Here is a 45,395-nt window from a genome sequence, read left to right on the forward strand (position 1 = left end):
TAACGAAACCCAACAGATGCTTATTAATGTTGGGTTTCGTTGCCTCAACCCAACCTACAATTCTTCTTAACTCAATTATGATGTCATGAGTATATTGAATTGAATTTTACTATAATTTAAACTTTAGTAAAGCAACGCCTCTAATGCTTGCAAATTTTGATGAGAGCGAATTTCCTCAACCCAGCATTTTAGCCTAGACACGCTAGTAGGTTGGGTTGAGGTAACGAAACCCAACAGATGCTTATTAATGTTGGGTTTCGTTGCCTCAACCCAACCTACAATTCTTCTTAACTCAATTATGATGTCATGAGTATATTGAATTGAATTTTACTATAATTTAAACTTTAGGTTTTAGCAAAAGACGCCATTCTCAACCGCACCAGTAAATCGTTCAGTGCATCTTTAGTAGAGGGGGATTCAGGTAAGTGACTACTTTGACTTGCCTCCTCTAATTCGCCGCGCAATCGATCAAATTCTCCCTGATAAAATGCTATATCAGCATCTTCTAAAACTGATTTTTCTGCTCCGGCTAGTTTGCGTTCAATCAACTCAGGAATATAAGGCAATTTGAAGGTTTTATTTAAATGTAATAAGTTGGCTTCTATTCCGCCTGTTTGCATCAGATGAATGCCAGTTAATAGCACTCGATAAACATAAAGTAGCGGCTTAACTCGGTGAGTATCTTCTTTTTCAAAAAGTCGCCATTGCGTATTTGCAAAGCCGAAATAGTGGTGAGAGTGGTGGCGGGTGATGCACCCTTTGGCAATTTCTTTTAATTCCTCATATTCTGGTGTCGTATGCAGAATAAGAGGTGAATATAGCTGCTCTAAAACATAGCCATTTTTTCTGAGTAATAGGGAAAAGAACTTCTTGACATCGTGAGTTACAAGGTCAATTTCCAGGTTATTCCGTACTTCAGAAACTTCAATCGTTTCACGCCCAATATCTAATCCAACCACCTCAGACACTGGTAGAATGTGTGACCCGCGCAAGTCATAATCAGAATCAGGAGATGGGAAACCATACAGATGTGCGCCGCTGATTGTTGCGAACAAAAGCGGATAGGGTTGGTCAGAAATGACTGGGAGTAGCGGTGCTATTACCATAATTTATTAATAGGTATTGCCGATAATTCAGAAGTAAGTTTATAGTATGAATCAACTGCTACGAAATCCGGTTTAAATACTACCCTTAAGCCACTCAACTCGTGGTTTAAGGGTACTTTTTAGCTGAGTTAAGGTTTCAGGCTTGAGCGGAGAGAGCGCGATCGCATTAAGATAAGGATGTGCAATATGTCATCAAGTGAAGTCTTTTGCACGTCTCTAACGCCTCAAGTGTTCGTAGCGATAGGGAAAAATCACCATCATTGCATTAGGCATTATCTTAATTCCCTGTGATTTTTTTTATCTTGGCGTCTTTTACATCTTTGAAATTAAAATCCTAAACTCTACTTCTACGTGCCTTAATTAGAAAAGTATTCGCCTTTTCATAATCGGGACGTTCTGGCAGCGATGTTGTGGCAAAGGCGGCATCAAACTGGCGATGCAAGCTTAGCCGCCAAGCGTTAACTGCCTCCCAAGGCATCTCCCCGTTGCGGATAGCCAGCAGTTGTTGCCGGTGTTCTTCGACGCGAACTGGGACAAAACCCTCTTGCAGCACGGTGATGCCCGACAACAACAGACGGATTAGATGCATGGCGTGTTTCCACTTAAATTCCCCCTTTGTACGGATGTCTTGCTCAAGTTTTTTGAACTGTGACATCACATATCCGTTATATGTCTGGTAAACTAACTGAGAGAGAAAAATAGACCGAATTCCTAATAATTCTTCAGCCAGGGGCATCACCATTTCTACACCAGGCGTGTAGAGGCACTCTAAGACATTCGGATTGGCTTTGAGTGCCAAGGTCAAAAATTTCTGGAGTTCCCAGTAACACTCCTCGTTCTCTTTATTTTCTAACTGCTCCGGAATCCCGTAGAGCGACCACTGTATATCGGCGGGTGGTAAGTAAATGCCGCGTCGGTCAATATCAGAGTTGGCATGATCTAAACCGTAAGCTCTTGAACCGACAATACAGCGGTAAATGACACACTCGTAAAGGTCAAAATCGGCAAGAACGGCTCCTGGTAGTTGCAGACCTTCCTGTTGCCAATATGAGCGGATGGTGAGTTCTGAGCGCCGTAGAGACGCCTCTCCCCCGTCTGGAAACTGCACACGATAGGCGTGGGAGTTGTCAACGGGTGATTTGATAATAACGCCGACGGTGCCGCGTCGCACAATTTCACCCGCAGCATCTTGAATCTCAACACGAGTCACTACCTGCGTTCCGACAGGCAAAATCAGATTGGGATTGAAGGCTAAATTCTCTGACAATTGTTCCACCTTTGGACTGGTATTCTCCTCTACGCTGCCATAGCCAAAGATGACGTGCCTACAATATGAAGTATTGTGAACAATCTGAAAGCGATCGCTCTTACATTTGCAGTATAATTTGCTACTTTTGATTGCGGATTCTATTGGACGAGTGATTGTCCAACAAAAATAAGTTCTTCTGGAACGACGTTAATTTAACCAACGTCAAAATCATGGGTTTCTCAGCGATTTTCCATCGCAAATTCACCCAAAAACTCAGCTTTTTTTAAGCTTTATAGCTTAATCTCAACAATTAATGTAGGAGCAAACACCAAAGAATGTGCCGTATACTTGGCTACCTCGGCTCACCCATTCTACTGGACTATCTTTTGTCCAAACCGGAACACTCGCTGATTGTCCAAAGCTATGAACCCCGCGAGATGACCTCTGGCGTGGTTAGTGCCGATGGCTTTGGAATTGGCTGGTATCACGCCCAAAAAGAGACTGACCCCTTTATCTACAAAAATTTGCTGCCCATCTGGGGTGATACGAATGTCTCCAACCTCAGCCGTTATATTGAGTCGGGATGCGTCCTTGCCAATGTTCGCAGCGCTACTACTGGTCAGTCAGTAGATTTGAGTAACTGCCAGCCGTTTCGTTCCGAGCGTCTGTTATTCACTCACAACGGTATGATCAAAAACTTCCGCAAGACGCTCTACAGACCGATTCGGAGCCGACTGGGCGATGAAATCTACCAATCTATTGACGGCACAACAGATTCCGAACATATTTTTGCCTTATTCCTGAATGAATTGGCATCTACCCCAGGGATGAGCTTGGAAAAAGCACTGTACAACACGTTGATGACTTTAACTCAATTAGCCGATGCTCATCAAACGGTAGTCTCTGCCAACTTGATTGTCACAGATGGACATCGCATGGTTGCCTCGCGCTTTGCCCACGGTGTAAAAGCTCCCTCACTTTATTGGCTGCGAGACGATCCTCTCTTTCCAGAAGCAGTAGCGATCGCATCTGAACCATTGTTTACTGGCAACTGGATCGGTTTTCCCGAACAAAGCATGATTAGTGTGGGAGAAGACCTTGAAGTTCACATCCATCAACTCTGAAGTAGCGAAAGCCAGTACCCTTGATGAGCGGCGGCAACAAATCAAACAATCGATGCAGCGCTGCCGTGCCGGTACTTTAGCACTGTTTGAAGGCATCAACTACGACACCTTCTGTCGTCAGGTGCATCCCGACTTTAGCCCGATTGGCTGGCATTTAGGGCACATTGCCTACACCGAGGCTTTATGGCTGCTGGTTCGTAGTGCGGGTAAAACGCTCGAACTTCCCTTTGCCAAGGGTGGACAAAATGCGATCGCTCGTTATCAACGCTTATTTGCCGCTGATGGCTTACCCAAAATGCAACGGGTTTATTTACCCCAGCTTTCTGAAATTCGCGGCTATCTGCACACAGTCAGAGAACAGGTATTCGATTACCTGGAAGTCGCGCCAATAGATGAGCAAGAACGCCTTTGGCGCTGGTTGATTCAGCATGAGAGCCAGCATAGTGAAACTATCTCCTTGGTGCTGCAATTACAGCGTCGAGACGCCCAATTCCACGTAGGGAGTCGGGCTAACCTACCGGAAACGTGCAATCATCCCCGCGTACAGGAGATGGTTGAAATTGCGGCGGGTGAGTTCGAGATGGGCAACGAATCCATCGATGCCCTAGATAACGAGCGCCCAGTCCACCGAGTTTACTTGGATACATACTGGATTGACCGTTATCCCGTCACCTGCGGGCAGTACCGGGCGTTTATGGAAGCGGGAGGATATCAAAATGCCCGTTGGTGGTCAAAAGCTGGGTGGAAATGGCTGCAAGAAAATCCCGTGAATCAGCCGCTATACTGGGCACCTGACACAGCTTGGGATCATCATCCAGTCTGCGGCGTTTCTGGGTACGAGGCCCAAGCGTATGCCCGATTTGTGGGGAAGCGACTGCCAACAGAGGCAGAGTGGGAAAAAGCAGCCAGCTGGGATGCGATCGCACTGTGTCGCCGTACATATCCCTGGGGCGACGCAAAGCCAGACGCCCAGCGATGTAACCACGATAACTCGGCGGGGCAAACGACACCCGTAGATGCTTATCCCTCTGGGCAGAGTGCTTATGGTTGCTACGATATGCTCGGCAATGTCTGGGAGTGGACTTCTACCTGCTTTGATGGCTATGACGGTTTTGTGAGTTACCCTTACGTTGGTTATTCCAAGACTTATTTTGATGGAGAGCATTGGGTATTGAGAGGTGGTAGCTGGGCGACTCGTCCCGCCGCTTTGCGCTCTAGCTTCCGCAACTGGTATTATCCGAGCGTCCGTCAGATTTTGTCTGGATTTCGCTGTGCCAAGTAGCGCGGATTTAAATTTCTGTATTTCTCTCTCCAATTGATGGGGGCTAGGGGAATCTGACCTAATTTGCTTGACATTTCGATTCCCCTAACCCCTGATAAATTGGGGGCTAAGAAAAAGTTGCAGATGGCGTCTCAATCATGTATCGATACAGCACTATTTTTATTTACGGAAATCAGCTGCTGATTGATCGGGAAAATGCAGAACCAGGAGCCTCAGTCTGAATACATCTAGCTCAGGCATGATTTTATCCGATATAGCTTTGTGTTTCACTAGCTGACGGTTATAGCAAACTATTTTGACTCTCGCGATCGCATAAAAGCGTATGCCGCAATGATTCGGTTGTTCGCACCCACACAAACGGAGGATAAATGACGATTTCTAAAACTGCAAGCGGTAAAACTGCTTCCCAATCCACAATAGAAAAACGCTTGCAGATAGAGCATCTACTCAGCGTCACGGCACAGTTACAAAACCAAGAAATTGACGGGACTGATGTCATTAAAGGTTTAAGTGAGACTCCCAAATCTCTAGCGCCGCGCTATTTCTACGATGACAAAGGCTCCCAATTATTTGAGCAAATTTGTGAGTTACCAGAATATTATCTAACGCGCACGGAAACAGCTATTTTACAAAAGTGCGCGGGTGAAATTGCTCAGTTAACGGGGGAAAGCGAACTGGTAGAACTGGGAAGCGGTAGCTCAACAAAAACCCGGATTCTACTAGATGCTTACCAAGAAATCGGCTACCCGCTGCGCTATCTGCCAATTGACGTGAGTGCTGGCATTTTAGAAAGTAGTGCCAGGGAGTTGCTGGTTGATTATCCCTCCCTTCAGGTTCACGCTTTAGCCAGCACTTATGAATTAGCATTGGCACGACTGGCACCGACTCAATTGCCTAGCCGAACGATCTGTTTTTTGGGTAGCACCTTGGGTAATTTAAATCCCCAAGAATGCGATCGCTTCTTCTCCCAAATTGCCGATGCACTTCAAGTGGGTGAGTATTTCTTACTAGGAATAGATCGGCAAAAACCAAAACATTTGTTGAATGCAGCCTATAACGATAGCCAAGGCGTGACGGCGGCGTTTAATCTGAATATCCTGCACCACCTGAATCGGCGCTTTGAGGGCAATTTTGACCCTTCTGAATTTGAACACTGGGCGTTTTATAACGAATCTGAGCATCAAATTGAGATGCATCTGCGGAGTAGGCGATCGCAAACTGTCAAACTTAACGCTCTCAATTTAACGATTGAATTTGAAAGTGGCGAGACTATCCTGACGGAAATTTCCCGCAAATTTAACCTCGACGCCATGCAACAGGAACTTCAGACAAGAGGTTTAAAAACACTGCAAATTTGGAGCGATCCGAATCAGTGGTTTGGCTTATTGCTTTGTCAACTACAACCCATGTAGGTAATTAGCATAATTTCTCGCTTGTCTAAAGGCGCACCCGTGGGTGCGCCTTTAAGTTGAAACTTACCGCAAGCACAGGACTTACGCAAAGCTTATACATATAGCGTTTTGTAGGGGCAATCCCTTGTGGTTGCCCTTACTATGTGGTGCTATTTGCGTAAGTCCTGAAGCAGAAAAATTTATTGACCTCTTCTCGATCTGGCTTCTCTACTTCTGGAAATATCCTGACGGACTCGATCGAGTGACCAACCATCTGCTAAACGTCTTTTGTACGTTCTTAGTCCTTCACGATCTCCATTACGACCTAGCTCATTTTGATAAAGTCGGTTAATCACTTGTTCTGCTTCTGAACTATCAGCAATGTCACGACGGACTTTCTCCAGTGACCAACCGGATTCTACCCGTTGTCTATACAACCTCAGTCCACGATTATCCGCCTTACGACCTAACACATTTTGATAAATTCTATTAATGTTGTTGTAAACGTTTGACTGATTGCGTCGATAGTCATAACTGCCATCCCGGCGATCGCGTCGATAGTCATAATCGTCATTACGGCGATCGCGTCGATAGTCATAATCGCCATTGCGATTTCTGTAATCTTCATCGCGGCGCTGACGACGATAGTCATCATCTCGGTCGCGATTTCTGTAATCTTCATCATCCCGGTCAGAATCGTCTTGTCTAGGCGACTGTCCTCCGTCCCAACAAATCCCCAAAAAGCAGGTTTGCTCCGTCCGTCCTCTGTTAGGCTCAGCAGAGGCAGGATTTGCTGATAGGACAACTGGAGCGATTATCAGTGCAGATAGTACAGTAAACGTAACAGCAGACCTGAGAGAGCGTGCTGTGGTATCCATTCCAATTTTCATAATTTTCCCCTCAAGGAAATTTAAAAGTCAGAGAATATTTTTCTTGGTGCCATATATTCGCTCTATTTTTCGAGTCTCAACTTCCTACGATGGGATAACCCAATCGGGTGAGACCCGTTAAATTTCGCCAGAGAAAATTCCGTCTGCACAAGCTAAGGTCGAGTTCGTAGAACCGCCTTAAGACAACTGGAAAATCTCTCAAGAGCGATCGCGTGGATACTTGATTGAGCTAGATAAATAAATACGAACGCAAATTGTCTAATTTTGTTCCCGCTGCTAACCCTAAAATTGGGAAAGTGCCAGCTTCTCAACCGGACAGGGAACGACAGCCAGATGAGAGCAAACTGACTTTTTGGAGCGCTTCGCGATCGCATCTTGTCACCAGATAAAGGCAACCCAAATAGAAGCAGCAAAAAATAACTACCGATTTTGTGTAGAATTTATAGTTAAAATAAGTTAGTGTTATTAAACCAAAACTATCAAACTTTATTAGTTTTTTCCAAGTTAAATTAACCGCTAGTTATTACTAAGTAGAGGGACTTAATTATTTGTAGGATGGGTTGTAGCTTGCTTCCGCGTAGCGTTACGATAGTGAAACCCATCAAACCATTGCTGATGTTGGGTTTCGTACCTCAACCCAACCTACGCCATAACTACAAATAATTAATCCTGCCTATTAGTCATTACTAAATACATGGCTAACTTCTATAATTCAACTGACTGGAGAAAATCTCGATGTCTAAAGCAAGCCTTTGTGTTGAAGCCAAAACACCCGAACAACAGTTAGTCAAAGAATGGATTAAGAAGTGGAAAGGCAAAATCCGATATTTGTCCCCTAACGAAGGGTGCGGCTGCTGTGTTGACCTATATCATGTAGATGCTCCATCTGAGGTACTTCATGAACTACCAGCCCAAGTCTTTTGCTTTAGCGAATGGTCAAACTGGTCGCCAACAACTCGCTAACAGGCGCTACCCCAGACTGCGTATAGCCTCTACTAAGCACCAGCTTACGGTAGCAGATGGGCTAAATCGTTAGTGCAAGCGTTTATTATTTCCTAGGCAGAAGCCGTAATTACGATTAAAAAAGGTAACTAATAATCAAGCTTTACATCCACCAGCTAAAATTCATTAACCAGCGCCAGCCGTCCCCGGCGAACCGCATAAAGCATTCGGTTCAGCAAAAGTTGTTCATCTTCGCTGAGAGAATTTTCCAGCAGTGCTGTTCTGAGTACACAACGGTCTGTAATCGTTATCTGACCTGATTCAGCAACTTTGGCAGATAAGTCAATGATTGCAGACGGTAAAATACAGGCTTGAGAAAAAATCGAAGTATTCATTGTTAAGATTGCTGCTATTTGATCCTCAGGTTATTTGTTCAAAACAGCACCTAACTCAATCTATAGCTAGAGATTTAATATTATTAAGATTACAGCTCAAGATAGAAGTTTAGGATTCGCCCAAAACTTTGAATCATCCCTTTTCAGCAGGAATCGAGCTTTTTGCCACTGAATGAGTGAGAACAATTCAACACTTTGGTGAATATGTCAAGTATCTTGTGGGTTGAGCGATCGCGCCTGTCGGAAATTGAAACAGTCAAGATTCTCCACCCACAAAACTCCACTTACTTGGCTAACTCCGTATTAAACTCATTCACGGATCGCCGCTTCAGCGCCACCGATTCTGAGCGAGGCAACAAATTAAACACTTCGCGGAAAACATCGTCTACTTTCTCAAACGGCACCGTACCCTTTTGGTTGAGGACAACTTCACCCTTCTGGTTTAGCAAGACTGTTTGCGGGACAACACCTTCGTAGTAATAGCCCGGTTCCGTAGGTGTAAAGTTGGATTGTACTGGAATCGCATCTACGTCGATGGGGCTGAAATCAGCAGCTCGACCATAAAAAGCTTGAAGCTGCGAAACGACGATCGCCTGTTGCTTGCAATCGCTGCTGTCGTCTACGTAGAACACCAGCAATGCCGGTTTACCTCCTTTAATGGAATCTGCCAATGCCACTCGTGGGGGAACCAGCGAGCCATTGCCACCATAGAGGAGAAAGACATTCCCATCAAAGTTGTCGTCGTTGATACCCGCTAAAGCTGATGGCGTCGCCAGCAGCAGGCAGCTGCAAGAAACAACCAGCGTCAAGAGACAACTCAAAAAAAATTGCCGCCAGGAACGGCGAGATGCTCTCAGAATCCTGATTTGAAATTGTTGCAAGCGAAGAATCATACCAAAGTTGCTGTAGAAACCTTTTTTTTCTCTCAGTAGTCGTTAAATTGTCTTTGCGTTCACCCGTTGTGGCTCCCTATTCTCTATGAAGTTCCCTGTTTTTCCAGTCACCCTACTAGGATTATCCCTGTTAGCCGGTAGCTTAGTCCTTACTTCCTTATCATTTATCTCCGAAGGTGTTCGAGCTGCGGTTAGTCCACGCTCGGTACAAGTCAAAGAAACGAATGGCACGGTAACAAATCAAGGAAAGCCAGTGCAAGTTGGCGATCGCTTGCAAGCATCCGGTAGTCTCAGCACCAACTTCGACGCCAGTGTTGTTTTGGCGATGGATGATGGCATCGGTACGGTTCAGGTTTCCGAAAACACCAACGTGCAAGTCAAGACTTTAAAGACAAGTAAGGATGGTAGCAAACAAACGCGCCTTTATATGGATAAGGGACAAGTCAGCGCCAAAGTACGACCTTTTACTAACCCTAACTCTAACTTTGAAGTTGAGACGCCTGGGGGCGTGGCTGGGACGAGAGGCACAGAATTTGGTGTCACCGTCGGTTCCAATGGGAAAACTGGGCTTTCCACCGTCCGAGGAAAAGTAGCCTTTAGTGCGGGAGGGAAGACTGTGTTGGTAGAGCCGGGGTATTCTGCTTTAATTGTTCCGGGACAGGCTCCGACTATCCCCAAGGTGACAACGGGCGACACGAGACTGAAATTACAGGTTCTCTCGGTGACAGGCGATGGTCAAGTTAGAGTCACTGGAACTGTAGATCCGATCAATTTAGTGTTGGTGAATAATCAGATTGTGGATACGGGAGGCGATGGCAAACTCGATACGGTGGTGCCAATCCCCTCTAATCGGCAGCTGACATTAGTCGTGCGTAATCCTTTGGGCAATCAACAAGTTTACGAATTGGAAATTCCGAGTAGTGAGGGGACATCCGGTAATCCTGTCGATCGATAATTTTTATGGGGATAGCTTTTCCCTCACCTTTTTAGTCGGAAACGAGGCAGCAACCCACTGATTCTTGTTCCCAAGCTGAGCTGGGAAACGAGAATCAGCTGGCAAAATCCTCCGCACGAACGAGGTAAAAATTCTCAAAGGCATGAGTTACTGGAAAGGAAGAAGTTGTCAAAGAACTTGAAAGCGCCAATACTGTGACGCGATCGCTTATCTCGTGATGCGATCGCGTTTTGTCTGAATATCGATTAAATTCAGTATTCCATCAGGGGCATTTACCATCCGGTGAGCGTGCGGAACGCTTGGGAAAAATCCGTATGTTTCCAGGCAAGCAATCACGATGGTTGATGTTTTTGATGGAATCAACGTGTTAATCAAAAATTGGTTAAAAAAAAATCTGCGTTTTATTTCTAGAAGTCAATCAATCGTTCCGGGCGCGATGGTCGGTTTATTGTCTGTCGGTTTATGGCAGATAGGGGCATGGCAACCGTTGGAACGGCTTGTATACAGTACGCTGTTTCAAGCTCGTAGCGCCAGTATATTACCGAAGACGAATTGGGATCGAAGGGTCGCTGTGATTGCGATTGACGATGCGAGTTTAAATAAATACGGTAAATTTCCTTGGTCGCGCCATCGCTATGCCCAATTGTTGCAGAAGCTAGAACCATCACCTCCAGCAGCCATTGGTTTCGATCTGTTGTTTGTTGACCCTGGCGAAGGCGATGAGAAATTTGCCAAAGCGATCGCTGCATCTGGCAATGTCGTCTTGGCAACGGCTTGGGACAATCGAGGGCATCCCCTGGAAGTTTTACCCGAATTTAAAAAAGCGGCACTTGGGGAAGCTCAAATTTGGCACAATCCCGACGAAGACGGCATTAGCCGACAGGCAGCAGTCTTTTTTGGCACCAAACCCGCCCTCGGTTTAGCAATGCTGCTAGGGGCACCAGAGGCGGTGCCCCTGCCTCATCTGGCTGAGGGTCAAAGGCGTAAAGATGCCTGGATTAACTGGCCTGGACCAACCCAAAATGTCTCCACCTATTCTTATGCCTCAGTCATGGAAGGCAAAGTTGATGCTAAAGCATTCGCCAATAAATTTGTTTTAGTCGGTGTCACGGCAACCGCTGTCGATCGCTTGCGATCGCCCTACAACCAAAATCCTCCCACGGCTGGAGTTTATCTCCATGCGGCGTTAATTGATAACTTGCTGAACGGCAAGCTGCTGCACACGATGCCTAAGACGGCAGTGATGCTCTTTTTGTTGGGGATTGCCCCGATTACCAGCTGGCTGTTGTCAAAACAGGGAGTGTGGGGGCGAATGGCGATCGCTATTTTGTTACCCAGTGGTTGGGTAATTTTTGCCCTGAGTTCCTTCATCGACGATGGCTGGTGGTTGCCCATCGTCGCACCCGTGGGAACCGCGATCGCTGCTGGGATCAGCGTTCAGCTGCGAGAACAATATGAAAAGCAACAGCTGATGAGTTTGTTTGCCAAGCACGTTGCGCCAGAAATGGCTCACCTCATTTGGCACCGGAAAGACGAAATTTTCCACAAAGGGAAGCTGCAAGCGCAAGAAATGATGGTCACGGTTTTATTTGTCGATATCCGGGGCTTTACCAGCATTTCCGAGAAACTACCGCCGGGGGAATTAATCGACTGGCTGAACCTGTTCCTAGACGCGATGACTGATTGCATCATGGATCGTGGCGGTGTGATCGACAAATATATTGGGGATGCAATTATGGCGGTTTTCGGGATTCCGTTTCCGCACACGAAGCCGGAAGAAATTCAACAGGACGCCCTGAATGCGATCGCGGCGGCAATTGCGATGCAGGAACGACTCAAAAAGCTCAACCAGCACTTCCAAAACGCCAACAAGCCCACGATTGAGATTGGGATTGGCATTCACACTGGCCCAGTGGTTGCCGGAAGTGTGGGAGGTTCCCGACGTCTGAATTATTCAGTCCTGGGGGATACAGTCAATGTTGCCGCCAGACTGGAACCCATGAATAAAAAAGTGAAAATTTACAACCCCTACCAAATGATTGTCAGTGGCAGTACATTTGCTTATGCAAGCGATCGCTATCACGGTCCTGCCGTCCGCGCCATTCAACTGCGGGGACGAGAACAGGCAACAATTATTTACTGCATCCAGGGAGAGAAGGTCAACTTAGCAGATCCAGAGGAAGCGATCGCCCCCCCAGTCAATATTTCTAGCCTAAAGCGGAACAACCAGCCGGAAATCCTCTTTTAAATTTACAGTTCAAAGAGGATTTGTGCATCTACTAGCGATTAGCAGATATCTTGATTAAACCCACTTTTACACAACAAATCACTGACAACAAACTAACAGCTAATTTTCAAACTTTTCCTAGAGTAAGTAAGTTGATTGTAGGATCTGTAGTCAGCTGGATTATTTGGATGCCAGCGTCCATCGTGCAAGCATCGCCCTGTTCCGATCTGCTGAATGTGTCGCCAAGATCCGGTTTCAATACTCGTCAGGAAGGGAATGTAATCGTTCTGGGACGCCTGCCTAAATATCGCTATGTGATCGTGGTTCCGTCTGGAAGTGAAGACACGCTGGAACAAGTGCGTCAGTGCGTGCCAGATGCCTTGATCGCCAAGTCACATTTAGGGAATTACATTCTAGCGGGGTCATTTCCCGACCAATCCAGTGCTAAAAGTATCTACTACGCATTGCGATCGCTGGGACTAGATGCACGAATTATATATGTTCCTTAGCGCTCGAAAGTAACCTTCCCTACTTTCCGTTTTGATTCGGTGAAGTGACGCCTTGAGCCAGCTTCACCATTGAGCCAGATGCATTTGTGCGATAAATCCAGCGGCGTTGCCCATTCGCCACGGTGACTTGCCACCCAGGAACTTGCATCTCGGTACAAAGCACCTCCAAGTTATTAATATCTAAGCAGTCATCCGACCAAGTTTGCGGTTGAGTTTGGACAATTCTTAGCGCCGACTTTGGCAATCCTGAATGTTGAGACACGTCCTGAAAAACCGCATTCTGAACCGATTTTAATAAACTCACCTCAGAAAGAGGAGACTTTGAAATCGTAACTTTGGGATTGGGAAGCGTTAGCGTAGCGGTCAAAGATAAAATGCCCGTCAACACCAAAGCCTGAACAATTAGATTTAGCTGGCTAGTTTTTTGAGCGATAGTTTCTGTGGGAAAGCCAGCGGTGGTAACTTCTTCCATAGCAAACGTTGCGAGGGGTGTTGTTATTACAAAGGGCATTAAATGTAGTGGTATATGCATCCTGATGCTTACAAGCTCCGGAAAAAGTTAAAGTTTTTCTGCAAATTGAGTCTTGATTGACTTGCAGAATGCTTTTCCCTAATTTCTGAAGTGAGCCTTCTCGTTAATGCTGCAAATCTCCTTTTGGAGATGCCACCTTTCGGAACGCTAACTCGTTTAGAGCTGCTACGAAAAGCGCTAATGCGTACTGGTTGATAGGAATTTAGACACTAACACCCTGGAAATTAGTTCCCTAATCAATCTTTTTTTAGTAGAACTACGGTGACTGATCCCTAATACTAATGTGCGCCCTCCAGATGCCCAATTGAAACCCAGAAAATACTGAATTGTTGGCAATCTTGTATAAAGATTTAGTAATTTCAGTTCCGCTTGATTATTTATCAAGTGGACTGAGCCGGGGGAAAATTATCTTGTCAAAAAGACAGAATTATGCATTTCCTCCCTAGAAGGTAGATGACTCCTCTACCTGCCCACCTTGGCGCAGCCCGATAGCAATTTTGCTATGCTTTTCAATTTGGCTCATCACCTGCTTGGCGCGTTGAATCACGGGTGCGGGTAAACCTGCCAGCCGCCCCGCTTCGATGCCATAGGAACGGTCAGCGCCTCCCGGTTGCACCTGGTGCAAAAAGATAATTTGGTCGGGTAACTCCTTCACCGTCACCTGGTAATTTGCCACATTGGGCAAAATTGAAGCAAGTTCGTTCAATTCGTGGTAATGAGTGGCAAAAATCGTCCGCGACCGAATTTCACTGGCAAGATACTCCGCCACCGCCCAAGCAATCGAAAGACCATCAAACGTTGCCGTCCCCCGACCAATTTCATCTAACAGAACCAGAGACTTCGCCGTTGCGTGATTGAGAATATTCGCCGTCTCGTTCATCTCCACCATAAAAGTAGATTGACCCGTCGCCAAATCATCTACCGCACCGACACGAGTAAAAACGCGATCGCATATTCCCAAAGTCGCCGCCCTTGCTGGCACAAAACCACCAATTTGCGCCATCAACTGAATTAACCCCACCTGCCGCAAATAACAACTCTTCCCACTCGCATTCGGACCCGTCAAAATCACTAAATCTGGTCTTTCCTCTTCTTCCCCTTCTTCCTTCGCGCTCTTTGCGTCTTTGCGGTTCGTATCCCCCTTTCTCCCCAACCCAGTCGAATTCGGCACAAAAAACCCAGATGGCAAAGACTGCTCAACCACCGGATGACGCCCATCAATAATCCGAATTTCCCGACCTTCCACCATCTGAGGGCAGCAATAACCCTGATAAACCGCCACCTCAGCCAAACCACACAACACATCAGCCGCCGCCACCGCACGAGAAATCGTGCGAATTTGTTCGGCGTATTGCCCCACCTCTTCTCTTAAAGAAGTGAAAATCTCATATTCCAGGCGATTTAAGTCATCCCGCGCCGTCAAAATCCGCGCTTCTCTCTCCTTCAACTCCGGAGTAATGTAGCGTTCCTCATTTGTCAGAGTTTGCTTGCGGATATAGTTATCGGGAACTTGGTCGGCTTTTGTGCGAGAGATGCTGATGTAGTAACCAAATGTCTTATTAAAGCCCACCTTCAGCGTCGAAATTCCGGTTCGCGCCTTCTCCGTCACCTCCAAATTGGCAACCCATTGCTGATCCTCTTGGGCAAGACTTCGCATTTCATCCAACTGGACATTCACACTGGGGCGAATCAAACCGCCTTCCTTGATATGGATGGGAGGCGCGTCTACCAAATGGGCGCTGAGTTGCTTTGCCAGTTGTTCCAATTCCGGCGGCACCTTCTGCAAAGCTCTCATAAAGGGAGAGTAAGCATCCGCCACCAGTTCGGCTAATTCCGGTAATTTTGCCAAAGAATCCGCTAAAGCAACTAAATCCTTGGCATTTGCCGTGCCGGAACCAGCGCGACCCGTTAGCCGTTCTAAATCGTAAATTTGCCGCAACAATTGACGCAAATCTTGCCGCAGGAAGCTATTTTCGACTAATTCTCGAATCGTATCTTGCCGCGCTGCAATACCTTTGATATCCAGTAGAGGTTGCAGCAACCACCGCCGCAAGGCACGTCCCCCCATCGCCGTGCTAGTTCTATCCAACGACCAAAGCAGGGAACCGTGAAAGGTGCCATCCCGCACAGTTTGCGTAATTTCTAGATTGCGGCGGGTTTGGTGGTCGAGAATTAGATAATCGCTGAGGGTGTAGGTGCGGAGGAACTGGAGAGGGACGGGGTTTTCTTTCTGGGTGTCTTCTAGATATTCCAGCAAACCACCCGCAGCGCGGACAGCAAGGGGGAGGTGTTCGCAACCGAGTCCTTCTAGACTTCGCACTTTAAACCGCTGCAACAGTCGATGTCTCGATTCACCCGCAGTAAAAGGAGTTTGCGATCGCAATGCATAACAAAAAGATGGGGGCAAACAATTCGGCAAATGCTCGGAAGTCTCCCCCGGTCGCAGCAAACTGCCTAAATCTGGCGCATTCGTTGGCACCAAAACCTCAGAAGGCTGCACTCTGCACAATTCTTGCGTCAAATGCTCTAATTCGCTCGATTGGGTAGTCAGAAATTCCCCAGTAGAAATATCTGCATAAGCTAAACCCCAATGATTCCCGGCAATGACCACCGCCGCCAGGTAATTATTGCGACGCGCATTCAGCATTCCCTCTTCCAGCAACGTACCGGGAGTGAGAATCCGCGTCACCTCGCGCTTCACCAGCTTTCCTGGGTCAGTATCGGCAGAGTCTTCTACCTGATCGCAGATCACCACGGCATACCCCTTCTCCACCAGCTGAGTCGTGTAGCGTTCCCAAGCATGGTGCGGCACTCCCGTCATCGGCACCCGACCAATTTCTCCGGCTTGCTTGCTGGTGAGGACGAGTTCGAGTTCTCTCGATACAGCGATCGCATCCTGAAAAAAGGTTTCAAAGAAGTCTCCCACCCGGTACAGCAGCAGCGCATGAGGATATTTATCCTTCACTTCTACATAATGGTGGTACATCTTACTCAGCTTGCTGCGATCCACCTCTCGCGTATCAGCATTACGGATTTTAGGTTGATCGGGATCTGTTGGGGTAGACGCAGAGTAATTCATAAAGACGCGGACAATCAGCTTGAACCTTTTTTGACTCTACCGCAATTTCAATCCTTAAGAGGATTTGGATCACCGCGCCGCTAAGAGGATGTTTGAGAAGTAACCGATCCCCCCTAGCCCGCTGATAAATTGGGGGAAGATCCTCAAAGTCCCTCAATTTATCGGGGGATGCAAGGGGGATCTCCAAAGGGTTGGTGTATTGTCAGCAACTTTTCAAATATCCGCTAAGACTTTATACCAATTTAGGCATTGTCTATTAGCAAACAATCTTAAAATTACAGTAACGCTTTGGGACTTTCCTTGACCTATGACTTCTTCAATTCCCCAAATCAGCCAAACAACTGTTAATACTTCCATTCCGCAATGGCAACCTGCCACATGGGAAGATTACTTAGTTTATAGTGACAATCCTAATCTAGACAGAGTACGTCTCTTTTTCAATTGCAACTACCTTTTCATTGACATGGGTTCTGACATCGCAATTATTGATGCGTAATTTCTCGAAATTCCTTCAAAAAGCGTCGAAATAGAGGATGATTTAGCGAATCATATTGATGAGGATGAATCGTTGCCACAGGCTTCAACTCCATCATTGTCGCAGCAAGAAAAGCTCCGTCGAAATTCCCTAATTCCTCCGGTCGCACATCCCGTTCAACCACTTTAATTCCCAATTCCTCTGCAATATCAAGCAGTGTGGCGCGGGTGATCCCAGGGAAAATATTGGGAGTTAGCGCTGGCGTAATTACTGTATCCTTTTGCAGAAGAAAAAGATTAGCTACCGCAGCTTCGGTAATTCTCCCCTGAGAGTCAAGCAAAATAGCATCATTAAATCCAGCCACTTCAGCAGCACGACGAGCCAAATAACTGTTTACATAAGTTCCACAGAGTTTCCACGCCACTGGAATTGCGTTACCAGAAACCCGTTCATAAGGGGAAATGTGGCAAGTCAGAGATTTGTTTACATCCCGTGGAATTGTCACTGCCAAGATGGTCACATCGACCGGCATTGTATCGTTAAAGTTCAGTTGTGGCACCGAACGATAAACAATCGGTCGGATATAGTAATTTGTTGCCGGAACTGCCTCTAAAAGTGCCCAAATACCTGCTTTCAGGTCTTCGTTCGACCAGGAAAATCCCAATCCTATGTGTGTAGAACCATTGCGAAGGCGGTCTAGATGTGCATCTAAGCGATGAATGTAATAGCGATCGCTATTCCAATAAGCCATAATCCCATCAAAAACGCCGATCCCTAAATGCAGAGAATGGCTAGCAATAGAAGGCGCAGCATTTTCCCGTTCAACTAACTTTCCGTTGTGCCAAACTATCGGCGTTGCTTCAAAAAACATTTGTTAGCCTTGTCTTCTCAAGGTTGACTTCTCCTGCGCCTGGGAGCTGGCGCAGGCGTAGTTGGCTCGTGTGCTTTTAGACCTTTATCACCCGTTAGAATTTTCACTTGAAACCCCATTTTGGCATAGTATTCAGCCACAGTTTTGATGGTGGCATCGCCGATAGAAGTCTTTCGCGTTGCTAAATTAGGCCATTCCGAAGCTAACTTTTTCAATCCTTCTGCTTCCCAAAGAACCGACTGGTGAGTAAAAGCAGCCCAAGGTGATTTTTCATCGGCTGCTTCTGTCATAATTTTTGCTAAAGCTTGGGCTGTTTCATAGCGTCTAGAGGCAGCTTGAGCAATGTGATTACCTGTTTCCAGAATTGTTGCTAAAGGAAGTACCAATGTTGTACCTTTACTCTTTTCTTCTTCTATGAGCTTATCAACACGCTCAAAATCCCACTGCTCAGGAGCCGCTCCACAAGTTTCCATTTTAGGAATTTTCAACCAAACGCAGAGAATCGATGTGTCAATTATCAGAACCTTTCTCATACCTAAATTAATTAGTACCAGAAAGGCTTCTTTCAATAGCACCTTTTGTTGCCAGCTTGCCCAATGGCCCGGATGCCATTAACTTAGGAAGATTCTCAATATCTTCTAGAAGGGTTAGCTTGCTTTCTCCAGTTTCTGTATCTCGGTGCGCCACAACTACAAAAGGAACCATTTCTGGCCCTAATGCATCGAGTAAAGCTGGATTATGGGTAGTAACTAATATATCAATTTTTCTCTTTTCACCAATTTCTCTTAGCATTCTTAAAAGCAAATCTGCACGGGATGGATGAAGTCCATTGTCCACCTCTTCGATTACCAATTGGCTCCCTTCGGGGCGTGTGAGAAGTGCTGTAAGAATCGCCAAAAATCTTAGCGTTCCATCCGACATTCCTCTGGCATCAATTTCTGTAGTTTCACCTGGTTTCCATAATTCCTCACAGTAAAGCATTGCATCTGTTTTAAACCTTCCCACTGGTTCTGCCCACACTCTTTGAATATCTCTTTCTGGTAAATGCTTCACGTAGGTAGATAATGTAGATTCTACCTCAGCTTTGCGTTCATCAGGCAATGCTGCTACCACACCCGCAATATTAGATGCATCACTTTCAAGACTGTCAGAAAGCGGCGAGTAAGACCGCATCATCGAAGGAATAGGATTGAGAATAAAAATATTTTGCAAACTATGCAAAACTACCTTAGCACCTTCAATCACTTCTTTATTAGTATCTATAGCAGCAGCAATTGTTAAAAATGGATAAAAGCAATGCGTTAATAGCTGAAAGTCAGGTTTATTATCTTTATAAAACTGTACTCTGATGGTATCGCTCAATGGTTCATTTGTTTTAAATAAGTGGACTTGAGTATTGTTGCTAGTTAAGGAATTCTTTTTGATCCGGACGAGAGATTCAGCAAATAGATGAACACGCGGTTTAGTTTCCACAGTGATGGTATACAGGTAATCTATCGTTCCATTTTCTCCTTGAACTAATGCTTTTAATGTAAATTGTGTTTGGGGTTTCCATGTAGCCCACTCTATACCTCCTCGAATACCAGGAAAGGCTGAATCAATTGTTAAAGCATTTGCAATTTTCTTATCAAGTGTCGTTCGATTCAGAAATTCCAAGGCGTCAAGCGCATTGGATTTCCCACTGGCATTAGTACCAATTAAAAAAGTCAATGGGTCAATCGGAAGCACTGCATTACGGTAACTTTTCCAGTTTTCAAGGATAATTTGCTTAAGCATTGGTTGCTCCAAAACTATACTAAATATGATTATTTTTACTTCTGGTGCTGCTTCTACATCGCTATCAACTCCCGGCATCGCTAGCTAAGCTCTTGGGAGCTATGACAGGCGAAACATTTAATGATGTAGATTCAGATTCAATCTCTTCTATCTCATTCCATTTGCCGTCGCGCAAGCTATCGGCGCTACTTTTGATGAAACTCGCTAAAGGTACGGCAGTTAATAGCCCCAACAGCCCTCCCAGCTTCGCTCCTATCAACAGCGAAAGCAAAATCCAAACAGGATTTAAGCCAGTAAAACCACCTAAAATGCGAGGCGCAATGAAATTAGCATTGATTTGATCGATGGCGGCGGCTACAGCTAAAATTTCCACCCCTAGCCAAAAGTTTTGTAATGCCACCAGCAGACTAACAATGCTGATACCGACTCCAGTACCAAAGGGAAAAAGAGCTAAAAAACCAATGGCAATTCCAAACAGTAATCCTAAAGGCACTCGCAAAGCCAAAAAAGCCAGCGTGATGACAAATCCACTCCAAGCAGCAAACGTCGCCTGACCAATAAAATAATTGTGGAAATCCTCGCGGAGAGCTTGCCTTACTTGGGAACTAAAGCTAGCCGGAAACCACTTAAAAATTCCGTCCCAAAGACGATCCCCATTTAATATCAGGTAGAAAGTTAGAACCACCGTTAGCAGGACATTAACAGCACTGCCAATCGTATCAAAGGCAAAATTAAGAATTCTCCCCGTTACATTTTGGAGTTGACTGGATAATCGGTCTGTTAGTTGAGTAACTATCCCGCCTAAATTAATCGGAAGTTGCTGAGTTTCAGCCCAAATTTGAAAAGCTTGGAGTTGTTGCCTACCCGAATCAATCCAACTAGGCAAGATATTAGCCAGTTCGTTGAGCTGTTGCCAAATGATCGGAACTAAGGTAAGTCCTAAACCTACTAAAATTAGCAATGCCACCAGAGAAACGGCAACGACCGCATTGTTCCGTTTAACTCCTTGTTGCTGTAAAAACCGGATAGGATAATCTAATACAAAAGCTAGCAAGAGTGCGGCAACAAAAACGCTAACCAGAGGTTGAAAATATTGCAATACGAGCAGCAATAGCCAACCATTAAGAACGGCGAGGGGAAATGCCAATCCTAAAACGACCCATCGCGGTAATTTGTTTGCTGATTGCATCATGTTGAGTTTTTGAAATCGGGATTCATAACAATTAAAAAGTTATGCCTCTGGCTACGCAGCCAATTGGGGAAACTTGTCCATAAAATCCAGCAAAATTTTTTGGTGAGGAGGACCTAACGGTCGCACTTGCCCTGCTTTTTCAGAGTAACGCTCACCGCGTTGAATTTCTTCAGGTGTTAATAAATCCATATCCCAGCCTTCTCCTAGTACCAGATGGTTGAGTTCCACGGTCAGCGGTGCGTGAAAAACGTGGCGAAAAACGTAGGTGTCCGGATAAGGGTCAAACAATGATGCGACCTCTGGTACATAGCCGATTTCCTCCAGCAGTTCCCGTTTCAGGGCTGCTTCTGGGGTTTCTCCTGGTTCGAGGTGCCCGCCAAAAAATGCCCAGTGTCCGGGGTAGAGAATACCGGGGATGTTGTCTCGCAGCTGGAGAAGAAATTTGCCGTGGCGATAGAGGATGGCGATCGCTACCTCAACAATTGGTTTATTGTTCATAGGTTCCTTCCGGTAGTAAAGGCACTCCCTTCTTCGCTGGCTTCCGGTCTAGCTGTTCCTGCTGCTGAAGAAAAACTTCTCCTAAATCTTTCCCCGCCAAGGGAATGCTTTGATACTGCACCTTCCCCTTAATTAAAACTTCATCTCCTCGATCGGGAAGACTCTGGCTGGTGAAAACCCATATTTTTCCCGTCGCATCTCGCAACTCATAAGCGCCGCTTCCCACAAAAGGCGCTTGAGATGCTACCTTACCTTGCAGGTAAACCGTCGGGTTGCCCTCATAACTCTGTTGAAGATCGCTGATACTGGCGATCGGGACATTGCGGTTGTTAAACAGACCCAATCCAGACTGAGCCACATGACCGCAGCCGAACAACCCACCCAGTAGTAGTGTGGTGCTGAATTGCAATACCCGGATTTTGACTAACCTCATATCTTGCACTGGGCAAATCTCCAGTTTCTCACTGTTTGAGTAGGAATACTCTTCCCCATCCAGATGGCTCTGACTGGTACAAATAATATAGTTAATCTTCCAGATATTTACAGTCGGGCAGGACTGCCTCAAATAAGATTAAACGCAAAGAAGGCAAAGGAAATCGCCCCGCAAGGCAAAAGGAAAAACGCGATCGCGTTACTTTTCTCTCTTATACCTTGGCAGTCAGGGCGGGAAATCTGCGAAACTATCCTATGACAGATGCGATCTGTTTCATCCCCACATAGGAAATTCCTGCCCACATTCTTGACACCACAATGGACGAATCAATCGCCCAACTGTTAGACGGTAAAGCCCTAGCTGAACGAATTTACGGACAGCTACAAGATCAAATTCAGCAAATACAAGCCACTGCGGGACGCCCTCCGGGACTAGCAGTGCTGATGGTTGGCGATAATCCAGCCAGCGCTGCTTACGTGCGGAATAAAGAACGCGCCTGTGCCAAAGTAAGGATTGCCTCCTATGGGAAGCATTTCCCGACAGAAACCACCTCTTCAGAACTAGAGCAAGTCATTGAAACCCTGAATCAAGATGAGCGGGTTGATGGAATTCTCGTTCAACTGCCCCTACCCAACCACTTGGATGCTGTTTCCCTGCTGCATCAAATCGATCCAGATAAAGACGCCGATGGACTGCACCCCCTCAACTTGGGGCGACTGGTGCGCTCTGAAGCTGGTTTACGCAGCTGCACGCCAGCCGGAGTCATGCGCCTGTTGCAGGAATACCAGATTGATGTGAAGGGGAAACAGGCAGTGGTCGTGGGGCGCAGTATCCTAGTGGGTAAGCCGTTGGCTTTGATGCTCTTAGACGCAGATGCCACCGTTACCATCGCCCACTCGCGATCGCACGATCTCCCAGCCATTACCCGCAACGCTGATATTCTGCTGGCAGCCGTAGGGCGTCCAGCGCTGATTACCGCCGAGATGGTCAAACCCGGTGCTGTCGTCATCGATGTCGGCATCAATCGCGTCACCGACGACGCCGGTAACTCCCGTTTGGTGGGAGATGTCCACTTTGATTCCGTCCAAAAGGTAGCGCAGTTTATCACCCCGGTTCCCGGCGGGGTTGGCGCGATGACTGTTGCCATGCTGCTGCAAAATACAGTCTGGAGCTACAGCCAGCGCTTTCTCTAGTTTTGAGTTTTGAATGAATCCGGTTCGAGGCGCGAGGACTAATTCGATAACTCAACACTCATAACTCATAACTCATCACTTTTTGTGACCCAAAGCCCCGTAAAATTGTTACGGAAACGACTGTGCTACAAGGAATCACGGGATGTTAGCGACAGATGACCTTCATGCCCCCAAAGGTGAATCGGCGACCTTTGACCTTTCAACCTACCTGACTCAACAACAGGCTCTGGTAGAAGCAGCTCTGGATAGTTCCCTCCCACTCACGTATCCAGAGAAGATTTATGAGGCGATGCGCTACTCGCTTTTGGCTGGAGGCAAGCGCCTGCGTCCCATTCTTTGCCTTGCCAGCTGCGAACTGGCTGGAGGCACCCTAGAAATGGCGATGCCAACTGCCTGCGCCCTGGAGATGGTTCATACCATGTCATTGATTCACGATGACTTACCGGCGATGGATAACGACGACTACCGGCGGGGCAAATTGACCAACCATAAGGTTTATGGTGAAGATATTGCTATTCTGGCTGGGGATGGTCTATTGGCATACGCCTTTGAGTTCATTGCCTCAAATACCCAGAATGTCCCGGCAGCGCGAGTGTTGCAGGTGATTGCTCAGTTAGCCAAAGCGGTTGGCGCTGCCGGATTGGTGGGCGGTCAAGTCGTTGATTTGGAATCTGAAGGAAAGCCGGATATTCAGGAAGAAACGCTCAATTTCATTCATACCCACAAAACAGGTGCGCTTTTAGAAGCTTGTGTGGTCTGCGGCGCGATTTTAGCGGGAGCCGAATCGGAAAACTTGCACCGGATGTCTCGCTATGCCCAAAATATTGGGTTGGCGTTTCAGATTGTGGATGACATTTTGGATATCACGGCGACTCAGGAGGAGTTGGGTAAAACTGCCGGGAAAGATATCCAAGCACAAAAGGCAACTTACCCGCGACTTTGGGGACTTGAGGAATCTTCATCGAAGGCTCGGCAACTGATTGACGCTGCCAAAGGAGAATTGGCAACCTTTGGAGAAAAAGCCAATCCCCTGATAGCGATCGCAGATTTCATTACTACTCGCACTCACTAGAAAATCAGCAGGATGATCCGTTTGTTTCATCCTGAATTCTCGACCCCTCACTCCTTAACGCTCATACAGACCATGCTGCTCGCTTTTACCCAACGCAAAACAAAATGCAGGACTTTGCCAACATCCTAGAAAACCATGTGCTATTGGTTGCGACCTTAGCTTGTTTAATCGCTCAAGCATCCAAGCTGATCATCGACTTAGCCCAACATGGCAAGGTGAATGTGCGCGTCTTAGTCACCACTGGCGGGATGCCAAGCGCTCATTCAGCATTGGTAACAGCGCTGGCAACCGGCATTGGACAAACGGTGGGATGGGACAGTATTGAATTTGCACTCGCCACCATTTTTGCCGTTATCGTCATGTACGATGCCGCTGGCGTCCGTCAGGCTGCTGGTAAGCAAGCTCGCATCCTGAACCAAATCATTGATGAGCTATTTCAAGAACATCACAAGTTTAACGAAGACCGTCTCAAGGAGTTACTGGGACATACGCCGTTTCAAGTAATTGTGGGTTCAGCACTCGGCATCGCTGTCTCCTGCTTAGCAGGACCAGCGTATTAATCATTGGTCATTAGTTAATTGACAAGAAAGAAACAACAGACCGCGGACTACTGAATTAATAGACTGCTTGCAGATTGATTCGTTGTTGCGAAGCGGACAACGACCAACAACTGGGAATCTTGCTGAAGCATTAGAAGTCAGCGAACGGACAATTCGCAGTGACTTGGCGTTCTTGCGCGATCGCGCAAGCTTCAATGTCCCCTTGGAGTTCAACCGACGCCAAGGTCATCACTACACCGATCCAGAATGGCGTTTGCCGAGTACTTCCTTAAGTAAGGCAGAGCTGTTTGCCCTGATATTGCCAGCCAGAATGCTAGAGACATACGCGGGTTCAGTCTACTCCGTGTTATGTTGACTGTTAGCCTCAGATTCCATCAGGTGTTGAGAACTTTTAATTTTCTAAGGTAGAAAAAATAGAAGTAAGGCTGAGCAGCTAGGCTCAACATAACCTAGTTAGCTCTAAACCTTTGATGCCACTAGGCGTTGAGCATATTAATTGACACCCGCAGCTTTAAAAGCTATCTTTTATTCAGATGTTTTAATTATCAAAGGTAATCCACCAAGCTAGAAAAGAGCGAGGCATTGAAATTAATGGTGTAATCGTGCCTCGTATTACCTCAGAAGCCGCAAAGGTTTTAAGCATTTGAGATCCGCATCACATTTGAGCTTTGAAGGAGTTTTATAGTGATTGCATCTGTAGGGACTGCATCACAGGATGCAGTTAACGGTCTCGAACCGTTTGTCGATCTAAGTTTTTCGGTTCAAGGCAAGACACTTCCTGCCGATCACGGTTATGGTCTCTATGCAGCTCTGGTACATTTCATTCCAGAGATAAGGCTGCATCCTGAAATCGGTGTCCTGACAATTCCTGGTTTTGCTGATAAGCAGGGCAAGATTCTCCTTACAGAGCAATCTTGCTTAAGAATTCGAGTTCCGATTTCCAAAATTCCTTTGGTTTACCGATTAGCAGGAAAGCGAATCAGCATTGGGAAGCACGAGATTCAGATTGGCATCCCCAAAGTTTACACATTGCGTCCATCAGAAAGGCTACGAGCTAGGATTGTCACGATCAAGGGCAAAGACTACACCCAACCAGAGGCGTTTTTAGAGGCAGCCAAGCGCCAAATAACAAAGTTAGGGATTTCTGGAGAGGTTTCTATTCCTGTCGATAGAGAAGGATTTCCTTCTCGTAAAACTATTAAGATCCAGCGCTTCACCGTTGTGGGCTTTACAACTGAAGTTTCAGGTTTGAACGATGAAGACTCGATCAAATTGCAGCAATCGGGAATTGGAGGAAAACGGCACATGGGCTGCGGATTTTTCTTGCCTATTAAGGGGGTCTAAGTGTTTAAGACCTTGCTGGCTAAATCCCTTTCTCCTGATGAAGCTATAAACGACCGTGCAAGAGGAGCCGCTAAATATACCGGACATATTAGCTGTGTGATGCAAGCAGCAGATGTGTTGGTTGAAGAGCTAGGCTTACGAATTCTTCAACAACTGGGCTTGGATAAAACAATTCAGTTTGAGCATTTTGCTAACACTGTGCGTTTGGGAGCCTACCTGCATGATTGGGGCAAGGCAAACCAGCACTTTCAGGAAATGGTATATCTCAAGACGATCGATCCGTCAGACCCAACGCTGGCTGCTTGGCGTAAGCAAATCCTCAACTCCTCTCATGAACATTTTGATCGTCAAATGTTGCGTCACGAAGTCATTAGCGGCATTCTGGCGCTTTATGTTCCTACTTTTCGGAAATGGCTAAGACAATCCCCAAACTCAGATTTGATTATCGCTGTTTGGGCAGCAATGGGACATCATCTCAAAATTGGCGTTGGTCCGAACAAGCAGCCTTCTGGGGAGATTGCGCTGATTCCATACAGTACAGGGGATGAACTAATCATCTACACCCATCATTCAGATTTTCGGAGTGTGTTGAGTATGGGCAGCCAGTCTCTAGGGCTGCCGAAGCAACTTCCAGACCTACCTCCTGAAAAGTGGTCAAAAGATGAACTCTGCAAAGCCTTAACTGTTCTAAGGGATAAGTTTGTTGAGCTAGAAAACGGGTTGAATTGGGAGCAGAAAAAGTTTGCAGCAGCAGTTAAGGCAACGGTGATTGCAGCAGACTTGGCAGGATCTGCTCTACCTCAAGCTGAGGAAGATTTTAAAGATTGGATGCGAGAGGTTTTGCATCTTGCCTTGACTCAAACAGAGTTGCAAACGCTAGTCGATCAAAAGTTGGATGGTAAACCACTACGTCCATTTCAGCAAGATATGGCAGCATCTCAAAAGCGAGTCACGCTGGTAAAAGCTGGTTGCGGCACTGGTAAGACCGTAGGAGCGTATGAGTGGGCGAAGTTAAATGCTGAGGGACGACGACTATTTTTCTGCTACCCGACAACGGGCACTGCATCTCAAGGATTTATTGACTATGTAAATGGGACTCAAATCGAAGCTGACTTAATGCATTCCCGTGCAGACCTTGATCGCGAGTTACTGTTCTCTGGTGACTCGGATGGTTCAGAAGAGGACGATCCAGAGGGGACAGATTCTCGACTGGTAGCGTTTCAAGCATGGCGTAAGAAGTTGATTGTTTGCACAGTTGATACTGTGTTGGGTCTGATTCAGAACAACCGCAAGCCCTTATATGCCTGGGCAGCGATCGCTAATGCTACTTTTGTCTTCGACGAGGTTCACTCTTATGACCACCGCCTCTTTGGGGCATTGCTCAAATTCCTCAAAACCTTTCAAGGGGCAAAGATTCTACTCATGAGTGCCAGTTTCACAAGAGAGCAATTGCAAAAAATTCGAGAGGTGATGGCAGAACTAGGTGAGGAATTGGATGAACCAATCGAAGGTCCAAAAGAGTTAGAAGAACTGCCGCGATATCAAATTCAATGGATACCAGAAGCAACAACGCCTGAGGATGCCCCGGAACTCTGGGAGCCTGTGATGGAGGCTCTCAACCAAGGACAAAAAATACTTTGGGTAACAAATTCGGTGCCGAGTTGCATTAACCTCTATCGGGCAGCTAAATCCAGATTTACAAAGCAGTTTCCTGATATTCAACCACTGATTTATCACAGTCGGTATCGTTACCGCGATCGCCTGAAAAAACACCAGGCAGTCGTTAAGGCGTTTGCCAGTGAAGAGGCTGTGTTTGCTGTGACTACCCAAGTTTGTGAGATGTCGCTGGATTTGAGCGCAGATTTACTCGTTTGTGCGATCGCCCCTGCTGCTGCCTTAATTCAACGCTTAGGACGTTTAAATCGGCGAATGACTTGTAAGGAGGAAGGAACACGCCTCGCACTGATTTATCGGAACGATCAACATCCTTACTCATCAGAGGAATTCTCAACGGGAGAGGCACTGATCCAACAATTGTCGGGAAGAGCAGCAGTTTCTCAGGCTGATTTAGCTGCTATCTTAGTGCATCTTACTTCCCGTGTAGAACAAGAGGTTCATTCCCGTTGGCTAGATGACAACTGGTGTACCTATCCTGATGCACTCCGTCAAGCGGGTGGCACCGTTACGGTGCTGCTTCAACAAGATTTAGGAGCAATTGGGGAAGCGGCTAATCAGCGTGAAGATAAGTCATTCATGCGAGAAGCACAGGGATGGACAGTGCCAATTCGTATTCCTAAAAGTCTGCGGGAATGGCGACGCTGCCGATTCTACCCGATAGCCCCACCCGAAGAGATTACTTATTGCGAGGAAACGGGGGCTGAGCCATGCAAGAGCTAGTGTTTCGTTTGGGCGATCCTGCTTATACGCTGCTTCATCGGGCGGGTTTGGCTGGGTTGTACATGACCCTCAAACAACTGGAGCAAGAGAAAATTACCCCAGTTGAAGGAATGCAATGGGATCTAAGTAATCCCCGACAAGTTGTGTTGCGGTGGGAGGGGCAAGACCAGAAATCATTAGCATGGCTGCTGCACGAGTCGTTTCAACTGAACGAGGGCTTAATTTCACTTAGAGGACTAGACTCGCGATCAATGCGGGTAGATGCTCAGGCGATCGTTCACCAGGGAATTTTAGGAACTTTCCTGCAACATAACAGCACCCATAAAGCGGATGGAGTGACTACCCAATCATTTCAGTTTGAAGGTGAAGATGCAGTTCAAACGCAGGTGTCTTACAAAAAACTGAGGAGTTATGTCTATCAAGATTTTGCTAGTAATCTCTGTGATGATCAAGGCAACTTCTTGAGAAAACCTATAAGTGTTGCCGGGTGGCTAAATCCTGGTGCTGTCGTTCGCCATGTAGCGTTCAGCGCAAACACGAGCTTTGAGGAAACTCCTGAAAATGCATTGGTATTGCTCTTTGCACCCGTCGCCTGCTACTACTACACCTTGCGATCGCGTCTACGGGATAAACGCGCCCAATATGCGCTAGTTGTTCCAGAAATTCTTGATTTACAGCAGTACGCAAAGTATCGGCAAAACACTAATCTCCGCAATGCTGCCTATCAAGACTTCTATGCCTGTGGTTTAGGAGATGCAGGGTTACGGTTTCTCACCTATGAAACCACTGTAAGACTAGCCAATACCTTTCCTGTACCTCGTTGTCAGGTATTGACGCTGGGTACGGTTGCATGGGCAACGCAACAGAAAACTCGCACAGATTTATACGTCGTAGAAGCGAATGCAACAGTCTGTCATAACTACCAGGTTTGTCGAGATTTTCTAAGGGATAAGCCTGTGAAAAGCAAGGAAGGGGCGTTTATCGCTAGTAGTTTTGCTAGGGAATTAATTACTGAAAATTTGAGGCGATCGCAACCTTGGTATACAGGAATTGCAGACAAAGTGAATAGTAATGAACTCTTTCAACGATTAGCTTATGAACGAGGAGGACTCTATAAAGTGATGCAAAAAGTGCAAACAGATGAACGCGAAAAACAGTTTGTGCGAACTTGTCATGAAGCTTTGTATTACACCTATGGCCAAACTGCTGCTAAGACAAAGCAGGGGGAAGAACCCAACTTTGACAAAGTGACGGTTCGGATTCGGACTAGCTTGGGACGCTGCAAAAATGCTGCATCGTTTCGTGAATTTATTGCAGACTTCTGGTCTCGTGCTGGCAAGCTTCCTACACTAAAAGACCATTGGCAAGAGTTGATGCAATTTGTAATACAAGAGAACCAGTGGAAGAAATCACGGGATTTAGCCTTGCTAGCACTCGCCAGCTACCCCGGCAAGGTAGTAATGCGTCAGCTTTTGGGTGAAGAGAGTGCCGAGGATGATATTGACCAGGAACCACCTCAAGAGCAGGCTTTTGACCAGGAACCACCTCAAGAGCAGGCTTCTGTATTGGGATGGGATGACTAGGTTTTGATACACAGTAAATAACTAGCGATCGCAGGAAAGACACGATGACTCTACATTTGTTTGGCAATGTTTTGACTGGCTATGGAACTTCTGCAAACAATCGGGGTGAGAACGAGGGGAATATTACGACTCTGCAAAAAATTCTTTGGAAAGGCGAGGTTCACACCACTGTTTCAGCCGAGGCAATTCGATGGGCATTGCGATACTACTGGCAGACTTGCGGTGGTGAATACGCTGTGAATCGGCAATGGAACGATGATAAAAATGACAACACTTGGCAGAACCCAAGCTTTGATGATGATCTCTACATTGATGACGATGTGTTGGGATTTATGAAGGCAGAGGGAGCAAAAGTGGAAGCCTCTGATGAAGCTAAGCCTAAAGGCAAGAAGACGGCGGCGAAGGGTACGACAACTGCCAAACGTGGAGTGTTGGAAGTCACCCGTGCTGTTTCCACAACACCCTATGCAGGAGATATCACCTTCAACGCCGCTAGTGGTCAAAAGGTTCGCACATCGCTTTATGGAACGGAAGTTCATGCAACCCGTTATCAATATGGCTTTGCCCTCACGCCCGATCGCCTTAAAGACAAATCTCGAACAATCGCTGTTTTGGATGGCTTGACGGCTTTAGGAGGGGTAGCAGGCAATCATTCTCGATTCCTATACGACTTTTCTCCAGATAGCCTTGTGCTGCGTTGGACTCATGACTTTTCGCCAAGATTGCTCTATTGCTTTGAAGAAAATGACGAGCAAGAAATCTTGGTTCCTGAATTAATTCGTCGAGTTGAGGCAGAAGATATTAATCCAAAAGAATTATGGGTTGCTGGAGCGATCGCTAATACCCCAGACGGCGAACAGCTTGAGGAACTTGGGGTTAATGTTCTCTCTGGCATCAAGACTGCTGTAGAGATTTTGAAGCAGAGAATTGCTAAAGATTTGCAATTACCTCAGATGGAGTTGACAAAATGACGACGATTACACTTCAGGTAGAGGTTCCAATCGCCTGCTTTCGTCAATCCCGCGCTCGCGAATATGCCGAAACGTATCTTGTGCCTCCACCCTCAACAGTTTATGGGATGCTGCTCTCGATAATTGGTGAGATGGATCGGTACAAACATTGTGGGACAAAGTTAGCGATCGCAATGCTATCCGAACCTACTCAGTCCACCATTATTCGCACATTTCGTCGTTTCAAGAAGAAGGAAATTAGCGACCCTAGCAACGCTCGACCAGACTATCAGCAGTTGCTGACCGATATCCAATTCATTCTTTGGGTCAATGCAGGGACTGATGCTGCAAAGCCGACGCTTCAGGAAAGGCTACAAATCGCATTGACCCATCCTGAATCTATCGAACGCTTTGGAGGGCTATGTTTGGGTGAAAGTCGAGACTTAGTAAATGCTGTCACTCTTTTACCTAAAACCTATCATGGTGAAGCACTACGTTGGTTGCTTCAGGATGAAAATGGTTCGTTAACCTTGCCATATTGGGTTGACCACGTAGGCTCACAAAACACTCGATGGCTGCGGTACTCCTTACAAGATGTATCCGACCAGCGGCAACCTCCTGATTCAGCTTGGACTGAAATTCAAACATCTTGAGCTTGCTGTCCTTTGATGCCTTTTGGCGTTTAACACAGCACAGTATTAAGGATTCCCTCGATACATTTGCAGCAGTTGTGAAACTCCCTTTGATTGCCCTCGGTGTTGAAGTTTAAAGTGCTTTTAAAATTCAAAAGTTCACATCTGCCGATCTACAAACCTCAGATGCCGTTCGGTGCTTAACAATTGAGCTTTGAGGCATTCTTAGCTATGCCAACTCTAAAATATCCGACGCTGTTACAAAATACTATTCGCGTTTCTGCCCTTCACGCCCTCGCCTACTGTCCCCGTCTTTTCTATTTGGAAGAAGTCGAAGAACTTTACACGCAGGATGCAGCCGTTTTTGCGGGACGCAGATTGCACGTTGAAATTGAAAAACAGGAGGATGAAGAGTGGGAAGAACTGTTCCTCGAAAGTGAGGAATTGGGGTTGCGCGGTCGCATGGATGCATTACGCACTCGCGACGGTCAAGTCATCCCTTACGAACACAAGCGAGGACGCTGCTATCGAAATGAGAACAAGCAACCTCAAGCTTGGGAGAGCGATCGCTTACAAATCCTCGCGTACGCTTGCCTGCTTGAATCCACTCTAAGCATCACCGTCAAAGAAGGTCGAATTCGCTACCACGCTGATAATGTCCTGGTTCATGTGCCATTAGATGACTCAGGACGTGCAGATGTTCGAGCCGCGATTCAACAAGCACGAGAACTTAGGCAGTCTACTCACCGTCCTCCAGTAGCAGACAACGAGCGCTTGTGCGCCAGTTGCTCTCTCGCTCCCGTATGTTTGCCAGAAGAGGCGCGATTGGCTCACGACCGAGAGTGGAAACCCATTCGCCTGTTTCCCCAAGATGACGAACGCTTGGTGATTCACGTTTTGGAACCCGGAAGCTCTGTTGGTCGAACGGGGGAACAAATCAAAATCAACCGCCGTAATCAGCCGATTGAAACTTACCCAGCTCGGCAGGTAGGACAGATTGTTCTTCACAGCTTCGCTCAAATTTCTACCCAAGCATTACACTTTTGTGCTGGTTCCGAGATTGGAGTGCATCTCATTTCAGGAGGAGGACGCTATATAGGTAGCTTTGACACAAGGCAAGGTAGTATCCAGCGCCGCATCCGTCAGTATGCTGCTTTAAGCAATCCCGATACCTGCTTGAAACTAGCGCGGAAACTGGTAACTTGTCGCGGACAAGGACAGCGCAAGTTCTTGATGCGAGGGACTAGGGGGATGAAAGAAGTTCCGCAAGCGTTGCAGCAAGCGATCGCTCAAATGCAACTCGTCCTCAAGCAAGTTCCTCTAGCCAAATCCTTAGAGTCCTTACTGGGATTAGAAGGAAACCTAGCGGCTTTGTACTTTGGTGCCTTGCCCAATCTGATTTCAGAGGCAGTCCCAAAAGAGTTGCATTTTAGTGGTCGTAATCGTCGCCCACCTCTAGATCGATTCAATACCCTTTTGAGCTTTGGTTATGCCTTACTAATCAAAGACGTAATGAACGCCATTTTAACAGTGGGGTTAGAACCTGCCCTGGGCTTTTACCATCAGCCTCGCTCTCAAGCTTCACCCCTAGCACTAGATTTAATGGAAATTTTCCGAGTGCCGCTGGTAGACATGACAGTTATGGCATCGATTAACCGGGGACAATGGGATGTACGCGCAGACTTTGAAGTTCGAGGAGCGCAGGTGTGGTTAACTGAAGCAGGGCGACGCCAGCTGATTAGCCTGTACGAACACCGCAAGGAGGAAAGTTGGAAACATCCTGCCACTGGCTATTCCCTCACCTATCGTCGTTTATTAGAGTTGGAAGTTCGCCTCCTGGAAAAAGAATGGATGGGGGAAGGTGGCTTGTTTGGTCGGTTAGTAGTACGGTGAGGTGGGACAATGGCAGAAGCCAAAAATTGGTATTTGATCTGCTACGACATCCGCTGCCCTAAGCGCTGGCGTAAGGCTTATAAACTGCTACAAGGCTACGGTCAACGCATTCAATACTCGATCTTCCGCTGTTGGTTAAGTCAACGCGATCGCGAAAAATTGCGCTGGGAGTTGGAGAAAGTATTAGTAACAGAAGATAGTTTACTATTACTACGTCTGTGCGATCGCTGTGTGCAAGGAATGCCCTTGTATAACCGTCAGGGTGCATGGCCTGTGGAAGAGCAGGTATGTTTGATTGTCTGATGCAAGCACCTGTGATTGTCAAGCCATCTTTAGGCAAGTTTGAGCTGGAAACCTTTAGCAGAACTGTAATTGCGCGTTTTTAGAATTACCCGAAGTGCTTGCCAAATGGTCAACGCCTTACGGAAATAAGGTTTGTGGAACAGGAATACCTCCGTCTTTGAACATTGGCTCAAAATTTAGCGGTTTTGTTGACCCCGGAAATAGATGCTTGTAAACTTGTACGAGAACGCCTATATTACAAGGGCTTCAAGCATCGCCAGTTCCTAATCTTTGATGCCAATAGGCGTTGAGCACATGCTGCTGTGAGCTTTGCGCTTGATGAATTCAAGAGTTCCTAATCTTTGATGCCAATAGGCGTTGAGCACATCATTAAGCTGTTGCCACCCCTGAGACTTCTACAAGTTCCTAATCTTTGATGCCAATAGGCGTTGAGCACCGCTAAATTTGCCCCATCCACAATTGTTTAAAGTAGTTCCTAATCTTTGATGCCAATAGGCGTTGAGCACTATATACAAACCATTGGGTTGATGAATTGGTTAAGCAGTTCCTAATCTTTGATGCCAATAGGCGTTGAGCACCTCAATGGCTTGAACAATTGACGATTCAATTACAAGTTCCTAATCTTTGATGCCAATAGGCGTTGAGCACTTTTTGAGTGGAGTTTACTATTCTTTTTTAGCCAAAGAGTTCCTAATCTTTGATGCCAATAGGCGTTGAGCACGCTTCACAATTTCGCAGTTGTAGCCGTTCCAGCAAACAGTTCCTAATCTTTGATGCCAATAGGCGTTGAGCACGTCGCTAACCGCGTGGTGAATAATGCTGATGTGGATAGTTCCTAATCTTTGATGCCAATAGGCGTTGAGCACCTATTTGACCCAGAGGATAACTCCTGGCTGCTACTGAGTTCCTAATCTTTGATGCCAATAGGCGTTGAGCACCTGTTATCGGCGCGAAAAAAGCCTTGGTAGGAGAAGTTCCTAATCTTTGATGCCAATAGGCGTTGAGCACCAGCTAATACTGGAGTGGTGGTATTACCTGCAAATAGTTCCTAATCTTTGATGCCAATAGGCGTTGAGCACTTTAAGGGATTCCCCTCAGCATCTTTAATGCCAATAAGTTCCTAATCTTTGATGCCAATAGGCGTTGAGCACCCATCTTGAGGCACGGTGTATGTGCTTCCGTCCCATGAGTTCCTAATCTTTGATGCCAATAGGCGTTGAGCACTGTATTCGGTGCCAGGTCTACAGCGGTGCGAGATTCAAGTTCCTAATCTTTGATGCCAATAGGCGTTGAGCACTTGAGCAGCATCGCGCTCCACACAACAAGTTTCTCGATCAGTTCCTAATCTTTGATGCCAATAGGCGTTGAGCACTACCTGATACGAGGAATCAGCGGCAGCGGCAAAAGAGTTCCTAATCTTTGATGCCAATAGGCGTTGAGCACAAAGCTGATTTAGCATTGCTTCTGGCAGCAAAATAAGTTCCTAATCTTTGATGCCAATAGGCGTTGAGCACTCATATCCCATCACTTCCCCCTAATTCCCCAGAAAGTTCCTAATCTTTGATGCCAATAGGCGTTGAGCACTACCCAGCACCACAGCTATGACTCCATCCAAGAGTAGTTCCTAATCTTTGATGCCAATAGGCGTTGAGCACTCACCGGCACTCACCAAACCACGAACCAGTCAGTCAGTTCCTAATCTTTGATGCCAATAGGCGTTGAGCACACTCCGCTTTCTTCTCAAGCAGTTGCCTTTCCTGGCAAGTTCCTAATCTTTGATGCCAATAGGCGTTGAGCACGAATTTATCGCGCTCCCCTTACTGTTGTCAGAGAAGTTCCTAATCTTTGATGCCAATAGGCGTTGAGCACGATAATCCTACTTCCTCCTCTACTAATTCTGGAGTAGTTCCTAATCTTTGATGCCAATAGGCGTTGAGCACATTCCCTCCCCTGACTTTTTGTGCCTCTCCAGCCATAGTTCCTAATCTTTGATGCCAATAGGCGTTGAGCACTATATTTAATTCTGCGTAACGAAAACGCGAATTATGAGTTCCTAATCTTTGATGCCAATAGGCGTTGAGCACGGCGTACATCCAAATGGGGGCACGGCCGGAAAGAACAGTTCCTAATCTTTGATGCCAATAGGCGTTGAGCACTCTATCCCCTGAATCCATCCAAGAGAGGCAGCGAGAAAGTTCCTAATCTTTGATGCCAATAGGCGTTGAGCACGCGAGTAAAAATTCATAAAATCCGTCTCTTGGAAAGTTCCTAATCTTTGATGCCAATAGGCGTTGAGCACTTTCAAAGCGGCTTCCGCATGATAGCAACTATATTAGTTCCTAATCTTTGATGCCAATAGGCGTTGAGCACAGGGCACCACGGTGGAAGAGTTGGAGCGACGCTGGCAGTTCCTAATCTTTGATGCCAATAGGCGTTGAGCACAAAACGAAACTGATTGCTCTTGGTGTGTTGGGAATGTTAGTTCCTAATCTTTGATGCCAATAGGCGTTGAGCACGACGAGGCGAAGTCCCGAAATCAGCAGTCTATAAAGAGTTCCTAATCTTTGATGCCAATAGGCGTTGAGCACGTATCAGCACACAAGCTGGCAACGTGGGCAGCGGAGTTCCTAATCTTTGATGCCAATAGGCGTTGAGCACATCTCTGGGGTGGTGGCGGTTATTGCCCCAATTGCTAGTTCCTAATCTTTGATGCCAATAGGCGTTGAGCACACAAATAACAGCAAAGAACTAGCTGCCCCGCCCGCCCAGTTCCTAATCTTTGATGCCAATAGGCGTTGAGCACTTTTTGGGGTGGTGGTCAAGAATGCAGGCGCTACCAAGTTCCTAATCTTTGATGCCAATAGGCGTTGAGCACCACCGAAACAAGATGAAACTGGTGCTTATCTTCCGAAAGTTCCTAATCTTTGATGCCAATAGGCGTTGAGCACAGCCAGATGGTCAAAAAAGACGGCATGGGCGCAATAGTTCCTAATCTTTGATGCCAATAGGCGTTGAGCACATCTCTGGGGTGGTGGCGGTTATTGCCCCAATTGCTAAGTTCCTAATCTTTGATGCCAATAGGCGTTGAGCACACTTGAAGAATTATCTACAGAGCCATAAAAGCTAGTGAGTTCCTAATCTTTGATGCCAATAGGCGTTGAGCACAGATTATCCCAACGTGGGAGAACTCGCTAGGACTGGAAGTTCCTAATCTTTGATGCCAATAGGCGTTGAGCACTGGACTTTGGCGTTCTTGACCCCACGCTAACCGGAGAAGTTCCTAATCTTTGATGCCAATAGGCGTTGAGCACGATACAGATTGAGCAGCAAGCAATCCTCACCGATGAGTTCCTAATCTTTGATGCCAATAGGCGTTGAGCACTGCCTGAGTTTCTTTGGCATCAAGCCCAAACGCAGCAAGTTCCTAATCTTTGATGCCAATAGGCGTTGAGCACTCTCCGGACGCCCTTTACATTCATCCAATGGCGGATAGTTCCTAATCTTTGATGCCAATAGGCGTTGAGCACATCGATAATAATGAAATAATGAAGTCTTTAATAGAAGTTCCTAATCTTTGATGCCAATAGGCGTTGAGCACGACTCTACAATACTAAAACAAACTCTCTGCCTGATCAGTTCCTAATCTTTGATGCCAATAGGCGTTGAGCACAGAAATACGACCGCGCCCACTTTGCAGATATCGAGAGTTCCTAATCTTTGATGCCAATAGGCGTTGAGCACAAGGAGACGATTTAGAGTAACGTTACCTTGGGTAAAAGTTCCTAATCTTTGATGCCAATAGGCGTTGAGCACGAGAGTGTCGCAGAATGAGAATGAAGCGGTCGGTGAGTTCCTAATCTTTGATGCCAATAGGCGTTGAGCACGGTTCGGTTCTCGTCGGGGACGACTGGCAATTTTTCAGTTCCTAATCTTTGATGCCAATAGGCGTTGAGCACATAGATTCCCCTCAATGGCAGATACTGCCATTCGATAGTTCCTAATCTTTGATGCCAATAGGCGTTGAGCACGTCGGTGAGCGGTGCCCCACGTTCGCTCATAAATAAGTTCCTAATCTTTGATGCCAATAGGCGTTGAGCACGCTTATCTATATATATGCAGCTCAACTTCTTCGACTAGTTCCTAATCTTTGATGCCAATAGGCGTTGAGCACGATATCAAGCGTTGCCGGGACGCTGACGATTTCAAAAGTTCCTAATCTTTGATGCCAATAGGCGTTGAGCACTATACCTTACGCAAAGTCTCTGACAACATCTTAGGCTAGTTCCTAATCTTTGATGCCAATAGGCGTTGAGCACAAGACTTAGAAACTCTGTCCGGGCATATCGTCGGGAAAGTTCCTAATCTTTGATGCCAATAGGCGTTGAGCACAAAAGAGAGAGCAAATAAATGAGCAGGATTCAAGTAGTTCCTAATCTTTGATGCCAATAGGCGTTGAGCACAAACCTTCCTTAGTCCAGAGCGGAGTTTATCAAAAAAGTTCCTAATCTTTGATGCCAATAGGCGTTGAGCACCGGCTTGCTGCTGTTCCTCATACTGCTTATCAGTAGAGTTCCTAATCTTTGATGCCAATAGGCGTTGAGCACATTTCAAGGAATGGAGCCGCAAGAAGGATCTCCAGGGAGTTCCTAATCTTTGATGCCAATAGGCGTTGAGCACATTCCAAAGGGTCTGTTGATGTTGATGTTTCAGTTAGTTCCTAATCTTTGATGCCAATAGGCGTTGAGCACTCCCAGGAAATTGTTGCCATATTATTGAATCCTTTATAAGTTCCTAATCTTTGATGCCAATAGGCGTTGAGCACAACCACAAACATGACCTTTTGCCCCGCTCGAACCGAGTTCCTAATCTTTGATGCCAATAGGCGTTGAGCACCAAACGGTCATCCCGTAATGTGCCATAATTTCCTGCGAGTTCCTAATCTTTGATGCCAATAGGCGTTGAGCACCTTGCGGGGTTGTTGTTCCAGTGCAGGTGGTAGTAAAAGTTCCTAATCTTTGATGCCAATAGGCGTTGAGCACATTCGCTCCCTTGAGGAAGGGCTAGAACAATATCAGTTAGTTCCTAATCTTTGATGCCAATAGGCGTTGAGCACAGTTTCTCAGACTTGAGTTTTTCTCTTTGTTCGTGAAAGTTCCTAATCTTTGATGCCAATAGGCGTTGAGCACTTTGCGCTTCTCGCTCAAGCAATTTGCATCACAGAAGTTCCTAATCTTTGATGCCAATAGGCGTTGAGCACAGGAATGCGATCGCCCTCTCAACAGTTCTGGGGAAAGTTCCTAATCTTTGATGCCAATAGGCGTTGAGCACTGTCAGCACTTACCCCGGTGACGGCGGCGAACAGTAAGTTCCTAATCTTTGATGCCAATAGGCGTTGAGCACAGAAAGCAGAAGGTATGGCACGGCGAGTGGGCTGGAGAGTTCCTAATCTTTGATGCCAATAGGCGTTGAGCACGGGGATCTGAAAATGATCTACCTGCTAATGCCCGCCAGTTCCTAATCTTTGATGCCAATAGGCGTTGAGCACTCACTCACCGCCACCCAAACAAACCAAGTCGCTCAGAGTTCCTAATCTTTGATGCCAATAGGCGTTGAGCACTCATCTTCCCCCCTGTCTTTGCCCTCTTTGTAATCGAGTTCCTAATCTTTGATGCCAATAGGCGTTGAGCACGTTAAGGAATGCAACGATGTAACCAAGATTGTTGACAGTTCCTAATCTTTGATGCCAATAGGCGTTGAGCACGGCAATGATTCAGCTTATATTGTTGCCACTTCTGGCGGAGTTCCTAATCTTTGATGCCAATAGGCGTTGAGCACATTGGTAAGGATTATTCTCTGACCATTTTTCGATAAGTTCCTAATCTTTGATGCCAATAGGCGTTGAGCACTCAAATAATACCAATGGAATTGTGCTGGGTCGATTAGTTCCTAATCTTTGATGCCAATAGGCGTTGAGCACATTGTAGTCTCTTGGCGCATAAATTAAATGTTGAAAGTTCCTAATCTTTGATGCCAATAGGCGTTGAGCACACCGGGAATTCATCCGACAGGCGATCGCTGAGAAAGTTCCTAATCTTTGATGCCAATAGGCGTTGAGCACGATAAAGAATGGCCGGGGTGTATGGCAGTTCTACGAGTTCCTAATCTTTGATGCCAATAGGCGTTGAGCACTTTAATTGCCGATGACCAAGGACTAGGAAAGACCAAGTTCCTAATCTTTGATGCCAATAGGCGTTGAGCACATAAAACAGTGGGCAAGCGTAAATCATTGTGTTATAAGTTCCTAATCTTTGATGCCAATAGGCGTTGAGCACATATCGCGTTGATTACTATGAAGCCGTGCGGCTTTGTGAGTTCCTAATCTTTGATGCCAATAGGCGTTGAGCACATATCAACTGCCCAACGTGTGACGGGATGGGCAGAAGTTCCTAATCTTTGATGCCAATAGGCGTTGAGCACATTGTGTTTCCCCGCGCCCAGCGGGAGTTGATGCGGAGTTCCTAATCTTTGATGCCAATAGGCGTTGAGCACTTTCGGTAACGGCGAGTCTTCCCCTAAAATTTTCGGCAGTTCCTAATCTTTGATGCCAATAGGCGTTGAGCACGGCGTGGGTGTTCTGGATGCGAGTTTCAGGATCTTGCCAGTTCCTAATCTTTGATGCCAATAGGCGTTGAGCACTACGCGCTCCGATACCCCGACCGAGAGCGGATTATAGTTCCTAATCTTTGATGCCAATAGGCGTTGAGCACATCGGCGTGATGGGGAGGGCATTTTTATCAGTGGAGTTCCTAATCTTTGATGCCAATAGGCGTTGAGCACTAGAATATGGCGCTACAGCAAGTTTGACAGCTTATGAGTTCCTAATCTTTGATGCCAATAGGCGTTGAGCACAGCCTCAAAAGAAATTGTAGACAACCCGTAGACCAGTTCCTAATCTTTGATGCCAATAGGCGTTGAGCACATATGCTGCGAGATGCCTGCACATCCCAGGTGTTGAGTTCCTAATCTTTGATGCCAATAGGCGTTGAGCACTATAAGCTCCGGTCGTTGAGTGCCATACCCAGGAAAGTTCCTAATCTTTGATGCCAATAGGCGTTGAGCACTGGAGCCAGAAAAAGGATCTCCAGGGGATTGAATGGCAGTTCCTAATCTTTGATGCCAATAGGCGTTGAGCACAAGAACAGTTAACATCTGGCATGGCATACCTCTACAAAGTTCCTAATCTTTGATGCCAATAGGCGTTGAGCACATTATAAATTCCGCATATCGAACGTTGGCTCAACAGTTCCTAATCTTTGATGCCAATAGGCGTTGAGCACAACTAAACTATGCCGCAATGCAAGTTAGGGCATCGCAGTTCCTAATCTTTGATGCCAATAGGCGTTGAGCACAAGGTGTTGTACTTCTCATTGGTATTTTTGATATAGTTCCTAATCTTTGATGCCAATAGGCGTTGAGCACTTGGAATTTTCCCCTGGAGGAATTGCCGGATCGGTCAGTTCCTAATCTTTGATGCCAATAGGCGTTGAGCACGTAGTGTATTGGTCGTCAAGGCGCTTCTCGCCTTGAAGTTCCTAATCTTTGATGCCAATAGGCGTTGAGCACCTCTACTGGTTCTGCTATTTTTGGTTGTCCTTGAGGACAGTTCCTAATCTTTGATGCCAATAGGCGTTGAGCACACAGGGAATCAGAAAAGAAAATACATTCCCGCAAGTGAGTTCCTAATCTTTGATGCCAATAGGCGTTGAGCACGAAACACAAGAAGGGAAGATTGAAATGCAGCAAGAGTTCCTAATCTTTGATGCCAATAGGCGTTGAGCACGGGTGCAGCGATCGCTACTCTCTCAGGAGTAGCTGCAAGTTCCTAATCTTTGATGCCAATAGGCGTTGAGCACTTAAAGGTATTCACGATGTAGATTTAACACTAGATGAGTTCCTAATCTTTGATGCCAATAGGCGTTGAGCACCCCTCAGCGTGGATTATCTGAACTGAATACCCGTGCTAGTTCCTAATCTTTGATGCCAATAGGCGTTGAGCACGTCTGAATAAGTCTGAGAAGTTCCAGACGCCTTATTAGTTCCTAATCTTTGATGCCAATAGGCGTTGAGCACATCGGCTAAAACCTGCTTTAACCCGGCTAATTCACAGTTCCTAATCTTTGATGCCAATAGGCGTTGAGCACGCTCCCAGCCAATCTCGATACACGGACTACCAGAAAGTTCCTAATCTTTGATGCCAATAGGCGTTGAGCACGAGTGGGAATGGTGAGTATGTGCGCTCCTGTTTCCGAGTTCCTAATCTTTGATGCCAATAGGCGTTGAGCACCTCTTCCACCGTGGTGCCCTCATAGTTCGCGATGTCGGTCAGTTCCTAATCTTTGATGCCAATAGGCGTTGAGCACTACAATCGTACATTTGCATCAGTAGCAGAAATTTATGAGTTCCTAATCTTTGATGCCAATAGGCGTTGAGCACATTGAAGTCAGGAAGCGATGGAAGAATGGCGACTGAGTTCCTAATCTTTGATGCCAATAGGCGTTGAGCACACCCACACTTATGTTTGACAGGGGTTTCCCGAAAAAGTTCCTAATCTTTGATGCCAATAGGCGTTGAGCACAATATAATCTCTACCGTTACCAGATAGGAGGGGTTAGTTCCTAATCTTTGATGCCAATAGGCGTTGAGCACGCAATGCCGTTATCCGCGATTGCCTCCGCCCCTAAGTTCCTAATCTTTGATGCCAATAGGCGTTGAGCACTCTAGGTAGCGCCCTCCATCTTGCAGAGTGGGGTCAGTTCCTAATCTTTGATGCCAATAGGCGTTGAGCACATGAAACTCTAAAAGAGATACTCAAAATATTAAAAGAGTTCCTAATCTTTGATGCCAATAGGCGTTGAGCACCCGTCTAACTTGGACTTCGCAGCGATTCGAGAGATCAGTTCCTAATCTTTGATGCCAATAGGCGTTGAGCACCCATTTCCACCGTTGCCGGGAACGCGATGGAAATCAGTTCCTAATCTTTGATGCCAATAGGCGTTGAGCACATTATTGGGGCATTAGGGTCGAGAATTTCTCCTATTAGTTCCTAATCTTTGATGCCAATAGGCGTTGAGCACGAGAAAGCGTTTACAGCAAAGGAAGAGGCTTTTAAAGTTCCTAATCTTTGATGCCAATAGGCGTTGAGCACCTATTCCTTCGTGAACTTCCTCGGTGCAGGGAAGACGGAAAGTTCCTAATCTTTGATGCCAATAGGCGTTGAGCACTCTAACAGCTTCGGAGCCTTCGATGACCACATCAGGAAAGTTCCTAATCTTTGATGCCAATAGGCGTTGAGCACTTGGTTTACCTGGGAACGATTAACTAACCAATCGTTAGTTCCTAATCTTTGATGCCAATAGGCGTTGAGCACAGTAAGAGAGAGGAAACGCCCAATGACCTTCAAAGTAGTTCCTAATCTTTGATGCCAATAGGCGTTGAGCACAAGGGAGTTCGTCACTTTCACGCACCTCCCCAACCAGTTCCTAATCTTTGATGCCAATAGGCGTTGAGCACATAGCGCACACCTTATTGAAGGAGAAGATATTGCCAGTTCCTAATCTTTGATGCCAATAGGCGTTGAGCACAATACCGCCTCGTTGGGGCTTCTGGCGGTCGCAAGCAGTTCCTAATCTTTGATGCCAATAGGCGTTGAGCACTGAACTGCTGTCAAAAGCGGTAGCCCGTCGAGTCGAAAGTTCCTAATCTTTGATGCCAATAGGCGTTGAGCACTAGCGTTATTGGCAGAATTTGCCAGCCCGCTGTTTAAAGTTCCTAATCTTTGATGCCAATAGGCGTTGAGCACAGCGGCATATCTGCCGGGGCCGCCGTCCTGTCGGTAGTTCCTAATCTTTGATGCCAATAGGCGTTGAGCACGCACTTATTAGCAAAGTTAGAGTTACTTATTTTGCAGTTCCTAATCTTTGATGCCAATAGGCGTTGAGCACACCACTGGACGCCTGAATATGTGTGGCGGTTGGCGAGTTCCTAATCTTTGATGCCAATAGGCGTTGAGCACAATCCGTAATCGCCAGCGGTTCCGAGCAGCACCGGAAGTTCCTAATCTTTGATGCCAATAGGCGTTGAGCACACGGTTTACGATGAGAAAAAATCCTTAAACGAGTCAGTTCCTAATCTTTGATGCCAATAGGCGTTGAGCACCACGGTGTCCTGGGAAAACAATACAACAGTATAACTAAGTTCCTAATCTTTGATGCCAATAGGCGTTGAGCACTACAGAACCCAATCGCTTGAGATTCCTGGGTGCGATAGTTCCTAATCTTTGATGCCAATAGGCGTTGAGCACTACTCTTAGGTACAATTCACGAATACGCTTATGAAAGTTCCTAATCTTTGATGCCAATAGGCGTTGAGCACGAGATTTTAGAAGAAAGCTTAGGCAGTAGAGAAGCTAAGTTCCTAATCTTTGATGCCAATAGGCGTTGAGCACAACGAGAAAATCCTTCTAAAAGCCGCTGGAGGGAGAGTTCCTAATCTTTGATGCCAATAGGCGTTGAGCACCAATAGGGTTACGTTTTCTCTACCCCACACTCTTAAGTTCCTAATCTTTGATGCCAATAGGCGTTGAGCACGGTAGGCTAAGCAGTAGTAATCCAAACTTACAAAAAGTTCCTAATCTTTGATGCCAATAGGCGTTGAGCACCAATAAACCCCTATGGCAGACCCTTTGCACAGCGTCAGTTCCTAATCTTTGATGCCAATAGGCGTTGAGCACGACTTAGGGGTAAGGACTACGTGAACAAGGTACAAGAGAGTTCCTAATCTTTGATGCCAATAGGCGTTGAGCACATATGACCGCATTTGTGTTAGCTGGCATTGTTCGCAAAGTTCCTAATCTTTGATGCCAATAGGCGTTGAGCACTTTCCACCCGCTACACCCGCACCGCCAGCGGCGGAGTTCCTAATCTTTGATGCCAATAGGCGTTGAGCACTACCTGCGTTGCAAGGATTGTATCTCCCAGCTCGGAGAGTTCCTAATCTTTGATGCCAATAGGCGTTGAGCACAAATAGTACCTACAGGGTTACTCATTCTTTTTTGTAGTTCCTAATCTTTGATGCCAATAGGCGTTGAGCACTTCCAATTGAAAGACCAAAGGAAATCTTTAGCACTAAAAGTTCCTAATCTTTGATGCCAATAGGCGTTGAGCACTTTGAAGAATTAAATTACAAAGAAACAACTGTAATCAGTTCCTAATCTTTGATGCCAATAGGCGTTGAGCACAATCATATCTTTCCAAGTGCTAATGATGTGGTTTAGTTCCTAATCTTTGATGCCAATAGGCGTTGAGCACTAGATAAAGGATGAGCGCGATCTCGCTTTACCCCAGTTCCTAATCTTTGATGCCAATAGGCGTTGAGCACTGCATAGAGGCGATAAAATCTAATCGTAATGTGCAAGTTCCTAATCTTTGATGCCAATAGGCGTTGAGCACTCTAAACCAAAGCTAAGAGGATGTTTTAAAAGTCAGAGAGAGCTAAAAATTATGCAAGCCGTCGAATCATGATCCGAATCATGGCAACATAGATGAATGTTTCTGAAGTTTCGGGTAGTCGTTCATAATCCTTACTTAAACG

General features: G+C 46.3%; 30 protein-coding genes, 2 pseudogenes and 1 CRISPR repeat array. Of the genes and pseudogenes, 18 read left to right on the top strand and 14 right to left on the bottom strand.

The window, feature by feature from the left end; genetic code table 11:
- Window positions 1–344: 344 nt before the first annotated feature.
- The gene (locus tag ACFW2W_RS01640; protein ID WP_378172450.1) at window positions 345–1,106 is read right to left on the bottom strand and encodes a DNA polymerase beta superfamily protein; all 762 of its coding nucleotides are present in this window, start codon (window positions 1,104–1,106) and stop codon (window positions 345–347) included.
- 334 nt (window positions 1,107–1,440) lie between these two features.
- Window positions 1,441–2,373: a DNA polymerase beta superfamily protein gene (locus ACFW2W_RS01645; protein ID WP_378172453.1), complete on the bottom strand. Its 933-nt coding sequence runs from the start codon at window positions 2,371–2,373 to the stop codon at window positions 1,441–1,443.
- A gap of 317 nt (window positions 2,374–2,690) precedes the next feature.
- On the opposite strand from ACFW2W_RS01645, the gene egtC reads away from it, so the two are divergent.
- The 3 genes from egtC (at window position 2,691) to egtD (ending at window position 6,173) form a co-directional block, all read left to right on the top strand.
- On the top strand, window positions 2,691–3,479 hold the full coding sequence (gene egtC, locus ACFW2W_RS01650; RefSeq protein ID WP_378172456.1) for an ergothioneine biosynthesis protein EgtC: 789 nt from the start codon (window positions 2,691–2,693) through the stop codon (window positions 3,477–3,479).
- Window positions 3,480–3,531: 52 nt separating this feature from the next.
- Entirely contained in the window at window positions 3,532–4,761 is a 1,230-nt protein-coding gene (locus ACFW2W_RS01655) for an SUMF1/EgtB/PvdO family nonheme iron enzyme (RefSeq protein ID WP_378172529.1), read from the top strand.
- A 368-nt stretch (window positions 4,762–5,129) separates the two neighbouring features.
- Window positions 5,130–6,173: an L-histidine N(alpha)-methyltransferase gene (gene egtD / locus ACFW2W_RS01660; protein WP_378172459.1), complete on the top strand. Its 1,044-nt coding sequence runs from the start codon at window positions 5,130–5,132 to the stop codon at window positions 6,171–6,173.
- Between the two features lie 179 nt (window positions 6,174–6,352).
- Here egtD and ACFW2W_RS01665 read toward each other — a convergent pair whose 3' ends face one another.
- A complete protein-coding gene (locus tag ACFW2W_RS01665) occupies window positions 6,353–7,042 on the bottom strand; it encodes a DUF4214 domain-containing protein (protein ID WP_378172462.1) in 690 nt (229 codons plus the stop codon).
- Between the two features lie 735 nt (window positions 7,043–7,777).
- On the opposite strand from ACFW2W_RS01665, the gene ACFW2W_RS01670 reads away from it, so the two are divergent.
- Window positions 7,778–8,005 (top strand): hypothetical protein, encoded by a 228-nt coding sequence (locus ACFW2W_RS01670; protein WP_378172465.1) that lies wholly within the window; start codon window positions 7,778–7,780, stop codon window positions 8,003–8,005.
- 155 nt (window positions 8,006–8,160) lie between these two features.
- Here ACFW2W_RS01670 and ACFW2W_RS01675 read toward each other — a convergent pair whose 3' ends face one another.
- The gene (locus tag ACFW2W_RS01675; RefSeq protein ID WP_378172467.1) at window positions 8,161–8,379 is read right to left on the bottom strand and encodes a hypothetical protein; all 219 of its coding nucleotides are present in this window, start codon (window positions 8,377–8,379) and stop codon (window positions 8,161–8,163) included.
- 284 nt (window positions 8,380–8,663) lie between these two features.
- A complete protein-coding gene (locus ACFW2W_RS01680; RefSeq protein WP_378172470.1) occupies window positions 8,664–9,272 on the bottom strand; it encodes a thylakoid membrane photosystem I accumulation factor in 609 nt (202 codons plus the stop codon).
- Between the two features lie 85 nt (window positions 9,273–9,357).
- Here ACFW2W_RS01680 and ACFW2W_RS01685 point away from each other — a divergent pair, with 85 nt between their 5' ends.
- The 3 genes from ACFW2W_RS01685 to ACFW2W_RS01695 all read left to right on the top strand — a co-directional run bounded on the left by ACFW2W_RS01685 (window position 9,358) and on the right by ACFW2W_RS01695 (window position 12,963).
- Complete coding sequence (locus tag ACFW2W_RS01685) at window positions 9,358–10,227, top strand: FecR domain-containing protein (protein WP_378172472.1); 870 nt, start codon at window positions 9,358–9,360, stop codon at window positions 10,225–10,227.
- A gap of 337 nt (window positions 10,228–10,564) precedes the next feature.
- Window positions 10,565–12,475, top strand: a complete 1,911-nt coding sequence (locus ACFW2W_RS01690; protein WP_378172474.1) for a CHASE2 domain-containing protein — start codon at window positions 10,565–10,567, stop codon at window positions 12,473–12,475.
- Window positions 12,476–12,642: 167 nt separating this feature from the next.
- A complete protein-coding gene (locus tag ACFW2W_RS01695; protein WP_378172477.1) occupies window positions 12,643–12,963 on the top strand; it encodes a hypothetical protein in 321 nt (106 codons plus the stop codon).
- Window positions 12,964–12,982: 19 nt separating this feature from the next.
- Here the strand turns inward: ACFW2W_RS01695 and ACFW2W_RS01700 are convergent, their stop codons facing one another.
- The 8 genes from ACFW2W_RS01700 to ACFW2W_RS01735 form a co-directional block, all read right to left on the bottom strand.
- The gene (locus tag ACFW2W_RS01700) at window positions 12,983–13,435 is read right to left on the bottom strand and encodes a hypothetical protein (protein ID WP_378172479.1); all 453 of its coding nucleotides are present in this window, start codon (window positions 13,433–13,435) and stop codon (window positions 12,983–12,985) included.
- Window positions 13,436–13,937: 502 nt separating this feature from the next.
- Complete coding sequence (gene mutS, locus ACFW2W_RS01705; RefSeq protein ID WP_378172482.1) at window positions 13,938–16,574, bottom strand: DNA mismatch repair protein MutS; 2,637 nt, start codon at window positions 16,572–16,574, stop codon at window positions 13,938–13,940.
- Window positions 16,575–17,056: 482 nt separating this feature from the next.
- Window positions 17,057–17,920, bottom strand: coding sequence for an aminotransferase class IV (locus tag ACFW2W_RS01710; protein WP_378172484.1), 864 nt, complete (start codon window positions 17,918–17,920; stop codon window positions 17,057–17,059).
- A 17-nt stretch (window positions 17,921–17,937) separates the two neighbouring features.
- Window positions 17,938–18,393, bottom strand: coding sequence for a hypothetical protein (locus ACFW2W_RS01715; protein WP_378172487.1), 456 nt, complete (start codon window positions 18,391–18,393; stop codon window positions 17,938–17,940).
- Between the two features lie 67 nt (window positions 18,394–18,460).
- The gene (locus tag ACFW2W_RS01720; protein ID WP_378172532.1) at window positions 18,461–19,696 is read right to left on the bottom strand and encodes an AAA family ATPase; all 1,236 of its coding nucleotides are present in this window, start codon (window positions 19,694–19,696) and stop codon (window positions 18,461–18,463) included.
- 64 nt (window positions 19,697–19,760) lie between these two features.
- Window positions 19,761–20,885, bottom strand: coding sequence for an AI-2E family transporter (locus ACFW2W_RS01725; RefSeq protein ID WP_378172535.1), 1,125 nt, complete (start codon window positions 20,883–20,885; stop codon window positions 19,761–19,763).
- 54 nt (window positions 20,886–20,939) lie between these two features.
- Entirely contained in the window at window positions 20,940–21,386 is a 447-nt protein-coding gene (locus ACFW2W_RS01730) for an NUDIX domain-containing protein (RefSeq protein WP_378172489.1), read from the bottom strand.
- On the bottom strand, window positions 21,376–21,951 hold the full coding sequence (locus ACFW2W_RS01735; protein WP_378172491.1) for a hypothetical protein: 576 nt from the start codon (window positions 21,949–21,951) through the stop codon (window positions 21,376–21,378). The genes ACFW2W_RS01730 and ACFW2W_RS01735 overlap by 11 nt, the downstream gene beginning before the upstream one ends.
- A gap of 185 nt (window positions 21,952–22,136) precedes the next feature.
- Between ACFW2W_RS01735 and folD the strand changes: the two genes are divergently transcribed.
- The 11 genes and pseudogenes from folD (at window position 22,137) to cas2 (ending at window position 33,746) form a co-directional block, all read left to right on the top strand.
- On the top strand, window positions 22,137–23,012 hold the full coding sequence (folD, locus tag ACFW2W_RS01740) for a bifunctional methylenetetrahydrofolate dehydrogenase/methenyltetrahydrofolate cyclohydrolase FolD (protein WP_378172494.1): 876 nt from the start codon (window positions 22,137–22,139) through the stop codon (window positions 23,010–23,012).
- 142 nt (window positions 23,013–23,154) lie between these two features.
- Window positions 23,155–24,084: a geranylgeranyl diphosphate synthase CrtE gene (gene crtE, locus ACFW2W_RS01745; RefSeq protein ID WP_378172497.1), complete on the top strand. Its 930-nt coding sequence runs from the start codon at window positions 23,155–23,157 to the stop codon at window positions 24,082–24,084.
- Between the two features lie 104 nt (window positions 24,085–24,188).
- The gene (locus ACFW2W_RS01750) at window positions 24,189–24,644 is read left to right on the top strand and encodes a divergent PAP2 family protein (protein ID WP_378172499.1); all 456 of its coding nucleotides are present in this window, start codon (window positions 24,189–24,191) and stop codon (window positions 24,642–24,644) included.
- Window positions 24,645–24,702: 58 nt separating this feature from the next.
- Window positions 24,703–24,987, top strand: a pseudogene (locus ACFW2W_RS01755) (helix-turn-helix transcriptional regulator); the annotation flags it as partial.
- A gap of 341 nt (window positions 24,988–25,328) precedes the next feature.
- On the top strand, window positions 25,329–25,988 hold the full coding sequence (gene cas6, locus ACFW2W_RS01760) for a type I-MYXAN CRISPR-associated protein Cas6/Cmx6 (protein WP_378172502.1): 660 nt from the start codon (window positions 25,329–25,331) through the stop codon (window positions 25,986–25,988).
- A complete protein-coding gene (cas3, locus tag ACFW2W_RS01765; protein WP_378172505.1) occupies window positions 25,989–28,385 on the top strand; it encodes a CRISPR-associated helicase Cas3' in 2,397 nt (798 codons plus the stop codon).
- Window positions 28,373–29,968: a type I-MYXAN CRISPR-associated Cas8a1/Cmx1 gene (cas8a1, locus tag ACFW2W_RS01770; protein ID WP_378172507.1), complete on the top strand. Its 1,596-nt coding sequence runs from the start codon at window positions 28,373–28,375 to the stop codon at window positions 29,966–29,968. Before cas3 ends, cas8a1 begins: the two co-directional genes overlap by 13 nt.
- A 44-nt stretch (window positions 29,969–30,012) precedes the next feature.
- A complete protein-coding gene (gene cas7i / locus ACFW2W_RS01775; RefSeq protein ID WP_378172510.1) occupies window positions 30,013–30,939 on the top strand; it encodes a type I-B CRISPR-associated protein Cas7/Cst2/DevR in 927 nt (308 codons plus the stop codon).
- Window positions 30,936–31,571, top strand: coding sequence for a type I-MYXAN CRISPR-associated protein Cas5/Cmx5/DevS (gene cas5 / locus ACFW2W_RS01780; protein WP_378172513.1), 636 nt, complete (start codon window positions 30,936–30,938; stop codon window positions 31,569–31,571). Before cas7i ends, cas5 begins: the two co-directional genes overlap by 4 nt.
- A gap of 210 nt (window positions 31,572–31,781) precedes the next feature.
- On the top strand, window positions 31,782–33,443 hold the full coding sequence (gene cas1, locus ACFW2W_RS01785) for a type I-MYXAN CRISPR-associated endonuclease Cas1 (protein ID WP_378172515.1): 1,662 nt from the start codon (window positions 31,782–31,784) through the stop codon (window positions 33,441–33,443).
- 9 nt (window positions 33,444–33,452) lie between these two features.
- Complete coding sequence (gene cas2 / locus ACFW2W_RS01790) at window positions 33,453–33,746, top strand: CRISPR-associated endonuclease Cas2 (protein ID WP_378172518.1); 294 nt, start codon at window positions 33,453–33,455, stop codon at window positions 33,744–33,746.
- A 258-nt stretch (window positions 33,747–34,004) separates the two neighbouring features.
- Window positions 34,005–45,253: direct repeats of the CRISPR family, unit length 36 nt; unit sequence AGTTCCTAATCTTTGATGCCAATAGGCGTTGAGCAC.
- A gap of 49 nt (window positions 45,254–45,302) precedes the next feature.
- Here cas2 and ACFW2W_RS01795 read toward each other — a convergent pair.
- Window positions 45,303–45,395, bottom strand: a pseudogene (locus ACFW2W_RS01795) (IS5/IS1182 family transposase); the annotation flags it as partial.

The organism is Coleofasciculus sp. H7-2, from assembly GCF_042747725.1.
Lineage (GTDB): Bacteria > Cyanobacteriota > Cyanobacteriia > Cyanobacteriales > FACHB-T130 > FACHB-T130.

Excerpts from the sequence above, each read along its gene's own strand:
- egtC (WP_378172456.1), top strand. The coding sequence starts at position 2,691 with ATGTGCCGTATACTTGGCTACCTCGGCTCACCCATTCTACTGGACTAT.
- ACFW2W_RS01720 (WP_378172532.1), bottom strand. The coding sequence starts at position 19,696 with ATGCTTAAGCAAATTATCCTTGAAAACTGGAAAAGTTACCGTAATGCA.
- cas7i (WP_378172510.1), top strand. The coding sequence starts at position 30,013 with ATGACTCTACATTTGTTTGGCAATGTTTTGACTGGCTATGGAACTTCT.
- cas5 (WP_378172513.1), top strand. The coding sequence starts at position 30,936 with ATGACGACGATTACACTTCAGGTAGAGGTTCCAATCGCCTGCTTTCGT.
- ACFW2W_RS01670 (WP_378172465.1), top strand. The coding sequence starts at position 7,778 with ATGTCTAAAGCAAGCCTTTGTGTTGAAGCCAAAACACCCGAACAACAG.
- cas8a1 (WP_378172507.1), top strand. The coding sequence starts at position 28,373 with ATGCAAGAGCTAGTGTTTCGTTTGGGCGATCCTGCTTATACGCTGCTT.
- ACFW2W_RS01750 (WP_378172499.1), top strand. The coding sequence starts at position 24,189 with ATGCAGGACTTTGCCAACATCCTAGAAAACCATGTGCTATTGGTTGCG.
- crtE (WP_378172497.1), top strand. The coding sequence starts at position 23,155 with ATGTTAGCGACAGATGACCTTCATGCCCCCAAAGGTGAATCGGCGACC.
- ACFW2W_RS01700 (WP_378172479.1), bottom strand. The coding sequence starts at position 13,435 with ATGGAAGAAGTTACCACCGCTGGCTTTCCCACAGAAACTATCGCTCAA.
- ACFW2W_RS01730 (WP_378172489.1), bottom strand. The coding sequence starts at position 21,386 with ATGAACAATAAACCAATTGTTGAGGTAGCGATCGCCATCCTCTATCGC.
- ACFW2W_RS01680 (WP_378172470.1), bottom strand. The coding sequence starts at position 9,272 with ATGATTCTTCGCTTGCAACAATTTCAAATCAGGATTCTGAGAGCATCT.
- ACFW2W_RS01655 (WP_378172529.1), top strand. The coding sequence starts at position 3,532 with ATGCAGCGCTGCCGTGCCGGTACTTTAGCACTGTTTGAAGGCATCAAC.
- egtD (WP_378172459.1), top strand. The coding sequence starts at position 5,130 with ATGACGATTTCTAAAACTGCAAGCGGTAAAACTGCTTCCCAATCCACA.
- ACFW2W_RS01710 (WP_378172484.1), bottom strand. The coding sequence starts at position 17,920 with ATGTTTTTTGAAGCAACGCCGATAGTTTGGCACAACGGAAAGTTAGTT.
- ACFW2W_RS01725 (WP_378172535.1), bottom strand. The coding sequence starts at position 20,885 with ATGCAATCAGCAAACAAATTACCGCGATGGGTCGTTTTAGGATTGGCA.
- cas1 (WP_378172515.1), top strand. The coding sequence starts at position 31,782 with ATGCCAACTCTAAAATATCCGACGCTGTTACAAAATACTATTCGCGTT.
- mutS (WP_378172482.1), bottom strand. The coding sequence starts at position 16,574 with ATGAATTACTCTGCGTCTACCCCAACAGATCCCGATCAACCTAAAATC.
- folD (WP_378172494.1), top strand. The coding sequence starts at position 22,137 with ATGGACGAATCAATCGCCCAACTGTTAGACGGTAAAGCCCTAGCTGAA.
- cas2 (WP_378172518.1), top strand. The coding sequence starts at position 33,453 with ATGGCAGAAGCCAAAAATTGGTATTTGATCTGCTACGACATCCGCTGC.
- ACFW2W_RS01640 (WP_378172450.1), bottom strand. The coding sequence starts at position 1,106 with ATGGTAATAGCACCGCTACTCCCAGTCATTTCTGACCAACCCTATCCG.
- ACFW2W_RS01695 (WP_378172477.1), top strand. The coding sequence starts at position 12,643 with ATGCCAGCGTCCATCGTGCAAGCATCGCCCTGTTCCGATCTGCTGAAT.
- ACFW2W_RS01690 (WP_378172474.1), top strand. The coding sequence starts at position 10,565 with ATGGTTGATGTTTTTGATGGAATCAACGTGTTAATCAAAAATTGGTTA.
- ACFW2W_RS01675 (WP_378172467.1), bottom strand. The coding sequence starts at position 8,379 with ATGAATACTTCGATTTTTTCTCAAGCCTGTATTTTACCGTCTGCAATC.
- ACFW2W_RS01665 (WP_378172462.1), bottom strand. The coding sequence starts at position 7,042 with ATGAAAATTGGAATGGATACCACAGCACGCTCTCTCAGGTCTGCTGTT.
- ACFW2W_RS01715 (WP_378172487.1), bottom strand. The coding sequence starts at position 18,393 with ATGGAAACTTGTGGAGCGGCTCCTGAGCAGTGGGATTTTGAGCGTGTT.
- ACFW2W_RS01685 (WP_378172472.1), top strand. The coding sequence starts at position 9,358 with ATGAAGTTCCCTGTTTTTCCAGTCACCCTACTAGGATTATCCCTGTTA.